Below are 57,671 nucleotides of genomic sequence, written 5' to 3'. Positions count from 1 at the left end.
ATTATCACCGCTCATTTGAAAAGTTAATTAGTCAAAAAACGCTCATAAATTTAAAAACCACCCATGTGCAAAAGTCAGATGAGCTTGTTACATTTTTCACACCCATTATTAACCATACAAGTCACGATTCTAAATGGGACCCGTCGGCTTTTCAGTCATCTCTGGGCACCGTTATTATACAGCTAAATAAAGACCAAGCTGTTATAGGGCAACAACGAGCTTTATTAATTAGCGGTATTGTAATTATTTTATCATTGGTGTTTGCAGCTATTTTAGCTTTAAAGTTAAGCCGCATGTTTATGACGCCGCTTAATAAGTTAGTACTTGCAACCGACAAGTTAGTTGAAGGTAAAAGAAGTACTGGCCTTAACGACAACATGATTGGTGAGTTTGAGTTACTTCGAGAAGGCTTAAACACCATTGCTCACACTATGGTGATGCAAAAAGATGAAATGCAAAAAAATATTGATCAAGCAACAAGCGACTACCGCGAAACACTAGAGCAATACGAAACGTCAAATATAGAGCTCTCGTTTGCAAAAAAAGAAGCGCAAGATGCTAACCGTGTAAAATCAGACTTTTTAGCTAAAATGAGTCACGAGCTTCGTACTCCGTTAAACGGTGTTATTGGATTTACACGCCAGCTTTATAAAACACCGCTGAATAAACATCAAAAAGATTACCTCGACACTATTATGCTCTCAGCAAATAGTTTAATGACTATTATTAGCGACATTTTAGACTTCTCCAAACTAGAAGCGGGGGCAATGGAGCTTGAGTCGATTCAGTTTCAACTTCGTGATGCTGTAAATGAAGTAATGACACTACTCGCTCCTAGCGCACACGATAAGCAATTAGAGCTATCCATTTACATTAACCAACAAGTACCGGATGACTTAACAGGCGATCCCACTCGCTTTAAACAAGTCTTAATAAACCTGTTAAGTAATGCGATTAAATTTACCGAAAAAGGCTCTATTAAGGTCGACATAAGCCATCGGTTACTCGACGACGAACGCACTTCTTTACTTGTGTCAGTAACAGATACTGGCGTGGGTATACCAATGGATAAGCAAGACTCTTTATTCACTCCATTTGGGCAAGCAGACTCAAGCATTACACGTAAGTTTGGTGGTACAGGCCTTGGTCTTATTATTACCAAGCATATTGTTGAAGCAATGAGTGGTCGTATAACGTTAAATTCTGCGCCTGGTAACGGTACCTGCTTTACATTCAATAGTGTGTTTAGTTTGCCAAATCACGTATTTACAAATGACTTACCGACTAAATCGCTCATTGGTAAGCGTATCTTATATTTAGAGCCACATGAGCATACGCACCATGCCGTACTTTCGTTATTAACCCAGTGGGAATCAAACGTTACGGCATGCTTTAACGAAACTAGCTTTTTAGACGCTATAAAAAATACTGAACATAAATATGACGTTTGCTTAATTGGCCATATGGCATCAGTTGATGATATGCAGCAACTAAAAAGCTATGTAAAAGCCGTGCGTGAATCTACTGATTACTTATATTTAATGCTTAATACTGTATCGCACAATATGCGAGAAGCCTTTATAGGCAGCGGAGCTGATGCATGTTTAAGTAAGCCACTTAATCACCGTAAGTTATGTGAAGTACTTGCAGCACCTTACAGACTTGACCACCCGACTCATAATATTGAACAAAACGATCAAGCTCTACTGCCGTTAAAAGTATTGGTTGTTGATGATAACGATGCTAATTTAAAACTTCTCCATACTTTGCTAAGTGAACAGATTGAAGTAATAGAAACGGCTCATAATGGTTCACAGGCATACAGTTTAAGTAAAAGTCATAAATACGACATAATTTTTATGGATATACAAATGCCAATTATGGACGGTATAACCGCATGTAAGCTTATACAAGAATCATCACTTAATGAAGATACACCCATTATCGCTGTAACGGCACACGCCCTTCAAAGCGAAAAAGAGCAACTACTAAAAGATGGCTTTAAAGGCTATTTAACTAAGCCTATTGATGAAGATATGCTTAAACAAATTATTAGCGACCATAGTCCACAGACTCCTGTTAATCGTGACAAAGCTAAGACAGATACACCACAAAGTCCTGCACCATTTCAAAGTAGTAGAATTGATTGGGCACAAGCCCTGCAGCGTGCTGGCGGAAAGAGCGAGTTAGCGCTAGAGATGCTTAACATGCTACTTTTAAGTGTCCCTGAGACCCTTACATTACTTGCTAAAGCAATAGAGAGTAACGATTGCCAGCAAGTGTTAAGTATTGTCCATAAGTTTCATGGTGCATGTTGTTACACTGGTGTACCTAAACTTAAATCACTCGCAGAAACAATCGAAACATCGCTTAAAAATAAATGCTTGTTAGAGAATATTGAACCTGAATTATTTGAGTTACAAGATGAGCTTGAAAACTTACTTGCAGATGCAAGTGTGACCGAACTGCAAAGATAAGCTTTGAATTTTAGATACAAAAAAACGCGGTATTTACCGCGTTTTTTTATTAAGCTTTTTAAATACTTATGTTTGCTTATCTTACATTCTTGCTTCAATCATTAATCGTTTCATGTCGCGTACGGCTTTATCGAGCCCATCTATAGCTGCACGAGCAATAATAGCGTGACCAATATTTAGCTCATAAATCTCAGGCATTGCAGCGATTGGTTTCACGTTATGATAATGAAGACCATGGCCAGCGTTAACAATCAAACCTAAGCTTGCTGCGTATTTAACACCTTCACGAATGTGCTCTAACTCTTTGTGTAAATCAGTATCATTTGTGGCATCAGCGTACGCGCCTGTGTGTATTTCTACATAAGGAGCACCACATTCTTTGGCTGCATCTAACTGTGCTTTATCTGCATCAATAAATAGCGATACTTTAATACCCGCTTCGGTAAGCGTTTTTGTTGCTGCTTTAATTTTATCTATATTACCGGCTACGTCTAAGCCACCTTCGGTTGTTAATTCTTCGCGCTTTTCAGGTACTAAACACACGTACTCAGGTTTTACTTCAAGCGCGATTTTTATCATTTCATCGGTAACAGCGGTTTCAAGATTCATACGAGTTTGAATGGTTTTAGCCATTACATAAACGTCGCGATCTTGAATATGGCGTCTGTCTTCACGTAAGTGAATCGTAATACCGTCTGCGCCTGCATGCTCTGCTACACTGGCTGCATGAGCGGGATCTGGATAGCTTGTTCCACGCGCTTGGCGAAGTGTTGCAATATGATCTACGTTTACACCCAAAAGAATATCTTTCATTTTCTTACCTGTAAAATTACGTTTATTGAGAGGCCATAAATAGCTCGCGGCTTTTTAATGGTTTACTACCTAATAAGGGTTTTAATAAATAGCGACTTAATTGCTTTGCCATATATAGCACATCATTTTGGCTAAAGTCATGATTTGCTATGGCGTTGAGTTGTTTGCCACTAAATCCAGAACGTGTATCTTCTTGTACTAAAAAACCAAGTTCGGGGAAATAACTATACGTCTGCTTTTCATCTATTGGTTCACCACTGGCGTCAAAACTAAAATCCACGCCATAACCGAGTAATTCCAATAGTTGAAACTCGTATGAGCGAAGCACTTCTTGTAAATTGGCCCCGCTGTTTAGGTTTGATAGATGAGTTTTATATAGCTCAAATACTTGTTCAATTGGCTCGTTAACAGGAACGATACGATTAGTAAGCTCATTTAAATAAAAACCACAATAAAGCTCATCACCCTTTAAAAAGTGCGAGTTCCCATGCAGTTCAAACTTATTGATATATTTTAAATCGTACTTGCCACTGTAATTAACAAGCAGTGCCTGAAACGGCTGAAGTTGTGCTTTATGTTTAGTGGCCTGGCGACCACTGATTCGGGCCAGCATTCTTAACTGACCAACGCCTTCTACAAGCATATCTAACATTACTTGGGAGTCACTATAAGGACGCCGATGTAATAAATACGCGGTGTAGAAGTCGCTATCCATTCACTAAGCTACTGCTTGGTTTAGTCTTCACTGTAACCTAAGCTTCTTAGTGCACGTTCATCGTCAGCCCAACCCGACTTAACTTTAACCCAAAGCTCTAAAAACACTTTGTTATCAAGCATTTCTTCTATGTCTTTACGGGCTTCACGGCCAATGGTTTTTAGCTTTTCGCCTTTATTACCAATAACCATGCGTTTTTGTGTTTCGCGCTCAACAAGAATTAACCCGTTGATATGCCAAATACCGTTGTCTTGCCATTTAAACTGCTCAATTTCAACAGTTACAGAATACGGCAATTCTTCGCCCATAAAACGCATTAGTTTTTCACGAATTACTTCAGCTGCCATAAAGCGCATTGAACGGTCAGTTACATAATCTTCCGGAAAGTAAAATTCGCAAGGAGGTAAGCGTTTAGTTACTTCTGCTTTGATTAAATCAACATTTTTACCTTGCGTTGCCGATACTGGCATAATTCCAACAAAATCAAACTTGTCACTTAACCACTTCATATGAGGCAACACAAGGTCACGGTCTTTAACTTGGTCTATTTTATTAATAACCAATAATACCGGCTTACCACTTTGCGATACTTTATTAAGTACCATGTCGTCATCGGCATTCCAATGAGTGCCCTCAACTACAAAAATAATAAGCTCAACATCGCCGATGGAACTAGACGCGGCACGGTTCATTAAACGGTTAATCGCACGTTTTTCTTCAACGTGTAGACCTGGTGTATCTATGTATACCGCTTGGTGTTTACCTTCGGTATGAATACCCATAATACGATGACGCGTGGTTTGTGGTTTACGTGAGGTAATACTCACTTTTTGCTCAATAATTTCATTAAGCAAAGTCGACTTACCTACGTTTGGGCGCCCTACAATAGCAACCATTCCACAAAACGTATCTACATCACCTTCATGAGGCTGTATTAGGGTATCAAGGTTCATTTTTAAGTATCTTCAATGCTTTTTCAGCAGCTTTTTGTTCGGCTTTACGGCGCGAGCTACCTACAGAAATTATGCTATCCATTCCATCAACAATACATTCAACCGTGAATGTTTGATTGTGTGCTTGGCCTTTGGTATCAACCACAGTGTAACCCGGTAAAGATAATTTACGGGCTTGCAAATACTCTTGCAGCAGGGTCTTCGGATCTTTTTGGTTAAGCCCTGGTGAAATAGCATCTAATCGTGATTCGTACCATGACAATATAAGATCGCCACAGCTATCAATACCTGAATCTAAAAATGCAGCGCCAATAATAGCTTCTACTGCATCAGCAAGCGTTGACTCGCGACGAAAACCGCCACTTTTAAGCTCGCCCGGCCCTAAGCGTAAATAATCGCCTAGGCCAAATTCAAGACCAAACTCGGCAAGTGTTTGACCACGCACAAGCGTTGAGCGCATGCGGCTTAAATCGCCTTCACGCGCTTTAGGAAATTTGGCATAAAGTGCATTGGCAATCACAAAGCTTAAAATAGAGTCGCCTAAAAATTCTAGTCGCTCATTATGCTGGCCTTTGTGGCTGCGGTGCGTCATTGCTTGCTCAAGTAAACCTTGATCGGCAAATTCATAGCCAATTTTTTTATATAATTCTGTTACATTTTTTTTCATCGTTACTGAATATTACCTAGGCGCTCAAAGCGAACACCAGTTGGAACCCATCCTGGTAAAATATCATCAGGGCCATTCTCAAATTCAAAACTCATCCATATAAAGACAGCTTTACCCACCAAGTTTTCTTTTGGTACAAAGCCCCAAAAGCGACCATCTTGGCTGTTGTCGCGGTTATCACCCATCATAAAATAATGATCAGCAGGAACAGTCCATTCATCAGAAGGCGTGCCCGGTTGCTGGTAGTAACGCCCTTTTCTCTCAGGCGCTTGTGGGTTGATTAATATATCATGCGTAACTGTTGTTAAATTTTCATTTACACGAGCTAGAGGCATTGGGCCTTGTTTAAATTCGTTATCATTAATTAGTTTAAAATCAATTTTATTGAATTCATTACATAAAAGCTCACCCTGCTGGGTTTCGCCTTCTTTACAATTTGGCTGAATATATAAACGTTTATCGCGATAAACAATTTTATCGCCAGGTAAACCAATTGTACGTTTAATATAGTCAACATTTTCATCTAAAGGGTATTTAAAAACAACAATATCACCACGCTCAGGCTGCCCAATATCAACTAATTGAGTACGCCAAACAGGGTCTTTTATTCCATATGAATACTTTTGTACTAAAATAAAATCACCTACTAATAATGTAGGCATCATTGAACCGGATGGAATTTGAAACGGTTCAAAGATAAATGATCTAAAAATAGTAATTGCTGCAATCATCGGGAAAATCGACTTTGCTGTTTCTGTTAGTACTGGTTCTGGTGCAATTAATGCCGCCGTTTCTTCATCTAACGGAGCTCCAGCAGACGTTTGCGCTATCGCTAAGCGCTCCTGTCTTTTAGGTGCATACATTAAGTGATCTATTAACCATATTAAGCCTGAGCCTAAAGTTAATAACACCAATAAAACTGAAAAATAACCAGCCATTTATAATCCTTTGTTTTTATTTGCCAACTTTTAAAATAGCTAAAAACGCTTCTTGAGGCACTTCAACATTACCTACTTGCTTCATACGTTTTTTACCATCTTTTTGCTTTTTAAGTAGCTTTTTCTTACGGCTCACATCACCACCGTAACACTTAGCAATTACGTTTTTACGTAATTGTTTTACCGTGGTACGGGCAATAACATGTTGTCCGATAGCAGCTTGAATCGCTATATCAAACATTTGACGTGGGATAAGCTCTTTTAACGCATCAGCTAACTGGCGACCACGAGACTGTGCACCATCTCTGTGAACAATTATCGCAAGTGCGTCAACGCGCTCACCATTGATTAAAATATCAACACGCACCATATCTGATGTTTGAAAGTGTTTAAAGTTATAATCAAGCGACGCAAAACCACGGCTAGTTGATTTTAATTTATCAAAGAAATCCATCACCACTTCAGCCATAGGTAGCTCGTACGTTACAGCTACTTGCTTTCCGTGATAAGTCATTTTTGTTTGGCTACCACGTTTTTCAATACACAAAGTAATAACGTTACCTAGGTATTCTTGTGGTACCAAAATATTAGCTTCAACAATCGGCTCTCGAATCTCTACAATATCGTTTACTGCAGGCAAATCAGATGGATTATCAATCTGAAATGTACCTTCTTTAGTAACTATCTCATAGATTACCGTAGGTGCTGTTGTAATTAAATCAATATCGTATTCACGCTCTAAACGCTCTTGAATGATTTCCATGTGTAGCATACCTAAAAAGCCACAGCGGAAACCAAAGCCAAGTGCAGTTGAATTCTCTGGTTCAAAGAATAACGACGCATCGTTTAAGCTTAATTTATTAAGTGCATCACGGAACGATTCATACTCATCTGATGCAATTGGGAACATACCCGCATAAACCTGAGGCTTAATTTTTTGAAAGCCAGGTAAGCGAAGTGGAGCTGCATTTTTTTGATGAGTAATAGTGTCACCTACTGGCGCACCATGTATCTCTTTAATACCAGCAATAACAAACCCTACTTCACCTGTTCTTAAAATACCGGTGTTGGTTTGCTTAGGAGTGAACACACCTACTTGGTCAGCAGTATGTATATGCTCGTTCGACATTATTTTAATTTTGTCGCCAGTGCGTAATTCACCGTGCTTAATACGCACTAGTGATACAACGCCTTGGTATGGGTCAAACCAAGAATCGATAATAAGTGCTTGTAAAGGTGCATCTTTGTCGCCTACTGGCGGCGGTACATCTTTAACGATCATTTCAAGAACTTCGGCAATACCTACACCTGTTTTAGCGCTACACTGCACTGCATCAAGGGCATCAATACCAATAATCTCTTCAATTTCTTCTGCAACACGTAAAGGATCCGCTTGCGGTAAATCGATTTTATTAAGTACTGGAATTACTTCTAATTCCATTTCAATAGCGGTGTAACAGTTAGCTAGTGTTTGTGCTTCAACGCCTTGGCCTGCATCAACAACAAGCAACGCGCCTTCACAAGCAGCTAAAGATCGTGAAACTTCATACGTAAAATCAACGTGTCCTGGAGTATCAATGAAATTAAGTTGGTAGGTTTCGCCGTCGTTCGCTTTGTAATTCAACGTTACACTTTGCGCTTTAATGGTAATACCACGTTCGCGCTCAATATCCATTGAATCCAAAACTTGTTTTTGCATTTCACGGTCGGTTAAACCGCCACAAACTTGGATCAAACGATCTGAAAGGGTCGATTTACCATGGTCAATATGGGCGATGATCGAAAAATTACGGATATGCTTCATAAACTGGATTCTATACTTCTATTTTAATGGACTAAATATGAATACCTAAGTGACTTGAAAATACTTGCTTTAGGATGCCATAAGCTAAATTTGTATATAACAAACTGTACTTACGCTTTTTAAGATGGGTTACAACCATTTTATGTATTGAATAACAATAAGTTATATTTACTTAACTTAAATAATTCAGCCAGATAAAATAATTTAAAAAACCACGATTCCCTGTATTTCCAAGTTACTTTGGTATAAAACGGCAATTTTACATTTAATTGGCGTCAATCACCATCTATTTGAGTTAAAGGGATACTAATTGGGTGAATTTTTATAACTTTTATATCGTGCTTTAGAGATTTCACGCGAGTTTTAGCTATAAAAAAGCCAGTAACGCCACCTAGAGCAGCAGCTAAAATCTGCCAGCCTTCGGAAGCTATAAACAATTGCGCCGCAACAAATGCAAAAACAAGACTCAAAAGGAGCGGTAGCATGTAAACCGCAAAAGCATGCTTAACGACATGACTATCATCTAGTGACAAAGTGACCTTTTGCCCTATTTCTACAGAGGATTCAAATTTATAAGGAAAGGTTTTTTTTGCAGTGCCAAATAATTTACTAAACACTTGTGAGCCGCAACGACCATTGCAGCCTTCGCAAGCTTGTTTTTGCTGTGCTTCTAAATGAGCAATGTGGCCATCGAGGGCCACAACAGTGAGGGTTTGTTCAATCATAACAATCCTTACGGAATCGTCTATAGTGCGCGGGTAACTGACTCTGCAATCGCTTTTGCGGTCATACTCGGTACATTACCAACAACCGAAACATCAAAATTACCGCCATTATGCACATATACTGTCGTTGCACCAGAAGTGAGTGCTCCACTTAAACGCTTACCTGGTAATGGGCGCTGAATAAATACAGAAACCTCAACAAAACCATCAGAGAACAAGTAATAATCAGTTAACTCGTTATTTAAATCGAGCTTATGTCTGTCTGATTTTAGCAACTCAAAGCCATCTGGTAACCAGCTAATTTTCCAATTAGTGGCAGTACTATCTTCATTTATAAGTGCATTGTTTGGCAAAGGCGTTGGAAAGTTTCGATTGAGCACTTCAACTAGCATACCGGCTGGCTGCTCTGTCACACTAATATGTGTAAGCTGTAACTGCTCTAAGGCTTCACCTTCATGGTTAACGTACGCGGCTTTTAGCAACAACGACGATTCCATATCCAGCCAAATCCAATAATTATATTTATACTCGTCTTTAGATTCAATGCGAACAAGTTGCGCTGCGCGCCCTGCAATACGCCCTTTGCCGCCTAGTACAAAATCATAGTGCGCACTTAAGCGATCTATATCTTTAAATAGTACTTCAGGGATTGGACCTGCTATTGAATCTGTTTTTAGAGAATATGGTTCAGACTGAGGTTCAAAATAAGTAACTTGATTATCGATACGGACCATTTCAAGCCCAGCACCGTTAAGTAAACTTAAATGCTCAAGTTCGGTGTCACCTTGTAAAGCATGCACCCATCGGTAGGGTTCCATTGTTTTACCTTTGACAACCACAAACGAGGCGTCAAAATTACGGGTGTGAACGGCATTAGCCATTTTGAGTAATAAATCTTTGGCAGGATTTGTGTCGTTGGCAAATGCATTAAAGCTTACTACCAACGACAGAACAAAAGTGATTACTTTCATTTAATTAGTTTTTTTCCTCAGACGCTTTGGTATTAGTTTGCGCTGTTTCTAAAGAATTCGCAACTCGTGCTTGGCGTTGATGCTCAAGAACTAACGCACCAATACGCTGTTGCTGTAGTTCACGTAAACCTTGCTCAGCATTTTCAAGCGCAGGCTCAGACGAATAACTTACTGGCGAGGCCATACCTGCTAGCGGTGTGGTTTGCAGTAATGGAATTTCACTTTGCTGCTCATTGTTACTTTGAGGAAGCGTATTAACGCCCACAATAGTAAACATCGCTACACTTGCTGCAATAGCTAATTGGGCAACTGGTTTGCGCCAATTAAAAGCGACTACTTTATTATCTTGTACTGTTTCAGTGATTGCTTGAGGCTGTGTTTTTGACTGACTAAAGTCAGCATAAACAGGCTCGCTTTCTAGTGCTAATGCAACGCGATCGCTAATATCAATATGTATGTCGTTATTATTTTTTTGAGCACGCATCGCATCACCAATTAACGCATAACGGCCAAACGTAGTTACATCTTGCTCTGCAATTTTTGCATCAGTTAGATGTTGCTCGCCATCAAGTAATGCCGATAACGCTTCGTTATCTAACTTGTTAAGGTGTGCTTTTGTCATACTAAGACTCGCCTATTAATGGGTTTAATTTGTTATCTATTGCTTCACGGGCACGAAATATACGCGAACGCACAGTCCCGACTGGGCAATCCATTACCACTGCTATTTCTTCATAGCTCATCCCTTCTATTTCTCTAAGGGTGATTGCGGTTTTAAGATCTTCAGGCAAACTATCAATCGTATTAAAAATAACAGCGCGTACTTCTTCGCTTAAAAGTAGGTTTTCAGGAGATGCATTCGATCGCATTGAATCTGCACAATCATAAAACTCGGCATCTTCAGCGTCTATATCATTTGCTGGCGGCTTACGCCCCTGGGCTACTAAGTAATTTTTAGCACAATTAACGGCAATACGGTATAACCACGTGTAAAAGGCGCTGTCACCTCTAAAGTTAGGAAGTGCACGGTAAGCTTTAATAAAAGCTTCTTGTGCTACATCAGCAATATCGCCTTGGTTAGATACATAACGTGAGATCAAACCTGCAATTTTGTTTTGATACTTCTTTACTAATAGGTTGAAGGCGTTTTTATCTCCTTGCTGGACCCTTTTTACTAGCACTAAATCTAATTCCTGCTCGCTCATTCGAGCCGGTACTCCTATGTCTGATTTTTGCTTGTTATTCATATTGTCGTCATTGTTCACAAATACTCTGACCTCTTTATGAATAAAAAGTTCTGCTTAATATTATTTTTTTATAAAATAGATGATAATAACGGCGCTAAGCCTTTAAAATCACTACGTAGTAGTATGACAAATATGATACAACTACAGATATTAAAAACAAATATTGCTCTATATGAGCATTGTAACCGCAAAGTACCTCTGACATGAACCAAAATAAACATCACATTGCAGATGTCGCTATTATAGGTAGCGGCGCAGCAGGCTTATCACTTGCATTATCTCTAGCTAATTATTGTAACGTTACCGTGATCAGTAAAGGAGCGCTTACCGAAGGTTCTACTTTGTATGCCCAAGGCGGTATAGCTGCTGTATTTGATAAACAAAACGACAGCATAGAATCTCATGTTGAAGATACACTCGATGCAGGCGGCGGTTTATGCGATAGAGACGCTGTTCATTATACCGCCAGCAATGCCCACGATTGCCTACAGTGGTTAATCGACCAAGGCGTACCCTTTGATATGGAGTTTGATAGCAAAGGAAAAGAGCGTTTTCACTTAACACGTGAAGGTGGTCACAGCCATCGTCGTATATTGCATGCAGCCGATGCAACAGGCAAAGCGGTGCAAACAACACTTATCAGCCAAGTTAAAATTCATAAAAATATAACGCTTTTAGAGCAATACAACGCCATTGATTTAATCACAGATAAAAGCGCCGGAAAAACAGGCTCACACATTGAAGGCATGTATGTGTGGAACAAAAAAGCTAAAAAGGTAGAAACCATCTCAGCTAAATTTGTTGCTCTTGCAACCGGTGGTGCAAGTAAAGTGTATTTATATACATCCAATCCAGACGTATCAAGTGGTGATGGTATTGCAATGGCTTGGCGTGCAGGTTGTAAAGTTGCCAACATGGAATTTAATCAATTTCATCCAACAAGTCTTTATCATCCAGAGCTACAAAACTTTTTAATTACCGAAGCCATGCGCGGTGAAGGGGCTTATTTAAAACGCCCAGATGGCACTCGTTTTATGAAAGACTTTGACAGCCGTGAAGAGCTTGCTCCACGCGATATAGTGGCACGCGCAATCGATTTTGAAATGAAGCGCTTAGGCGCCAATTGTGTTTATTTAGATATTAGCCACAAAGATAAAGACTTTATTATTGAGCACTTTCCTACTATTTACGCAAAATGCTTAAGTGTAGGCCTCGATATAACGAAAGAAGCAATCCCAGTTGTGCCTGCTGCGCATTACACCTGTGGTGGTGTAATGACTGACTTTAACGGCAAAACAGATCTCGATAACTTATATGCTGTAGGTGAAGTTGCTTACACAGGCTTACATGGTGCAAACCGTATGGCAAGTAATTCACTATTAGAGTGCATTGTATTTGCCCACGCTGCAGCTAAAGATATTTTAAGTAAAATTGAACATGCACCAGAGCCGATAGCGCTTCCTCATTGGGATGAGAGCCGTGTTAGTAACTCAGATGAAGAAATTGTTATTACCCATAACTGGCATGAACTACGTTTATTTATGTGGGATTATGTAGGTATTGTACGCTCTACTAAACGCTTAGAACGAGCACTGCATAGAGTTGAGTTGCTACAGCAAGAAATACACGATTACTATGCAAACTTTAGAGTAAGTAACAACTTACTTGAGCTTCGTAATTTAGTGCAAGTATCAGAGCTAATTATTAGAAGTGCTATGGAGCGAAAAGAAAGCAGAGGCTTGCATTACACTATTGATTACCCTGAACAAAGTGAAAACCCAACGCCGACTATTTTGACTCCAAAACGCAATTAATTGCGCCGACAGTGGCACGTTTTAGACGCGCATAACTTTGCTCATTAACGCCATTGGCTGAAATTATAAGCCAATGGTTGTTACTAAAACCTTTAATATGAAGCCATATATTATTACCATAAAATCGGCTTTTGTTACTTATTTCACCCTGAATTTTTAAGCTCTCGCCCTCAAATCTAAATAACTTTGGTTCTAATATTATAATTCCCTCATTTGGGTGAATTGCTAATACTTTGCGCCACATTATCAAGCCAGCTAGTGCATTTAGTATTAAACAAAAAAGCATGGCTAATAGTGAATCTAAAAATAAACATAATATAAAACTGAGCATACAAAAAAAGACCACAATTGGTTTGTGGTCAGCTTTATTATTTGTAACCGTAAACCTATACACGAACTCGGTCTAAGATCAGCGAAACCATACCGTTTAACTGCTCGTCTTTACATTCTTCATGACCCATAAACCATGCAAATAAGTCAGGGTCTTCTTCTGTTAGCAAACGCTGAAAGATAGCCTGTTGCTCTGCGCTCAAAGAGTCGTATGCTTCTTCTACAAACGGCATAAACAAAACATCTAGCTCTAACATGCCACGACGACAAGCCCAACGAATACGTGCTTTACTATGAATTTCAACCATTTTAAACCTCATACTTAATTGACTCGAGTTTAACAAACACAAGCCTATTTAGCAGCTATTAATCTCTCATTAAATAATAAACCCACACCAATAAGCGCTTGTCTGTACCATACGTAACAACTGCGTTATTATGTCACTTCATTTATATTGCAAAGAAGGTTTTTATGTCGAGCGTTTATGCATGTCCGTTATCTCATCAACTTATTAGCCTCTGCGGTGCTGATAAATTATCTTATTTGCACGGACAAATCACTCAAGATCTAAATAAATTAACCAGCAGTAATTATTTGTGGGCTGGCCATTGCAGCGCCAAAGGTAAACTTTGGGGTGTATTTAAATTATTTTCTTACCAAGATAGCTACTACCTTGCGGGTAGCCAAGCTGAAGTTGAAAAATCATTAGCTGAACTTAAAAAATACGCTGTATTTGCAAAAGTTGATATTACTGAATGCTCAAAGCGTTTAATTGGTTTAATTGGTGATGATTTATCTGATGTACTGGCACAACTTGATATTAGCTTTGAAGGCGATGCAAGCGCGTGTGATTTTACGAATGGTAAAGCGCTAAAATTAGCTGATAACCGTGTTTTAATAATGGTTGATAACCAATTTAGCATGCCTGATAACGTATCCACACTTGATAACGAAGCCCCTTGGCAACAAGCAGCGATGCTTGCCGGTGAGCCTCAGCTAAGTGCAGATGCAATTGGCGAGTACGTTCCTCAAATGGTAAACCTACATGCTATTGGCGGTATAAGTTTCAAAAAAGGGTGTTATACCGGTCAAGAAACCGTAGCCCGTATGAAGTACCTTGGTAAAAATAAACGTGCAATGTATATCGTTTCGGGGCAAAGCGAAGGGATTCTTTCAGAGCCTGATTTAGAAACCCAATTAGGCGAAAATTGGCGCCGTGCAGGTAAACTTATTGCACAAAGCTTTGATGAGCAAACAAATAAATTAACAGGCCTCGTTGTGTTGCCAAACGATACTGATGTAACTCAGGTACTTCGTGCAAAACACACACCTCAGGTGGAGCTAAGCATTCTGCCTCTACCCTACTCTCTTGAAGATGAATAAATAGGAATGACTATGATCGTTGCGGCAAACAAAGTGGTAAAAATGCATTATTCAGTAATGGATAATGATGGCAATAGCATTGATAACTCGTTCGGTGGTGAGCCACTACACTTTATCATTGGCACAGGCTATTTAATTTCAGGCCTAGAAAATGCTTTGCTGGGCAAGCAACCAGGCGACACGCTTAGCGTAAAGGTTGAACCTGAAGAAGGTTACGGCGAGCGCCACGAAAACCTAATGCAAGCAGTACCTAAATCAATGTTTGAAGGTATGGAAATTGAAGTTGGCATGCAATTTCGTGCATCAACAGATGATGGTGACCAATCAGTAATGATCATCGATATCCAAGATGAAGAAGTGATTGTAGATGGTAATAACCCACTTGCAGGTATAACACTTAACTTTGATGTAGAAATACTAGAAGTACGTGATGCGACAGAAGATGAATTAACTCACGGCCACGTACATGGCGAAGGTGGGTGTGGTCACGACCACTAATGTACTGCTAAACAAATAAAAAAGCGCCTTAGGCGCTTTTTTTATATCATATTGTTACGCTTAACCGTTTCAGCTTTTGGCTTACTAGGCAGCGCGATAGATACGTTTTTTTCTTTTAAAGCAGCTAGTAAACCTTTTTGATCGTTTGTACCAACTCTATACAAGGTGCCATCTTTGAGCGTTAACTGTATTGCACTAAAGCCAGATACTGTATATACCCAACCATCATGAGTAATTCGCATACCAATACCGTGCCTGTAAGAGTTTTGAACTGCTTTTGCTTCTGCTACTTCGCTAAGCTCAATACTTTGCCCAGCAACGCCTGGACCAAACGCCCAGCTAATATTTTTATCATCTACTTTTACTGTTAGGCCATGGAACAAAAAGCCCACCAGCACTAAAATCCCAGTAAATATTATTAAAGGTCCATCAGCGCCTAACAAGTTCCACGCAAGCGCCACAAAACCGCCAATCCACGCTAATACAAAAAAGATAAACACCGCATACTGTTTATGCTGATACATAATATTCTCTAATTTAAATAAATACTTAAAAGCTGTATACCAATGTAGCACTCAGCTCTGAGTCAAACTTGAGTTTATCATCTTCGGGTTTTGAATTATAACGATACATGTAGGTAAATTTGAGTGATACCGCGCCAATCACTTGGCTTATCAGTGCGGTTTCCGATTTTAAGCGAGAATTAAGACCTGAAAGCGACTGCTCTATACTCACATCTTGATTAAAACGAGTACGCTTAGAGACCAAACGTTCCCACTGCATTGCAACACGTACTAAATAACCGGTTTTATCAATTTCATCTTCGCTCACATCCGAATCTTCATCGGCGACTGAACGGTATAAACCAGGTCCTATATCAATATCTACTTTGTTTTTAGAGCCTTGATATACACGCGCACCATAGCCTGTCGCCACCGTGCTTTTAAAATCAAGTCCACTAAACTCGTCTTCTTCGTAATCACCGTAAATAAAAAATGAGGAGTTTTTAACACCTACTTTATAGTTACCTTGCGCTGATACAAAAATACGATTAGCTGTAACATCAGTGCCACCGCTTTCATCGTTTTCATCACGCTTATAAAGAGAGTCTATTTTAAATTGGTTACGCCACTTTTCAAAATCTTGGTATAAATTACCTTTGAGCTTAAAACTGGTCGAATTGGTGTTACCTTTACTTAGAATAAAACCAAATTCAGTATCACCGTAAAGCATATCACCTTTGTGTAACTCATGAATTTCTTCATCAGAGAGCTTGCCATATTCATGAAAATCTTCAAATGGATCAACAGCCCAACTTGGGCAGCTAATTATTAAAAAAATTAAAAATAAATACTTACGCACAACACTCTCTCTGCACACAATTATAAAAATAAGCGGTATTGCTTATTCATTCTCTTTCCATAAAATATGACAAAATGGAGCATCTTTATCACGACTAATCAAAATTTTAGCAAACAAAACATCATCATTTTCAAATTCTAAACCAACTAGCACCTGAATAAAGTGCTCTGGCTCAATCTCAAGGGCAACAAAATCTTGCCACTGATCGTCTGGCTCGTCTTCTTCGATAAAGCCTAGGTCTTCTCTAAACTCATTAAAGTCTTCAACATCTTTATCACTCAAGTTATTTGGCGCTAGCTCTAAAAAAATATCATAAGCTTGGTGAGTAGCTTCTTCTACCGTATATAAACGTGGACCCGACATATGTGCTTAACCTTAAGCTTTTAAATTGCGCTATATTATCAAATCTCATCATCATTTTGATAAAAAAAAGCGTAAAACACTGACTTTTTTGTAACTGAGTCATGCTTTATTCAGCATACAGCTCAAACAATAAATAACAATTTAACTAACCCATTGAATATCAAGATTACTTTTTTAATTTAAGCTTAAAATAACAACGTAAAAAATTTTATTATCTCAAGTTCTAATTGTTTAGCTTTTTCTCATCTAAATCTAACCCTTTAAGACTACAGCTTTAGCAATAAATTCCATTTATTTAAAAAATACCGTCACTTTACTTAATTCTTATAACAACATAAGCTCAACTAACAGGTCAGAGGAGTGTGTAATGATAAAACTAGAAAAACAAAATGGCATTGCAACCGTCACGCTTAGCAGAGCAAAAAAACAAAACGCATTAAGCTTTGAAATGTTTGTAGAGCTAAACAAAGCCATTAAAAACATAAAAAGAGATCGCAGTATTCGTGCTGTAGTAATAAAAGGCGATGGCGAGCATTTTTGTGCAGGGCTTGATATATCAGCCGTAATGGCGGCACCATTGAATATTATAAAATTATTGCTTAAATGGTTACCTGGCAATCAAAATTTAGCGCAAAAAGTAGTATTAGGCTGGCAGTCACTGAGCGTGCCTGTTATTGCACAAATTGATGGCAACTGTTTAGGGGGAGGATTACAAATAGCGCTGGGTGCTGATTACAGGATTGTTCATATTGATGCCAAGCTTGCCATTATGGAAGCGCGTTGGGGCTTGTGCCCCGATATGGGCGCAAATGTAATGATGAGCGGTTTAGTTAAGCGTGACCAAGCACTTTGGCTTGCAAGCCACGCAAACCCAATCACAGCACAACAAGCAAATGAGCTAGGTTTAGTTACTCAGCTTACCGATGATACTCAACAAGCCACGCAAAACATGCTCAATACATTACTTGAGCGCTCACCCGATACGCTTGCTGCTATTAAACGTGTTACACAACTTAGCTATAAACCAAACCAACGAAAAATACTCGCTAAAGAAACTTTCAGCCAAATTCGCTTACTGCTAAACCCAAACACTAAAAAAGCAATTGCTAAAGCAAAAGGAAAAGCGGATATAACCTACGCAAATACAAAGCATTGGTAGACTATTGCACAATGCATAAAAGAGTTTGATTTGTTAAAGTTAAGCTTTTATCTTTTCTGTGAGCCACTTTGATGAAATATCTGCTCAGTAGCGCTATTATTTTACTATGTTTAGCCTGCGCTAAACTCATTATGCACTTTATTGGTGGAAGCTTTCCTGCACCGCTACTCGCTATGGTTATTTTATTAGTTTTACTCTTATCGGGTATTGTAAAAGAGCAACATGTAAAACCATGCGCCTCCCCTATTTTAAATATTATGCCTATCTTTTTCATTCCAGCTGGCGTGGGATTTATTGAGCATCTCGGCCTTATAAAATCGCACTGGGCATTTTTAGCATCAGTTGTGGTGCTTGTCCCTATAACTACCTTATTGCTTGTTAGCAGTGTAATTGCGTACTTTAAGGGAAGAGAAAATAATGACTAATTTTACTTTTTCCGCTATTTCAGAGCTACAGCCTAATTTATGGTGGCTAAGTATTCCTTTCATTATTGTATTATTTTTAGCGCTAAGGGCCGTAAACCAAAGTATAAAAAGCAGCGTATTTAAATCGCTCACCAACCCCGTATTTTTAAGTATTAGTATTATTGCTTTATTACTCGTTAATCTAAATTTGCCTTATACGCAATTTGCCACGCACAGCAAATTACTAAGCTGGTTATTAGAGCCCGCAATTGTGGCTCTAGCGCTTCCTTTATATCAGCAGTTTACACACGTACGAAAAAATCTATTACTCATAGTCGCAACATGTAGCTTAGGCATTGTTAACGCAACCGTTGTGGCATTTTTGCTAAGCATATTATTTAACGCACCTGCACAGCTAAGTGCATCTGTTGCCGCACTCAGTGTGACGACCCCAATATCTTTAATTGTTACCGACTCGTTAGGAGGGATTAGCTCACTTGCTGCGGCTTTAGTTATTTTTATTGGTTTACTAGGCGCTTTATTTGGTTTTATGCTTTTTAAACTCATTAATATTTTTAATCACGAATCTCAAGGCGTTGCCATGGGCACAGCTTGCCATGCAATTGGGACCGCTGCTGCTATTGCTGAGCATCCAAAAGTAGGCGCTTACTCATCAGTTGCAATGGCACTAAGTGCTTTATTAACAGCGATTATAGTGCCGCTGTTATATCCATTTTTAGTCAACATTTTGCTATAGTTGGAAAAATACAACATAGCCCTAACATAGAGCGCTTTATGATCAGTTCTGAAATCGAACAGTTTGAAAAATATTACACCATGCTTACTGAGTATATGGTTACCTACAGTATGCAAATTGTTGGCGCTATTTTTATCGTCCTCATTGGTTTGTGGATAGCACAAAAGCTTGCCAAATTTGTAGCCGCGTTAATGACCCGCCATAACGTTGATATTACGCTCACTAACTTTGTCAGTAGCGTGGTAAAAGTACTGCTCATTGTAATGGTTATAATTATTGCACTTGGCAAAATAGGTATCAGCGTTACGCCATTTGTAGCAGCCATTGGTGCTGCATCTTTAGGTGCTGGTTTAGCGCTGCAAGGAATGCTTTCTAATTATGGTGCAGGCCTTGCCATTATAGCCACGCGACCTTTTGTTGTTGGTGATACTATTGAAGTTAAAAATGTAAGCGGCCAAGTTAAAACAATTGAGCTTGGCTACACTATTTTAATCAATGAAGAAAAAGTAGAAATCACCATTCCAAATAAGCACATAGTGGGTGAAATACTTCATAACTCATTTAGTTACTCATTGGTCAAAGGTGAAATAGATATAGCTTATAGTGCATGCTCTGATAACGCGATTAGCCTCATTGAAGACGTACTTAAAGCACATGAATTAGTCGCACAAAATCCGTTATCACAAGTGGGTATTGAACGCTTCGCCGATAGCGGTGTTACAATAAGCTACCGATATTGGGTGCCTACTACTAAAATTATCGAAACCAAACTGGCTATTAACGGTGGTGTTTATAAAGCAATTAATAACGCTGATATTGAAATTCCATTCCCTCAACGCGTCATTACAATTAACAAAGCCGACCTAGAAAGCTAATTTATTTTTATTTTGAGCTTGCATATCTGCAAGCTCATCCTTTACTACCCCCCTCTGCTCAGAATAAGCTCAAATAGTTGTGTTATAGATTTATTTGCCATATAAATAGTGTTAATAAATATCAATACGCACTTAATTTTAATAATAAAAAAACAATAATGAGTAATGATGATGCGCAACCCCTTCTACCTAGGCGATTGGCAAGTAACACCTTCAACTAACTCAATTCAACTCACTGGTAAAGCCAAACAGTTAGAGCCCAAAGCGATGGAGGTTTTATTGCATTTGTGTCAACAAAATGGCGACATTGTAAGCAGCGATGAATTGCTCAATAAATGCTGGAAAAATACTGATATTGGCGATAATCCATTACATAAAACTATCACTCAGCTAAGAAAAGCGCTCGGTGATAAAGCCAATGAACCACATTATATTGAAACTATCCGTAAACGTGGCTACCGCATTATTGCAAAATTATCTTTTCCGTTAGCAGATCCTATCCCAAGCACTAAAAGTACATGGCAGGGAGGATCCCCTTTCTTAGGTCTGCGTGCATATAACCCAAATGATACCCACGTTTTTTTTGGCCGTACCCAATCTATAGCTACTCTGCTGGAAAGGATATCTAGCCAGGTAAATTACGGTCGTGCTTTTTGCTTAATACTTGGCCCTAGTGGTACAGGTAAATCCTCGCTTGTTAATGCTGGAATTTTACCAAAACTGCTAGATGAGCGAGGCTATAATGGCATCGGTGTTATTTCCTACACCCAGATCGACTTTGCAGATGTGCATAAAAATAGACTTTTTCTAGACTTAGCTTCTGCATTACTTGATTGGGATATAAACGACCAGCCTGTGTTTGAAGGATTAAGCGCGCAAACACTTGCAGAGCAACTAGAATTGGCAATAGATGGCGTAATTAACGCCATACAAGCTGCACTTAGTAAAGCCTCTACAAAACTTAAAACACCCCAGTTATTTTTATTTATTGACCGCTTAGAAGTACTGCTTTCTTCTCCTATATTTAGTAGCGAAACACGCAGCCATTTTTTATCGGTTATTGAACGCTTAGCAATCTCTAAAGCTGTGATTGTATTTAGTGCGTGTCGTAACGACTTTTATCCTTTAGTGGTTGAACAACCAAGTTTAATGGCAGGCAAAGCTCATGGCGCGCACTACGATTTAACACCGCCAAACCGCCAAGAACTCCAACAAATTATTCGCCTGCCAGCGTTAACCGCTAATTTAACGTTCTCCAATGACCCACAAACCCAAACACCACTGGATGAAATATTGTGCGCCGATACCGCCAATAACCCCGATGCATTGCCCATGCTGCAATACACATTGCAAGAGCTGTACTTACAGCGCAGTGATAATAACGAGCTACTGCACAGTGTTTACACAAAACTCGGGGGTATTGAGGGCGCCATAGGCAAAAAAGCAGAAGATATATTTATTGATCTTAGTAATGAGCAACAGCAGCAACTAAAAAGCGTATTATCACAACTGATCACTTTAAACCCAGATGGTAAAACCATTACGAGCCGCGCTGCCCGCTGGCAAACATTAACCAACACAAGTCAAAAAGAGCTTGTGCAAGCCATGGTCGATAGCCGTTTATTTGTATCGCATTTACAAAACCAAGAAGCCTGTTTTAGTCTTGCTCACGAGGCATTATTGCGTCAATGGCCGCGCGCAAAACAATGGATTAATGACCATAAAGATGCCTTAGCAATAAAAAGTCGTTTACAACATCAAACACGAAATTGGGTAGATGAAGGCAAAAGTAGTGCTTACCTCCTAGCGCCAGGTAAACCACTACAAGAAGCGCAGCTATTACTTAACGACAAACTGTTTAAATTAGATGATAACGAGCATGCTCTTATCAAAAGCTCTGTAAAAAAAACAAAAACAAAAATAAGAGCAAAACGAGTGACCGTTACTTTATTGTGCTTACTTACATTTACCGCGTTATTAATGAGCTTCACTAGTTTTAAAGCCCAACAACATGCGCAAAAAAAACAGCTTGAGGCCGAAAGCTTACTGGGGTTTATGGTCGGCGACTTTGCCGATAAATTACGTAGCGTTGAACGTATGGACTTACTTGATGGTATTAGTAATAAAGCACTTGAGTATTTTACTGATCAAACTGACGATTCAAGTTCACTTTTTAGCTTTAGCGATAATAAAGCACAATTTAACAACCGTTTTCAGTACGCACAAACCCTCGAAGCAATGGGTGAAGTAGCTTATTCCCGAGGTAAAACTGATGAAGCCTTTACCGCCTTTGAAAACGCCCGCACCCGCCTTGAGGCATTATTAAAAATACAGCCTAATAACTTAGAGCTACTAACGCTTGCAGGTGCCAATGCCTTTTGGCTTGGTCAATTAGCTTATGATCAAAATGATCATCAAGCTACTGAGCAAATGTTTAAAAAATACCACGCTTACAGTAAAAAAATGTATGCGCTGGCAGCCAATGATTTTAACTCCATTATGGAATTATCGTATTCATCTAATTCTTTAGGTTCTTTATACATAGAAAAATCCAACTACAGCGCTGCAAAAAAGAACTTTGCAGAGTCACTTTTACTTAAAAATAAAGCGCTTAAACTGAAACCTAATAACAAAGATTTACTTCGAGATAAATCCGATACGATTAGTTGGCTTGCAAAAACAGAAGAGAAGCTAAGTAACTTTAATGAAGCAGTTAATATATTGGAAGGTGCAGTTGACGTAATCACAAAATTGATTGCTGACTACCCTCGTGATGCAAGCCTTTTTTACACGTCAGCAAACCTATATATGCAACAAAGTTATTTACTGAGCTATTTGAGTGATAAACGGATGGCCCATAAAAAAGCCAGCTTGGCTAATCAAGTTATCAATGAAGCTTTAGTACAAGATCCAAAAAACAATAAATTTCAGCTTATGTATTATCGCTCTTTAGCACATTCACTAATGCTATCTACTGATGAAGCTACTGACTCAACAATTGAAAAAATAATTAATTTTTTAAAATCTCAAAATTTTAAAAATACCAGCACTATTAATACACAAATTACACTGATTCAATATTTTATAAATAGACAATCACCACTCAAAGCGCAGGAGTTATTAACTGAGCTTGAGAATAATGAAAACTACAAACATCAATTAGCCAGCCTAACTAAAACTGGTGATTACTTAGTATATACAAGAATAAACTTAATCAAAGCAAACTTAGCTACAACTAATAAACAGCGAGAGCAATTTTGCTTAAGTGCTATCAAAGCAATTTCTGAAGCTGCAAAAATAAGTCAGAGCGTAAAAATAACATACCCACTAGTACAAGCTTATACCTGTTTAAACAGAGAAGACGAGATATCAGAAATAAAAACAAGCCTAGTTAAATTAGGCATTACGAACTTCCAACTATAATTACTCATAAAGGAAATGATATGAATAACACCCTAGAAAATGTCGACTTTCAAGTAAATATTGAACTTAACAACGGTGAAGCTATTTTTAGCTATACAAAAAATGGCGAACCCGCTACTGGCGGTGGTGTTGTAAGAACTGAAACCGCTGGCAACTACAATTTAGACGATGCCACAATTCAAAATGGTTTCGTATTTACTGGCGCTACTATCACCAATATCGACACACAAAAACCATGCGCCCAAGACTTCAGCTATAAAGTAAGTGACAACGGCCACACAATTATCATTACCGACACAGATGAAAATAATGGCTCTGTATGCTTAATCTTTATCGTTGAGTGTAATGGCAATAAATATGAAAGCGCTGATCCTCAAGTTAAGAATGAAAAAGAACTCTAATTAGTAATGCTTATTTTTAAATTGCACAGGCATATTAATTGCGGTGTAATTTATTTAAAAACGCCCCTTAAATAAACTTAAATAACAACAACTTAAATCAGAAGGTTACCGAAAGGTTTAAAAACGATAAATTGAATAAACTGCTAGACATAAAGTTTCATTAACAATAAAAATGAGCAACACCATGTCTAACAATAATGAAAATAGCAAAGCAAACAACACCGACAGCGCTGTATCTGCATTAATCAGCAGCATTTCTAATACCGTTAACAATGAAAAAATAAGCGCAATTATTAATGTCACTAATGTCATGGCCGATGCTATTTTTATTGTTAATGCAGATGGGGTGTTTGAATCAGTCAATCCCGTAGCAGCACGTTTTTTCAATGTAACGTCTGATTCATTAATAGGTAAAAAATGGCAAGATTGTTTACAAGAACAGTATCGCGATGACTATAAATACATGTTTGAAAGTTGGAAAAACAACTATCAAACACCACTCAATCATGGTCCGAAAGAAGTTAAAATAAGAAAAAACAATGGTAACTGTTTAGATGTTGAGTTATCTATATCATGTTTACCCGAATCGGTAGTCGCAAGTACCCCACTTTTTATTTGTATAATGCATGATATTTCAAAGCACGTTAAAAAATACAAAGTACTGGAAAACGTAGCCAGACTTGATCATCTCACTGGTATTGCTAATCGCTGTACTTTAGAAAAAACCATCATTAAAAATTGGCAAGAGTGCATAGTTAACAAGCAGCCTCTTAGCTTTATACTTATTGATATTGATTACTTTAAATTATTTAACGATAACTTTGGCCATGTAAAAGGTGATAAGTGCCTTCAAAAAGTCGCTCGTACAATTGAAGAGTGCTTACCATCTAAAGACAGTTTAGTAGCACGCTATGGTGGTGAGGAGTTTGCTGTTGTGCTGCCTCGTTCGCACATTTCAAATGCACAAATGATTGCTAAGCGTATTCAAGAAAAAATACTCAACATTAATTTTAGAGATCTCGGTTTACCAGCGAATGTAAAAATAAGTGTAAGTCAGGGTTTAGCGTGTGAATACAATAATCAATACAGAACATCTGAGGCATTAATATGCGCGGCGGATACTGCCTTATACAGAGCGAAGTCGGAAGGTCGTAATAAATTATGTATAAGGTGATGTACTAACTATTTGGTATAGCATTTATCTACTAAAATAAAAAAACCGCAATTGCGGTTTTTTTATGACTTGAGAAAAGCTTAAATATCGATTAACAATCCTTCATCCTTTTTAATCTTTTCGATCACCATATAAGTATGATGAGTACCCACGCCGGGAATATCTACTAAGTCGCCAAGAACTTGTCTATATTCTTCCATATTAGAAACGCGAATTTTTAATAAGTAATCATAACCACCAGCAACCATGTCACATTCGACTACTTGTTCTATCCTTAATATGTGCTCTCTAAATACTTTAAATACAGCTGTATTTGAAGCAACAAGCGATACTTGAACATGCGCTACTAAGCTCTGATTAAGTTTAGCTTCGCTAAGCTTGGCATAATAGCCTTCAATATACCCTTCTTGCTCTAATCGTTTAACCCGATCTAGGCACGGGCTGGCACTCAAATTAACCTGTTTTGCGAGGTTAACATTAGAAATTCTGCCGTTCTTTTGAAGAACGTCTAGTATGGCTAAATCAATGCGATCTAGCATGCGTAATCTATTTGGAATTGTCATAACAGAATTTTATGCGGATAAGTTAAATTTATACCCTGTAAATTATCGTAAATCGCGAAATTTAACCAGCATATTCTGCTGAATTTTAATTAGAATGCACTCACAATATCACTGGTAATTTATTGGTAATTAATTTTACTTTAATTCTTAACATCCTGAGGGTTGCTTATGTTATTCAACGGCGATTTAACTACTACTTGTCCTATCAGACAAAGAATCCGTGACTTCTACCGCATAGATGAAAATGCAGTTATTGATCATATTTTACCGCTTGCAGAAGTAGGCGTAAAAGCACGAAGTCGTGCCTGGGAAAGAGCCCGCCAGATTGTTTTGAACATTCGTAAAGAGCAAGATGGGCAAGGCGGTGTTGATGCGCTTTTAAATGAATTTTCACTCTCTAGTGAAGAAGGCGTTGTATTAATGTGTTTGGCCGAAGCACTGCTTCGCGTACCAGATAAAGCAACTCAAGATGTACTTATTCGTGACAAGTTAGCCAAAGGTGATTGGAGCTCTCATCTAGGAAGCAGCGATTCTTTATTTGTAAACGCATCTTCTTGGGGATTATTAGTTACCGGTAAAATGGTTAACTACACAGACAAAACTAAAGAACAACAGTTCGGCATGCTTAAAAAGACCATTGGTCGTTTAGGTGAGCCAGTTATTCGTAAGTCTGTAAACTTTGCTATGAAAATTATGGGCAAGCAATTCGTAATGGGTCGTACCATTGACGAAGCAATTGAACGTGCAGCCGAAACAGAGCAAAAAGGTTATGTGTATTCTTACGATATGCTAGGCGAAGGCGCGCGCACAATGAAAGATGCGAAGCGTTACTTTGACAGCTACATGAATGCTATACACTCAATTGGTAAAGCGGCCAATGGTCGTGGTCCAATTAAGAGCCCTGGCATTTCAGTTAAGCTTTCTGCTATTCATCCGCGCTATGAGTTCACTCATAAAGACCGTGTGATGGAAGAAATAGTCCCTAAGTTAAAAGAACTTGCTCTTGCCGCTAAAAAATACGATATCGGCTTTACCGTTGATGCAGAAGAAGCAGACCGTTTAGATATTTCATTAGATGTAATTGAAGCGGTATTCAGTGATGAAGATCTTGGTGATTGGCAAGGGTTTGGCTTAGCGGTTCAAGCCTATCAAAAACGCGCTATTTTTGTAATTGAATGGCTAACTGACCTTGCAACCCGCGTTGGTCGCAAGATGATGGTACGTCTAGTTAAAGGCGCATACTGGGATACTGAAATCAAAACCACACAGCAAGATGGTTTAGATCACTACCCAGTATTTACCCGCAAAGCAACAACAGACGTTTCTTACAAAGCGTGTGCTATTAAAATGCTTGAAGCGCGCGATGTGCTTTATCCGCAATTTGCTACACATAACGCTTACACTGCCGCGACTATTTTAGAAGTAGCCAAAGGCGACAACACAGGTTTCGAATTTCAACGTTTGCACGGTATGGGTGAGTCATTATTCGACCAAATCGTTAACGAAGAAAAAATTCAATGCCGCGTATATGCCCCAGTTGGTCAACACGAAGACCTCCTTGCGTATCTTGTTCGTCGTTTGTTAGAAAATGGTGCTAACTCATCATTTGTAAACGCCATTGTAGATACAACAAAACCTGTTGAATCATTACTACCAGACCCTGTAGAAACATTGCAAGGCTTGCGTAACAAGTACAATACGCAAATCAAAATGCCAATTGATTTATACGGTGAAGAACGTGCTAACTCTAAAGGCATGGATTTAACCGACATTAACGTTATTACCCCTTTCAAAGAGAATCTTGAAACATGGTTTAACGAGCACTTAATTGAGCAAAGCCAAGTACCTGAAGGCTCATTAGCTGTTAAAAACCCAGCAAATCACAAAGAAATCATCGGCCACGTTAAATTGCAAACTGGCGAAGAGATGAAAGTATTACTGGCTAACGCTGAAGCTGCACTTGAATCATGGTCACAAACACCAGTAAGAGAGCGAGCTAACTTACTGCGTCGCGTTGCTGACATATTAGAGCGTCATCACGACGAACTTGTTGCCATCTGTATTAAAGAAGCAGGTAAAGTAGCGCAAGATGGTATTGATGAAGTACGTGAAGCGGTTGATTTTTGCCGTTACTACGCGGCGCGCGCTGAGGAGCTATCGCAAGATGAGCGTTTTGAAGCCCGTGGCGTTATTTTATGTATTAGCCCGTGGAACTTCCCGCTTGCAATATTCTTAGGCCAAGTTGCCGCTGCGATAGTTACAGGTAACACTGTAATTGCAAAGCCTGCTGAGCAAACAAGTTTAATCGCCCTTCGTGCTATTGAACTAATGCTGTCTGTTGGTTTACCTGAGCATGTTGTTCAACCGGTTATTGCTCGTGGTTCTGAAGTAGGCAAAACAATTGTTCCTGATGAACGCATTCAAGCGGTTATGTTTACAGGTTCTACTGAAACAGGCACATTAATTTCTCAAACACTTGCTGCACGTAACGATATTCAAGTACCGTTAATTGCAGAAACAGGTGGCCAAAACTGTATGATTGTTGACTCAACGGCGCTTCCTGAGCAAGTAGTTGACGATGTGATCAGTTCTGGTTTTCAAAGTGCTGGGCAACGTTGTTCTGCTCTTCGTGTTTTATTCATTCAAGATGACGTAGCAGATGGCATTATCGAAATGCTTAAAGGTGCCCTAGCTGAGCTACACATTGGCGACCCATCGTTACTATCAACTGATGTTGGTCCGGTAATTGATGAAAAAGCACTTAAAAACTTAAACGAGCACGTTGAGTACTTAAAAGGTAACTCTATACTTCATTACGAGTGTAAAATCCCGGATAACACTCAAAATGGCGCATACTTTTTTGCACCTCGTTTATACGAAATCAAAGATTTATCAGTACTTAAGCGTGAAGTATTTGGCCCATGCGTTCATATTGTTCGCTTTAAATCGAGCGAACTTGATGATGTAATGGATCAAATTAACAACACAGGTTATGGCTTAACAATGGGTGTACATTCACGTATTGAAGAGCGCTGTGAGTACCTTGCTAAAATGTCACGTGCGGGTAATGTTTACATTAACCGAAACATGATTGGTGCTATTGTTGGTGTGCAACCATTTGGTGGTCGTGGTTTATCAGGTACTGGCCCTAAAGCCGGTGGCCCTAACTACCTTCAACGTTTAGTAAAAGAAAAGGCATCACCAGATAACGTGCAAATGACAAACCTGACGCCAGATGAGCTTGATTTACACCACTACAGCGGTGCAAATGAGCAAGTTAAAAAGCTAATGGCTAACTCAATGCGCGATGAAAAAATCTGGCGTGCAACACCACTAAACGACCGAGTTTCGGCTGTACGTCAGTTGCTTGCTAAAATCGCGACGGTAGAAATTATCGACGATTTAGCAGACGATTTAGCATTAACATTATCAGAAGCTCGTGCACAGCTTAACCGCCTTGAAAAGCACATGCGTAAATATACTACCCTGCCAGGGCCAACGGGTGAGTCTAATACACTTCATCTAGAAGCGCGTGGTTGTGTAGTGTGTTATGCAGATAAGAGCACATCATTTAACTTCTGGGCATTGTCTATCATTACCGCTATTGCCGCAGGTAATACGGTAATTACTGTAGCGTCTGAGCTGTTTTACGATGAAGCTGTTGCCTTTAAAGATAAATTTATCTCTACAGGTGTTGCTGAAGGTGTTTTCCAAGTAGCTAAACCTAATCAGTTACAAGCTATCTTAGCTCACCCTCATTTAGCTGGTGCGGTAGTTGCCGCTCGCTCGTCTCGTTTAGGCTACTTCAGCCAACAGCTTGCACAGCGTAAAGGCGCAATTTTACCGGTAATTAGCTCTGAGTATTACGATACATTAATCAAGCGCTTAATTACTGAAAAAACAATTAGTATTGATACAACAGCATCAGGCGGTAATACCTCGCTAATGACGCTTGTTGAAGATGATGAATAATTAAGCTAATAGTTTTTCACTAAAAAATAAAAAAAGGCACTGTAAAGTGCCTTTTTTATTTGGTCGTTACGTATAAGTTTGTTAGTTTAAAAGTAGATTAACAACTGAAGCCGTGAAATTGAAAACCATTCCTATTACTAAGTTAGTCCCAGGTATGTTTGTGCAAAGCGTTACCAAACAAACTGGCAGCATTAAAATTAAAAACCAAGGCTGGGTTAAAACTCAAGCTGGTATTAATAACCTGATAAAAGCAGGTATTTTAGAAGTAGAAATCGACCCAGATAAAACCCTCATTGATTCAGTCCCTGAAAAAGATCCTATCGCTACACCTACAACAAAAATAAAGCGTAATCCTTGGCAAAAAATAAACAGCGCTGAGCAAGAAATGGGAAAAGCAAAAAAGCTTTATGACGAAGCAAAAACACTGCAAATAAAAGCATTTAAAGATATAAAAGCTGGCCGTGATATAGATATAGGGCCGTTTAGAGAACTGGCAAGTGGCTTTATGGATTCTGTTTTTAGAAATCAAGATGCCCTAGCCTGCCTTACCCAAATGCGCCAAAAAGATGCCTACCTACTTGAGCACTCAATTAATGTATCAATATTAATGGGTATTTTTGCAAAACACTTAAATATAGAGAAAGACACTATTGTTGAGCTGACTACCGGCGCACTATTACACGACATTGGTAAAATAAAAATCCCTGATGAAGTGCTAAACAAACCTGGCCGCTTTACAGACGACGAATTTAAAATAATGAAAATGCATTCGCTTTTCAGTAAAGAGATATTAGAAGACTCTGGCTTAACAGGGATCGCGGTAGATATTGCAGGTATGCACCACGAAAGACTCGATGGTAAAGGCTACCCGTTTGGTAAAAAAGGTGACGAGATAAGTCAGTATGTACGTATGGCGTCAATTGTAGATGTTTATGATGCACTTACCGCAGAACGTGTTTATAAAGCAGGCATGGAGCCAATAAAGGCGTTTAAAATATTAAAAGACGGGTGCCCTGATAGCTTTGATCCTGTGCTGCTTAATAAATTTATTCAATGTATTGGCATCCATCCGGTAGGAACGCTTGTAAGGTTATCGAGTCAAAGAGTGGGTTTGGTCACCGAGAGTAATCCGGGGGCACCACTAAAACCTGTCGTTAAAACATTTTACAGCGCTAAGCATAGCCGCTACACCGAAGTAAAAGATATTGATTTATCTAATAAAAAAACTGTAGACACTCTTGAGTCAGCGATTAAACCTAAAGAATATAACATTGATTTAGAACGCTTTTATAAAAATTCAATATTATCCTAAGCACTATTGAGAGCTCAATATTCTACCGAGCTCTCAACATGATAACTAAGCGCTTACTGCGGCCAGTCTTGCAAAGCTTTTAAGCTAAACTCATAACCATCAAAATCTAGCACACTTTGCTCAGGTGTAATTTCTGTGACTGTTAGAGCTCCTATGCTTTCTCCTTCGTGTAATTCTCGGCCATTTAGCTTGATCCAACGTTTATCAGCACTCGATGAATATATATGCGCTTGATATTTAATACTAGGTAACATTGATTGCAAACCATCAGGTAATAACTCAACAGGCTCAACACGTGATGACGTTTTTGACGCTTGAGTAACTTCATAATCTTGGTTTTTTTCGACATCTTGTATAGCTTGCGCAAATGCATTTTTAAGAGTTGTAGGCACAGCATCAAGCTCAGGGTCACTCGTCTGTTGAGATTGGGTGCTGCCATTAATTGGCTTACCCAATACTTTATATTTACTCATATCAAGTTGAGCCGATGCGGTATTTTGATTTTGCCCAAATACCGCAGTGTTTTGTGCATTATTTGGATTGTAATTACTTTGTGGGTTAAACGCTGGCTGATTATAATTTTGAACAGGCATTACTTGTTGCATGTTTTGCTGATTATAACCTGCTGCGCTCGTGACCTGGCTCGACGGCATAGGAATATACTGACCATTTGGGGTTAATAACATTTGCTGTACACCATTGGGGGTTTGCACATGCACAAGTTGCCCTTCAATCGTTGCAGTATTTGTTGGAGCTACTTTAGCAGGCTCCAACTTAGCTACTTTAGCAGACTCCAACTTAGCTACTTGCTGTTTTTCAGCTTCAGCATCTTCCTCTTTAACGTCTTTGTTAGGCGATGATTTTTCGCTTTCCACCACCTTAATTACAGCGGGTTCCGCTGCGTTTAATAAAGTCGTACTTTGAAACCACTTTCCGGCGGTAAAGCCACCCGCTACCGCAATAAAAGCAGCTAAGCTTGTACCAAATACTAATGCTAATCGTCTATAACGCTTAAGTGCTTGCTGTTGCTTTAACTGCTCAGATTGTAAGTCGTACTGTTCAGCACTCATATCTGATTGCTGCGACTGCTTTAGCGCATCTAATAAATAAGACATAACTTACCTAACTATAAAATAAATGAAAGCCCAATGCCTACGGCAAATAAAGCAGCGAATGCAAGGCTATAGGGTACAAATGACGTTGCTTTGTTAGCTTCGTTAACCGGTGCGACAAAATCCATGGGTAATGACTCATGGGCTGATTTTTTTATTATATCGCTATCAACTATCAACTGCTGCTTTGCAAAAGTCCCAACTAAAGCACGCTCACAGACCAAGTTCATTAATCGTGGCACACCGCCAGTTAATTGATGAACAGCTTGCATGGCATCCATCGAAAAGATTCCTTTATCACACCCTGCAATATGTAACCGATGCTTTATGTAAGCGACTGTTTGGCCTTGCGTAAGTGGTAATAAATGGTAACGAGCCGTTATCCTCTGGGCAAGTTGCCTTAATTCGTTGCGCTTCAAAAGTTCTTGCAGCTCTGGTTGACCAACCAATACTATTTGTAATAATTTTTTATGATCGGTTTCTATATTTGTCAGCAAACGTAATTGCTCAAGCACGTTAGGGGCAAGTAATTGTGCTTCGTCAATAATAAGTATAGTGTGCCCGCCCGATTTATTATTAGTCTCTAAATGCTTTTTTATAATATCGGTAAGACTTTTAAGCGTCGCATTATGAACATCGTAACTAATGTTGAGCTCATCACAAATACTGGCTAATAACTCCAGCTCTGAAAGCGCTGGATTATGGATCATCGCTACTTGAGTGTTTTCAGGAAGCTGCTCTAACATACTGCGGGTAATTGTAGTTTTACCTGTACCTACTTCACCTGTTAATAATACAAAACCACCGTCTTCACCTAATCCATAGGTAAGGTGTGCTAAGGCTTCTTTATGTCGTTCACTTAAAAATAAGTAATGAGGGTTGGGCGAGATCGAAAAAGGTTTTTCGTTCAGGCCAAAATAGCTTAAATACACCGTGATGTTCCTTCGTAATTAAATCACGGCCTATAATGGCAAAAAAATGCGCTGAGTGACAACGTTGTAAGCGCTTTATTATTGAAATAACGTAAATTTATGTAAAACAAAAAAAGTGCAGCTGTTTTAAGGCTGCACTTTTGTCTGTCTAATCTTAGTATGCATTTTACTCTTCGTAGCGCACTAATCGTAAATACACATTACTGGTTTTAGCATGTAAGCTATTCAACCCACTATCAAATTGATAAACCCACGCTGAGCTCATTGTGCTTACACCCGATGTATTTGACCAATAGTTTTGAAGCTTAGTGCCCAAAAATACGTCTTCATTAATACTCGGCTCTGTGCAACTGTGCTCTAAAATACTCGCCAATTCTTTAATGTTAGGCATTTGCCAATCATCGTAATCTGCGGTTGTATCATTTTTAGCACCACGAAGTGCTTCTTGCCAAGTAAGAGAAGGTGTTGAGCCCTCACAAAGTTGTGTCTCTGTATTGTAAGTTTGCCCATAACTACAGCGTTGCCACATAAGGCCTGTTTCGCTATCAGACACTGTGCCATCTGTATTTATAGTAAATCTATCTGTCGGTGTTGTGGTATCTGCACCGTCGTAGCACGTTTGCGCCGCTGCAATATTAAAGCTCAAGCTTATAGTTGCTAGTGCATAGAGTAATTTTAATTTCATTATTTTCTCCTAACGACTTCTAACTAAACGTACATAAGCAGTATTTTCTTTTGGATAAGCAAGGTCGTTACCATCACTCATATCAATGATATACGCTTGAGATAAACTGGTACCATCAGCTGCTGTTTGTGAGGTCCAGTAACGTAAATGGCTTAATGCACTTTCACTTGGCATATTAGGAAAAAATGCCTCATCAATTAATATACTTTGCCCTTGTTTACCGTAATCAATTAAGCCCAAAAGCTCTGTATAAGTAGGTAATCGCCAGTTTGTACCACCACAAAAATCTAAATCATTAACTTCGTTTATATAACTTTGTACTCCACAACTTGTATTGTCCGGACACGTTGAATTGGCTGTACTGGTATCGGTAAAAGTCGTATTCCCTACATCCCAAAAGTAATGATTTTGACCATCACGTAACGAAGTATTTGGTACCGTGCCAGATGCCACACTTTTCACCTCCCATACAAGCCCAGTAACATTATCGCGTATACAGGTAAAGTCACTACTATCATCACCAACTTCATCAGCAAACTCATTAAGTTTAGTGTAATCAAACGCTAAATTACCTTTGCCAACTTTATCTAAGCGGTTTGCATAGCTATCGCGTCCAAGCTCTGCATCTTGCGCTGGAAAGTCATCACTCTCACAATTAATACGTTGAGCATTGTTATAACACTCACCAACACCACTATCGTTGATGAGTCCAAGTGCTTTGGGTGATACATCAACAAATAAAGAGTCTGTATCGGTGCGTCCTTTTGAGTCGGTTACCGTGACTTCAAAGCTCAATGTAGACTCAGTATCAACATCTGAGGCAAAAAATGTCGTTATACATTGGTCGCTATTGCTTAATGTTTCGCTATTACCGGTAAGTTGTTGCCATTCACACTTATAGGTATCGGTAACGGTTTCGCTATTTGTAGCATCAAGCGTTACTTGCTCAAACTCTTCGACATTTTGATCTGCGCCTGCATTTGCATCTACTAACTCATTTGTTTTGTTGAGTGTCATTGAATATTGAGTGCTCGCCTCGCCACCTTCATCATCAGTGACAGTTAGCTGCCAAGATAAATTCACGTTGCTTTCAAGTAATGGATGAGAAAAGCTAAGAGTTGATTCATTAAAACTCTCAATATCTAAATCAGGACCCGATAGCAATTGCCACAAATAACTATCAATTTGACCATTATCATCAGGATCGCTCGACTCTAGGGCACTCAAAGTCACTGTATCTTTGTATACAGAGGGAAGTGTTTCAGGAGATGTTTGTGTAACAACAGCAAGAGGTAGTTGGTTATTAGAGCTCACTGAAATAGAAATGTCGTCACTAACAGCGCTACTACCTGTACTTTGATAGCTCACTCTTAATATTATTTCACTATCAGTTTTTACGTCAGGTGCAGTAAGTGTTTGCTCAGCGCCTTCAAGGGGGAAACCTTCTATGCTTGGGCCACTAACTTGTTGCCATGAAAAAGTACCATCAGCGGGGGAACCTTGTGCTGTGATGGTAAATTCAGATTTTTCGATAATTTGTAAATCGGCTCCAGCATTAACAGACGTTTCAACAACTGTATTATCGATATCACCGCCACCGCCTCCACACGCACTCAGTAAACCACACGAAATGAGGGGGATTAAAGCAAACGCTTTCATACGCAGCACCTTATTATGTCAAATAATTACTATAGTGTAATCACTAGCAATAAAGATGCCATTAAAGTACTACATATATGTGTCTTGATGAATACGTACAAACAACTTCGTACCGATTTTACTGTAATCTATTTTGTATTCACGCCCGTCTAGAGCTTGAATAAACAGCAACTGCTTTTCTTCGCCAAATATATCAGCGCTACTTACATAAACCATTTCTAAATAACGCTCTTTTGCATCACGGCGGTTTTTAGGTAATTCTTCTTTAAATGGCTCCAGACCATGTTGCGTTACTTTAATTCGAGGATGAATTTCAGAGTTTACAATCACTAAATCATGCTTTTTATCTTTATGTATTATGGTGTTTCGACCACTTTTTAAAAAGGCTCTCTCTTGACTCATTTTTCTTTCCTACAGTCGTAACTTAATTACTAAGCTGCGACGCTATAAACTGACTCGGCTCGCGCTTCCACTTATTTAAGTTAGCACTAAATGCCCAAATATCTCTATCTAACACGCTGGCAGGCAATAATAAATCGTAACCTGTTAGCTGCTGAAGGTGCTTAGTTCTATTAGCAAACATGGCTATAAGCCCAGTATAGCTTATCCCTTTATGGGATGTGTAATGTGTATCTTCTATTAACCATTCTGATGGGCAATTGCCATTTTTGCAATGTTTTTGAACAACTTGCATAAATAAATTACGCTGCTCTATTAATAATTTCCCTGCAATTCTAGGCGCTATGCTTGATAAAAAGTCGTCTATATCATTTACCTTAACGCCAACCGCATTTAATTCTAAATAGTCAAAGCCATCTTCTACTTTGGGTATTCCACTGTGATGAAAGTTACTATGAGGCATACACCAAGCTCCGTACTTGTGGCAATAAACGAGCTCAGATTCGCTTAATATAAGGCTATGGTATGGTTCTTGAGATTTTAAAAATCCAATAAAAATAGCCACAAGGCACAAGCTCACTAAAAATATTTCAAGTATGCTAATCTCACCCGGCCTCAGTAAATTAAATAACATAATAAAGACTAAGCCTATAGCACCTACAACAATCGCCTCAATTGCGTTTCGCGCGCCCTGTGCCCGAAACTTAATGACATTGTCAGATTTATCCATATCGGTAAAACACCATATAAAAAACAAACATAATAATGCCCCAAATTATGACCTTTCTTGTTGTTATACATAAGTTACAGCTAGTTTTAAATTTCATACATTACCGCTTTTTCCTCAACAAAATAGGAACAATGAATAAATCTTATTTACTTTTACGCTTAACGCACAAATTTATGAGACACATAACCGCCTTTTCTCGGTCTTATTTCGTACAATACTTACAATTCATTTTCAGGTATGAAATCAATGTACTCAAGACAATCAGGTAAAGCACTTTTTCCATTTATTATTACGTTACTTCTAATATTTAGCGTTTATTTATATTTACCCGCTAGCCACGGCGAACAAGCCGATTCATCACAAATGTCTACCCAAGTAACGGCTCATACTGTTACTTCTGAGGAAAACGCAGTGATGATAGAGGCCATCGGTAGTGCACGTGCAAACCAAGCTATTTATATAAAAAGTGCGCAAAACGATTATGTCACAGATATATATTTTAAAGATGGCGACTTAGTCAGTAAAGGACAAAAATTAGTACAGTTACAAAGCCAACAAGAGCAACTTGCAGTTAAAGAACTCGGTATTAACTTACGTGAGGAAAAACGCCAGTTAGATCGCCTTACCGAACTTTCACGCTCGCAATCAACGGCAAAGTCATTACTTGAAGAACAATTATCTCGTGTTGATGCCACTGAAGCTCAACTAGAAAGCGCTAAAACAAAGTTAAATGAAATGACTATTACCGCGCCATTTTCAGGCCTGTTAGGTAAGCGTGAAATATCAGTTGGCGCCTACGTAAGCAACACAACAATAATAACCACACTTGATGATATTAGTATTATTAAAGTTGACTTCAAAGTACCTGAAAAATATTTAGCACAATTAAACATAGGTATGAAAGTACTTACCCAAAACGATGCCTACCCAGGGCAGACATTTAACGGCAAGGTAACGCATATTAGCTCGCGTATTGATTCGGTAACACGTAGTGTTGAAGTAACTGCAAGTTTTGCTAATAAATCAGGATTACTTCGCCCTGGTATGCTACTTAACACGGCTCTTGAGCTAAGTAGTAATCAAGCATTAATGGTACCTGAAAAAGCCGTAATCCCTTTACAAGACAAACACTTTGTTTTTCAAATTCAAGACGGAATAGCTAATCGAGTTGAAGTACATGTAGCCGGCAGAAATAATGGCTGGGTTGCTATCGATGAAGGTTTAAATGATGGCGAGCAAATTGTTACTGAAGGGCTAATAAAAATTCGCTCTGGTAGTAAAGTAAACGTAAAGGGGTAATACGTGAAAATTACTGATACTAGCGTTAAACGCCCCGTTTTTGCCATAGTAATTAATTTACTACTTCTTACTTTTGGTCTGGTTGCATTTACTATGCTGCCACTTCGTGAGTACCCTGATATTGAAACGCCAATAGTAAATATCAGCACTGAATACACAGGTGCTTCTGCCGAAATTATAGAAACCAAAATAACGCAAATAATAGAAAATCGAATTTCCGGTATTGAAGGTATTAAAAGTATTAACTCTTCGAGCCGTAATGGGCGCTCAAACATTACCATTGAGTTTGATATTAACCGCGATATAGACGCTGCATCTAACGATGTACGCGAACGGGTAGCACGTGCACTTGATAGTTTGCCTGATCAGGTACGCCCGCCAGAAGTGTCTAAATCAAATAGTGATGAAAGCCCAATCGCATGGTTTGTATTAAACAGCGAAACAATGGACTCGTTACAGTTATCTGATTACGCGCAGCGTTTTATTGTTGACCGTTTAGCCGTGGTAGACGGCGTATCTAACGTACGTATTGGTGGTGAGCGTCAATACGCAATGAAAATTTGGCTAAACCGCCAAGCAATGGCTGCTCGTGGTATTACCTCAAGCGATATTGAAAATACACTTCGTACAGAAAACGTTGAACTACCTGCCGGTGAAATAGAATCAATAGATCGCGACTTTACCGTGCGTACTGCACGTAGTTATAAAGATCAGCGCGATTTTAAAAACCTTGTTATTAAACGTGGTGAAGAAGGTTATTTAGTGCGTTTAGGTGAAGTTGCCGACGTAAAATTAGAAGCTGCCGATGACGAAAGCTTATTTCGTGGTAACGGGCGCAACATGATTGGCCTAGGAATTGTAAAACAAGCTAAAGCAAACACGCTTACCGTAGTAGATAACGCACGCAGTGAACTTGAAAAAATCAAACGTAACCTACCTGAAGGCACCACAATTCAAGACAGCTACGATTCGTCTGTATTTATTAAAGAATCAATTAGTGAAGTTTACAGCACACTTGCCATCTCTATGGGTTTAGTCGTACTCGTTATATTTTTGTTTTTAGGCAATATACGAGCAACGCTTATCCCTGCGGTCACCGTACCGGTCGCACTTGTTGGTAGCTTTATGTTTTTGTTGGCAATGGGCTACTCAATTAACTTACTCACTTTACTTGCCTTAGTACTGGCCATTGGTTTAGTAGTAGATGATGCCATTGTAATGCTTGAAAACATTCACCGTCGTATTGAACTGGGTGAGCCGCCATTACTAGCTGCATATAGAGGTGCGCGTGAAGTTGGTTTTGCCATTGTCGCAACCACGCTTGTACTAATATCGGTGTTTGTGCCATTGGTGTTTATGGATGGCCGTATAGGGGCATTATTTACTGAGTTTGCAATGGCGGTAAGTGCTGCCGTATTTTTCTCAAGTGTTACAGCGCTGACTCTCGCTCCAGCCTTGTGTTCTAAAGTACTTAAAGTATCAGACAAACCAAATAAATTTAGTCAATGGATGGACCGCCAGTTTACTAAAATTGAAGTAAGTTACCGTAATTCACTCTCCACCAACATAACCCGTAAATGGGGTTTAATGGTGAGCCTATTATTAGCTGGCTTTGTTAGTTACTCGTTGTTTTTACAAGTTCCTTCTGAGCTAACGCCAAAAGAAGATCGTGGCACATTCTTTATCATGATGAGCGGCCCAGAAGGCGCAAGTTACGAAAATAACGCCGCTAATATGGCTAAAATTGAAGAGCGTTTAATGCCTTACTCGCAAGCGGGTGAGCTAAGTCGCGTACTTGTTCGAGTGCCTGGCTGGGGTGGCAGCGGCGGTGTTGCGATTGTTGGTATGGCCGATTGGGATAAGCGCAAACGCTCAACGTGGGAAGTAATGGATGAAATAAGCGGTAAAATGCAAGAAGTTACCGATGTTCGTGCATTTGCCATTATGCGCCGTGGTATTGGCGGTGGTGGTTCATCTCGCCCTATTGAGTTTGTATTGCAAGGTAATGATTACGCTCAGCTTGCCGATTGGCGTGACCGTATAATTAAGCGTGCCGAGCAAAACCCAGGTTTAGTAAGAATCGATCATGATTATAAAGAAACCTTCCCGCAGTTTTTAGTCAGCATAGATAAAAACAAGGCCGCTGATTTAGGCGTTTCTGTATCTGATGTAGGCCGTACACTTGAAACAATGCTTGGCCAGCGCCGTGTTACAACCTTTATTGACCGTGGTGAAGAATACGATGTAATTTTAAAAGGGACTAAAGAAGACTTTACTAACCCTACTGACATTTCAAATATATATCTTAAATCACGAAGCGGTGAACTAGTCCCACTTGATAGCCTCATCAGCTTAAAAGAAGAAGCAACAGCCTCACGCTTAAACCGTTACAACCGTATGCGCGCAATTACATTAAGCGCCAACTTAGCCGATGGTTATACACTTGAGCAAGCGCTTAACTTTTTAAACGAGGTAGCCGCTGAGGAAAACGATATAGATGGCGCAGTAGATTACAAAGGTGAATCGCAGCTTTATTACGAAGGCGCATCAGCGATGACCTACGTATTTATACTTGCACTCACCGTTACCTTTTTAGTACTTGCTGCGCAGTTTGAAAGCTTTATGCACCCGTTTGTAATTATGCTTACCGTACCGCTTGGTTTAATGGGCGCTATGTTTGGGCTTTGGGCTACAGGACTTACCTTAAATATTTACAGCCAAATAGGTATTGTCATGCTCATAGGCTTAAGTGCTAAAAATGGTATTTTGATTGTAGAATTTACTAACCAATTACGCGATAAAGGCGTTGAGTTTAGTGAAGCAATACTACAAGCAGCTACCCAGCGCCTTCGCCCAATAATAATGACCTCACTAACAACCGTTATGAGTTCAGTACCATTGGTACTCGCCTCTGGGCCTGGTGCAGAAAGTCGTATGGTAATTGGTGTAGTTGTGTTTACAGGGGTTATTGTATCTACCCTGCTGACTCTTTTTGTTGTACCTGCTGCGTATTATGCTCTGTCGAGAAATACTCAGTCACCTGAGTTTTTACAACAAAAGCTGAATAAACAAGCTGCTGAAAAACCTTTCGAAGAGATCTAATCTCTTTATTGCGCCGTAACCTTGTTGTTGCGGCGCATACAATTTATGCTCGCCTTTAAACTCCATATACATTTTAGGAATACTTATGAGCTCAACAACGCAAGTAGCAACATTTGGTGGCGGCTGTTTTTGGTGTATAGATGCTGCATTTAGACGTGTAAATGGCGTATTAGATGTGAGTTCTGGCTATACAGGCGGCGAAACCGACGACCCAACCTATAATTCTGTATGCTCTGGCACAACAGGGCACGCTGAGGTTGTTAAGATTGAATTTGACGCAACTGTCGTTAGCTTTGAAACACTGCTGGCAATGTTTTTCACTTTGCATGATGCAACACAGCTGAATCGACAAGGTAACGACATAGGCACACAGTATAGAAGCGTTGTTTACTATCACGATGAAGCTCAGCTAAAGCAAACCAATGAAATGATAGCTCAACTGCAAAGCCATGTGAGTGAGCCAATTGTGACAGAAGTCAGCCCTGCTACTACATACTATCCAGCAGAGCATTACCATCAAGATTACTATAACGAAAACCCACAGCAGGGTTACTGCAGTATTTTAATCGCACCTAAATTACATAAGTTTGAAACCGTATTTAAAGAGTTTTTAACTGAGTAACTAAGTTTAGTCGCATAGTAAAAAGCCCGATTTAAATCGGGCTTTTGTCTTTTTTACTCTTTAACTATTGAAAGCGATTAAAACTGGTAACTTGCGCCTGCAAAAAAGCGGCGCTCTGGTGTGTTGTAGTAATACACTTGACCCGTTGTAAAATCAGCGTTTGAGTCAACCGCGTTATACTCTTTATCAAATAAGTTTTCTACACGAAGCGAAACCTCAATGTGTTCATTTACTTGGTAATTACCCGCTAAATTCCACAGCGTGTAAGAACCTAAGCGCGTTACTGCACCTTCTCGGTCACTACGGTATTGCATGTCTAACCTTGCATCAAAAGCACCAAACTGTTTTGCAAGTTCCCAGTTAAATGTGCGTTTAGCAACATTACGTAACTCTGCGCCCGTTTCTTCGTCTTCTGCACTTAAATAAGCAAAGTTAAGGTTGCTATCAAAACCAAAAAACTGCTGAGATAAGCTAAATTCAACCCCTTCGTAGCGTGCTTCATTTAAGTTGATAGGAAAAAAGTTAGAATCTAAAGATATCTTATCTTCAATATCATTTCTAAAAATAGCAACGTCAATACTTGCTATATCAAAACCTACATTTAACCCAATCTCTTGATTTAATGATTTCTCAGGCTCTAAATCAGGATTAGATGAAGGTGGAAAACCAGGAAAAGCCGGAAAGTATAAATCGTTAAATGTAGGTGCTTTAAAACCAGTGCTTTGGCTTATACGGAACGTGGCGTCTTCAGATAAATGATAACCCGCAGCGGCTGTATATGTTGTTTCATCACCAAACTGTTCATCATCGTCTTGGCGAATTGTTAAATTAACTAACACTTTTTCAGCATTGTAATAGGCCCCAACAAATACTGCTAATACATCACGCTCTTGCATATCATACTGCGTTGAACTGTGAGATACATCATCGTTGTACCAATTAATACCACCACTAATGTTAAGTTCATTAGATAACAGGTACTGCCCGTTATAATCAATTTGTGTGCGTTTAGTTATAAAGGTACTTGTTGTTGGCCCAACTGAAAAATCGACATATGTATTGTCTGAATCATCTGTTGAAAGCGCTAAATCAATACTATGCGTTTGGTTAGTGTAGTTTTTGCTCCAACCTGTAGAAAGTTGATAGTTTTTAAAGTCATCTCGTTCAATCGTACTATCTGCTGGGCTAAAGCTACTGTCGTAATCTGCATAACCTTCACTGTATTGGCCTAATAACTTAAAGTCGCCGTAATGTGCATCGGTGTAGTTTACTTTAAACCCAAGGTTTTTATTTTCATAGCCATCTTCATCAGGTGCTACGCCTTGCAATACATCAAAGTTATCTGTTTTTTCAAAGCCTGCGTTAAATGCTGTTGTTATATCATCTGATTTTACAGAGCCTGCAACTTGATAATTTTGATAAGAGTCAGAACCAAATGTAGCGCTTAGGGATAAGTTATCTGACTCACGCGTAATAATATTAATAACACCAGCGAGTGCATCAGAGCCATAAACAGCCGCGCGAGAGCCTTTAATAATTTCTATGCGTTCAATACTATTTAAAGGGACATTATTTAGTGCTTTTTGACCAAGTGTTGCTGAGCCTGTACGTACACCGTCAATTAAAATCAACGTATCGCCAGAGCCTGTACCACGAAGTGACACACCTGTATTTTGACCAAAACCACCGTTTGGATTAACTTGAAAACCCACTCGCGTGCTTAAAAGTGTAGGTAAATCGCGTACGTTACTAGCTTCTATTTCAGCACGTTCAATAACATTTACACTCACTAAAACGTCGTTAATTGATTGCTCAAACTTATTAGCTGTAACGGTTATTTTTTCAATTGATTGCTCTGCACCAGACACAGAAAATGAAAGCGCAGCAGAAATTGCAACGCCTAGAGTTGTTTTGTTTAACATGAGATCCCCTACCTTTGCCCACCGCAAAGATTTAAGTAAGTAAGATTGCATCAAGGCCGGTCTCCGGACTCAGTAAGCACATAAAAACATGCAATACTCTACCGTTGCGGGGGCAGTGTTGGGCTTGTAGTCATCATGAAAACGCACCAACTTCCCGATTATCCTGCTAAAAAAATCATTACATGAAGTGGCTAGCAAGCACCTTGAAAATATGCCGTCATTGTGAGCATTTTGTTTACAAATGTCAATGGACGTCTATATAGCTAAAAGCTATTTCAGTTCAGTGCTGTATTATTATAGCTTGAAGGAATACCGTACTTATCAAGTAGCTTCTGAAGTTGCATTTGTGTAGTAGGTAAATTTAATATTTCATCCATTTTGCGACTAGATATTTTATTTGATTGTGAGTTAATCAAAAAATGTGTTTCATACACTGCATCTGGTACGTCACTCTTAAATAGTAAATCCATATTTAAGATATTCTGCTTTTTAAAATACTGATAAGCAATACTGTTTAAAACCCCGACTTCAGCGCGCCTTAATAGCAGCATTTTAACTACATTGAATTCATCGATTGTAAGGCTTACCTGGTGCTCTTCTCTCAAGTATTCGGCATTTGTATTAAATCCTGCAAATTGATACGAATACCCTAAAACCCCAACTTTGGTTAATTTGTCCAGATTGTCAAAATAAGTTTGTTCTGATGCATTCTCTTTGAGTGTATAAAGCTCGTTTTTGGTGATGGTATAAAATTCAGTTTTTTCAATGTTTTTCTGCGTTGTTTTTGGCAGCCATTGCATTGCCATTAAAAATAAAACGTCGAAGTTATTTTTTTCAACAGACAAAGTAAGCCTTTTTACAGGTAAAGAAATAAGTATAAAGTTAAATTCCTCCTGTGCGTCGTTTAAAATATTAATAAACTCAGGAGCAAAGCCCTGCTTTTTTTGCGCGTTAATAATAATCGGAAAGTAGCCATCTTCGACCAATACATCAATATCAACTGGCTTTGATAAGCTTGGCTTGGTAAATATAAGCAAAACAAATAACAGAAATAATTGATGGGGTCTCATTTTAATACCTTCTAGAGTGAAATTTTTATTATATTCAATTAAATATAATAGCTTAAATATCAAAAGGTGGATTAATACATGCAGAACTACGAGAGGATAAGGTGGGAAAGTTGTAAAAAATTAAGTAGCTTTAATCTGTCTGCAAATATAGACAAATTAAAGCATTTTTATTAAAAACAGTTTATAAATTAGTCACGAAAGTTTTTAAACTGAAAAGGCTGACCTAAATCGGCACTGCGTACTACCTGCATTGCCTCTTGAAGATCGTCACGCTTTTTACCTGTCACACGCACTTCTTCGCCTTGAATAGCGGCTTGTACTTTAACTTTTGAATCTTTAATGGCTTTAACCACTTTTTTGGCCATGTCTTTTTCGATACCTTGCTTTAACCCAACGTTACGAAATACATTTTTTCCTGCACGGCTAATATCTTGAAGTTCTAAACTAGCTACATCCATACCGCGCTTTGAAATTTTTCCCGCTAAAATATCGAACAACTGCATAACTTGAGAGTCAGCTTCTGCTTTAAGCTTAATTGTTTTATCGTTTAGCTCAATAGATGCATCAACGCCTCTAAAATCAAAGCGAGTCTCTAATTCACGGTTTGCGTTATCAACCGCATTTTTAGCTTCGTTCATTTCTACTTCAGATACAATATCAAATGAAGGCATTAGTATACTCCTAACTATTTAATCTTAATTTTATGTGGCAATTATAACGCTAAAATTATAAATCTTTACATTTTTCTGCATCTTGTTCAGGTGCGATACTAAATTAGTTTGATATACTTGCGCCTCTTTTTTAAGCGATTTTAGGATTTGTCGTGACAAGGCGTGTTTATCAAGCAGTTTTTTTAATCAGCATAGTGGCTTTCACCTTTTTATTTGCTAAAGAAATAAAAGGTGGCGTTGTAAATTTATTCCCTCATGTTGATAAAGTCGCCCATTTTGGGATTTTTTTTATATTAGCCATAATAATGGATAAGGCTTTTAAGCTTCCTTTATATGCTCAAATACTCTTATTAGCAGGCTATGGCGCCTCGATAGAAATAATGCAAGACGCACTACCTTATAGGCAAGCATCACTTGGTGATTTTTTTGCTGATTTTGCAGGTGCTGCAAGCTACTTTTTACTTAGAGTAATTTTTACACCTCGAAAAAAGAACCCACATGGCTAATATTTTAATCGTTGGCGATGGCGCTATTGGCTTATTGCTGAGCCACTTTTTGAGCGCATCGCATAATGTCAGTGTTTTAACTCGTAAAAACCCAACAAACACCCGCTTTTACAGCAGAGGTAAGGGTGCATCAAAAAAAATTGACGCTAAATTTATTTCATTAAATCAGCTAGATAAAGCAACTGAATTTGATGTAATTTTATTTACCGTTAAAGCTTTTCAAGTGCTTGATGCGTTTTCTCAAATAAAGCCATTTTTACCAACACATTGCTCTGTTGTACTTTCGCACAATGGAATGGGCAACGTTGATGAGATAAATAACCAGCTAAACACCCATCAAGCACTCTACTTTTTAACGACAAGCATAGCGGGCTTTAAATCAAACCAATATATTGTGCAACACACAGGTGAAGGACAAAGCGTTATTGGTGGCTGTAATGAGCTTGCACTTCAAAATAGTGCGCCAATAGCTGATATTTTTAAAGTAATACCCAACCTAAAGTTTACTAATAACATTCAGCAGCTTCGTTTTGAAAAGCTACTCGTCAATATTGCCATTAATCCATTAAGCGCTTTAAGTAATGTAAAAAATGGCGAATTACGTGCACCTAAGTACAATACAATAATTTTTAATGCACTCACTGAAGCATGCAATATTGCAAAGGCTCAAGGGCTTAATATCCCATTAATTAAAGCTCTCAATACCGCTTATAAAATAATGGAGTTAACCGCAAATAATTACTCATCAATGCAGCAAGATATAGCTCACAATAGAGAAACTGAAATATCAGCTATATGTGGCTATATTAGCCAACAAGGTAAACTTTACAGTATTCCAACGCCTTACAACGATGAGTTGTTAGTCAAAATTCAGGCAAAAAAAAGCGTGGTATAAACCACGCTTATATAAGCTTTTAACTTTACGGGCGATAAACTTTTACAGTTTCGAAGCCCTGTTCGTGCAGCATAAGTGCCTGTAGTTGGCTCATTACGCCTCTGTCACAATATAAATAGTAGTCAGTGTCTTTTGGTAAATCACCAAACTTAGTAGCCAAACGGAAGAACGGCAAATGCACCACTTCAACACCATCGATTGCAAGCGGTGCAGCTTCTTCTTCTTCTGGTGAGCGAATATCAATTACTACAGAGCCTGCAGGTAAATCAGCAACCGACTCAGCCTCTTTTAGCTCTTGCTTTGCTTCTACGTCAATATCGCGTACATCCATTATGCGCGCGTTATTTACTACGGTATCTAGCACATCAAAATCGAACTTTTCTTCTTCGGCTTCTATTACTTCAATTTTGGCTTTAACTGTCGGTTTTTTAGAAATAACACCACAATATTCAGGCATCGTTTCAGCCATTTCAGCTGTACCAATTTGGCGAGCAAGATTAATAATTTCTTGTTTATCATTTTGAATTAGCGGGCGTAAAATAAGCGTTTCAGTAACGCGGTCAATCACGCTTAAGTTCGCTAATGTTTGACTAGATACTTGGCCAATACTTTCACCAGTGACAAGCGCCTGAATGTTTAACTTTTCAGCCACTACACTTCCTGCTCGCATCATCATACGTTTAAGTACAACACCCATTTGGCTGTTTTCAACGTTTTCTAGAATTTCAGCAACAACAGGTTCAAAATCAACTGTTATAAATTTAACTTTATGTGTTGAGCTGTATTTTTTCCATAAAAAATAGCTCGCTTGCTTAACACCAATCTCGTGCGCTGCGCCACCTAGATTAAAGAATAAAAAGTGCGTACGTGCGCCTTTACGAATCATTTGGTAACTTGCTACGCCAGAGTCAAAACCACCCGACATAAGCGAAAGCACGTCTTCTTGCGTTGGTAGTGGAAAGCCCGCCATACCAAAATGCGTTTGCGAAACAATATAAGCTTTATCGTCTTTTACTTCTAAGCGTATTGTTACTTCTGGACGGCTAAGTTTAACGCTTGCGCCTTCAATATGTTGATTTAGCCCACCACCAACATAACGCTCTAAATCAGTCGAGGTAAAGTCGTGTTGGCCTATACGCTTAGCACGCACACAAAAAGTTTTACCCACAATTGTGTGACCCACTAACGCTATTGTTTTTTGATAGATATCATCGAGAGTTTCAAATTGCGTCTCAGTTACTTCAATAAACTGAACGATACCAGGTATGCGTTTAAGGCTGTCGATAAAATCAAGGCGAACTTGTGCATCTTCAAGCTTTGTAACAACTGAAATATTATCCCAGTTATTTCTTACTTGTACTTTTTCGTCAAGACGTCGCAATACAATCTTAATGTTATTTTCTAACACTTTAGTAAAGCGTTTACGGACCGAACGGCTTTTGATGGCTATTTCAGGATGTAGTTTGACGATAAATTTAAGCATAGTTCACTCTTAGACTGCGGGAATTCGCGCTCCCAGGCATTTGGCGCGCGATTATAGCAAAAAATTCAGCGTCTAGGAAACAACCAATAATTATCGACTAAGCAACCGCGAGGGCCTGTTTATCTTTCGAGGTTAAATTTGCAGCAGTGTGTTTGGTATTTTAGCAAGGCAGAGCCTATGTAGCGTGGTTATTCCCTATAAATAGGCGATAACGTAGCATAAATGCTAAACATACGCTGCTCGAAGGATTCTGCCTTAGGGCAATTAACTCTTTGTTGCCTACATAGATTTAGTCAGTAAGGTAACGCAGGAGCAGTTACCCTACTGGCTTACAAATCTCGCATCGCGATTTAATCGCTCCTAGATTGAAAAATTTTAATCTTGAAGGGTCACAGCCCCTAAGGCTTGTTGTGCTAACTCGGTGTATTTTTCGCGTAGCAGGTTCATTTTATCGATACTTTTATCGGTACTGTACGCTCTAAATAATGTAAGTACTTTTAAAATACCGTGATATATATCTTGCTCAGCAAGGGTACCGCTTGGCCTACGAGCCTTAATATAAGGCGTCCAAAAACTAACAGTTAACTTTAGTGTATGGGCTAAATCAATGACATCTTGCTCATCAATAGCAATCATTTCACTATCGCGAAGACCTAGAATAATTTTACGAACTTGCTCTAATAACTCTAACTGAAAATCAATGTAAGCTTGTTTTAGCTCAGTGTCTCTGGCGAGTATATCGCCAAGATTGTCGTAAAAAAAATGGTAACGCCACATTAATTCAAATAACGAATCTAAATAAGCCGTTAAATGATTAAATGCATCATCATCTTTATTAATAGGTTTAAAGTGAGTATTTAAATGATCGCGATACAGCGCAAAAATATGACGGATAATGTCTTCTTTATTTTTAAAATGATAATAAAGATTACCCGGGCTCATCCCTAAGTTTGATGCAATATGATTTGTCGTTATTGCACGCTCACCATTTTCGTTAAACAACAAAATACTGGTGTGTATTATTTTATCCTTGGTATTCATATGCTAATACTCAAATTATCTATAGGCTACATTACACTCAAAAGAGGTAAACAGTATAAACAAATATGAATCATTAAAACACTCAAACCTTGGACTGACCTGTTCAAAGAAAGTAAGTGTTTATATGCTTTATTAGCTAGGCTGCTTTGTGGCATAAACACTGTTAAACTAGCGCTAAAATCATAAATAGTGAACATTATGAAAGTTATTGCAATTTACCCGGGCACCTTTGATCCACTAACCAATGGTCATACAGATCTTATTCAACGTGCAGCTAAAATGTTTGATACCGTATTAGTTGCGGTTGCGAACAACCCAAGTAAGAAACCCTGTTTTAACCTTGAAGAACGTGTTGAACTTGCAAACTCTATTTTAAGTCACTTAGATAATGTTAAAGTCATTGGTTTTTCTGGCTTATTGGCTGACCTTGCGCGCGATCACAATGCTAATGTGCTTATTCGTGGTATTAGAGCGGTATCTGATTTTGACTATGAATTTCAATTAGCTAACATGAACCGCCGCCTGAATCCTGATTTAGAAAGTGTATTTTTAACACCCGCAGAGCGAAATTCATTTATTTCATCAACGCTCGTTAAAGAAGTAGCACGTCACAATGGTGATGTAAGCGAGTTTGTAGATCCTGTAATTGTCAAAGCGCTAAAAACTAAATTGGGCTGTGGTGCTCAATAACACTTCCCGAATTAGCGCATAACTTGTATGCGCTAATTCGGCTTTTGTATAGATGATGATTTTAATTTTTTAATTAACCAAACAAGTTTTAGCAAATCTTTATTGATAATTAGTATTAGCGCCATAGTGATATCAATAATAGGCATAAGAAAACCATACAGCATCCACAGCCACCAAAAGTCCCAATTGCCATAAAGAGTATTATCAATATACATGCTCATAAACAGTGAGGCATTGATACCAAGCCCTACAATAAGATAATAAAATCCGTACGGTATTTTACATCCTAAAAAAATACGCCACATAAAAATAACGGCAATTGTTAGTACATCAAATATAAACATCTTTAAATGCGGAGCTGCAGTAGTTATGTCCATAAATAAACTAGATGTATACGAAGCCATCATAATAAAGCTAAGGTGAACTCGGCTTTTATCTTGCTTATTAATGGCAATTGATAGAGTGAACAAAAAAGCAAAAACAAACAGCCATGTAATAAGTATTCCAAAATATTCGTTAACTGAATTTAATTGCCAAAATAGATCCTCCATTCTATTCAACTTTTTGATGAGTGTTTTTTATACGATTAAGTAAATGCCGTTTTAAAGCAACCAAACCTAAAAAATCTTTGTTAAAGATAAGTGCTAATGGCATTATCAAATCTGTAAAGTACATACCAAATACATAAACGTTCCAAAACCACCAATAATATAGAGTACCTAAAATCTCTATATCGTAATGCATAGCTAAAAATAAAGATGCGTTAATACTCAAACCAAAAACAAGATAATAAAATGCGTTAGGAATTGGGCCACAACTGCAGTACCGAAACGTAAAAATAATAATTAGAGTTACAATATCGAAGTAAAAATAGTTTAAGTGAGACACTATAACCATATCGAACAGTGTACTTAAGGTATACGAAATCATCATAATACCAGAAAGGTACATTGTATTTTTATAGGGACTGTTTATGCTTGCTGACAAATTATAAAGAAATGCAATTACAAAGAGCCATGTAATAAATATACCTACATAATCTCTAATCGCTACCAGATCCCACAGTATGTCAGCCATCATGCCCCTTTATGAATTTATTATTTCGCAACCACCCTTTTAGTTTATACAAACCTAAAATATCCTTATTGATGATTAATACCAATGCCATTGTAAAGTCGACAAAATACATTCCAAAAATATAAACTGTCCAAAACCACCAATAGTAAAGAGTACCTGCAATTTCAATATCGTAATGCATACCTAAAAATAAACATGCATTAATAAAAAGCCCTACAATTAAATAGTCAAAAGCAATTGGTACTAATTTTTTATATATAAATCGCCAAAGTATCAGGGCGCTAATAGTAGCAAGATCATAATAGAAGTAATTTAGGTGAGGATTTTCAATCAGTGGATCCATAAAAAGACTAGATATATATGAAACCATCATTATAAATGAAAGATGTGCTCTACTTTTATCATTTTTATTAATACTCGCTGATAGATTATATAAAAATGCGATTAGGAAGAACCATGTAAATAGTATTGCTACGTTATACCCTAAATCTACCAGAGCCCAAAGTATGTCAACCACTACTATTATTCCTTTTCATAATACTATTTTGGAACCATGTTTTAATTGCAGCTAAAGCTAAAAAATCTTTGTTTATAAAAAAAATAGCTACCATCATAAAGTCGGCTAAATTGACAACAATTGAATAAAATGACCAAAACCACCAAGGTTCGTAATTATCAAAAATATATACATCTAGATGCATACCAAGAAATAATGATGAGTTTATAATCAACCCTAACAACAAGTAAATCGATATAAGATTTTCAATAATGAACAACCTTAAAATAATAATGGCGAAAATAGTTGTTATATCAAACAAAAAGAGCTGAAGATACGATATGTGTTGTATATCTATAAACAGGCTTGGGGAGTAAGAAATTGACATAACAAATGATAACCATACAGCTTCTTTTCTAGGTTTGTTAATACTTATAACTAATGAGTACAAAAAAGCCATTAAAAAGCCCCACTGTACAAATGCACCTATGTAAAAAGAAATGGCTGGATTAACTAGAATATTATCCATTATTTTTGAGATTTTTGTTGAATACTAGTGACAGAATCATTAAAACATCGAACATATTTACACCAACAGAATAAACACTCCAATACCACCAAGGCTCATAGTTATACAAGACGTATAGATCGTAATGTAATATTAAGGTAAGCACAGCATTTATTATTAACGCAAAGATGATGAAGTGAAAAGCCATAGAGCGGTGAAGTACTTTAAAGTGCTCTAAAATTAATAAAGCTAAAATAGTAACAAAATCGTAGAGCATCGAGTTTAAATATAAACCTTCTAATAAGTCTATATAACCACTAGAAACATATGAGCAGAGCATAAGCGCAGATAAATAAACAGGAGACTTATTTTCTTTATTTATCGTAGAGGTCAAACAATACAGAAAGGCCATTAAAAAGCCCCACTGAGTGAAGGCTTGTACATAAACCATAAGGGGTTCAGTAACGTACATTTTCGTTACGTTGTTGGTTGTGTTTTACTCGTTTTAAACAATCGAGTTAATTTTCTTTTTATACCGTGTAGACCTAAAAAGTCTCTATCTACAATGAGAGCTACGACCATTAAAAAATCAATAATATTTACAGAAAACTGATAAACACTCCAAAACCACCAAGATTCAAGATTTTTATTAATATACACATCTAAATACATCAATAAGAAAAATATAGAATTAACAGAAAGACCTATAAGTAGGTATAAAAATGAAGGTGTAGTTTTTTTGATAAATAAAAATGCGATAGCTAAGCATAAAATTGTAGATATGTCGTAAATTGCCCAATCAAAATAAGTCGTATCGTAATATGAAAGCCAAGTAAATATATAATCTGTTGCAGTATAGGAAATCATCATAATGAATGAGCTGAGCAATAGTGTGGTATCCCTTTTAACATCTAAGCTATATACAAAGATATTAAAAAAGAATGCCATCAAAAAAGCCCACATTGAGAAGGCTGACAGCGAAAACAAACCAAAAAACTCAGCTAAAAACATTCAATACCTTGTATTACTTAGGGCGAGTGCCTGAACCACCTGAAAGGATTGCAGCGCCACCACGCTGTAATTCATTACTCGCAGCAGTCATCGCTTCTTGTGAAAAGCTCACTGTATCAGATTGCAGGGTTTTAGGGCTAGCAGTTTGTTCCATTGCAGGCTTTAATTGTTGCGTTTTGTTGTATGCTTGCATTTGTAATTGGCTATTAGCTGAAACTTGCATGTGATTGATCCTTGTAAAAGTTTTAATTATATTTGGTGCAACTTTTAACCACATTATTATGTAGATAAATGCATTACCTGTTTTAAGCAGTGATAGCTATTTTGCTATCTACCTTATAATTAGCAATCAATGTGCCAACTTTTTTTGACGCATTAAAATTCACTCAAAAATATAATCAAACCAAACAACTCCGACCAGTTTGCTGCAAATATAAAAAAACGCACAGGGATAACCGTACGTTTTTTGTATCCAGGGAGTTTAAGCTACGTATTTACACGGGATCTCCGCACGTGTACTTAGCTTCAAAATATATTCCATTGCTACTTCGTCACAATTTTCTTTACGAAGGCAAAGTTCACAATCTTTCATTACTTTTTCAGGCAAAGAGTCTTTGCTACAAAAAGTAAAACGTTGTTGTTCAAAGAAATCGGGGACACGGGTCAATACAATAACTCGGTTAAGTGCCAATTTTTTGGCTTTAGCAAGTAGGTGCTCTACAAGCTGTCTACCCTGCCCCGTCACTTTACTTTTTGGGTCTATACCCAATGAGCGTATTTCAGCAAGGCCGGTATCGTAAATGTATAACGATGCACAACCTGACACTTTTCCATTTATTTCAGTAACGGCAAACTCGTTAATGGAGTGCACCATATCGCTTTTTGCACGAGGCAGGTTTTCGCCTACCGTTGCCCAGTGCTGTATAAGTGTGGCAATTGCCTCTACATCATCTAAATTTGCATCACGTACCGTTATTTGCTGTTTTTTTTTGGCTTCTTTAACAGCGTTAGTTACTTGCTCAATAGACGTTCCGCCAAGCGCTTGACGCGCTTTTATACAAGCATCAATTTCAAGTACTGGGTAAACATCGTCTTCAAATACAGTGTTTACTGATTTGTACTGTTCAAGTGATAGCTCCTCAAGCGTTTTACCTTCGCTAATCGCAAGCTGTACAAGTACACCCACAATGTGATGCCCTTCTCTAAATGGCACACCTTTAGCAACTAAGTAATCAGCAAGTTCAGTGGCATTAGCGTGGCCGCCTTTTGCCGCTGCTAACGTTTTATCACCATTTACTTTTACGCCTTTAATACACGCTTGCGCCATATGAATACATGCAAGCCATGTTGGCATAGCGTCAAACAGGCCTTCTTTGTCTTCTTGCATATCTTTATTGTATGCAAGTGGCAACGCTTTTAATGTCATCATCATAGCGCTAAATGCACCAAATACACGTCCGGTTTTACCGCGAATAAGCTCGAGTGCATCAGGATTTTTTTTCTGAGGCATGAGCGATGAGCCTGACGTGACGTTATCAGCAAGCTCTATAAATCCGGCTTCACCCGAATTATAAAAAATCAGATCTTCAGACATACGAGATAAGTGAATCATCGAAATAGACGCACAACTTAAAAGATCTAACACGAAGTCACGATCAGATACGCCATCAAGGCTATTTTTTGTAGCCGCTGTAAAACCTAATCCGTGGGCTAATGCTTGGCGATCAATCGGATAAGCTGTACCTGCTAATGCACCACTGCCTAATGGGCAAAAATTCATGCGCGCTTTAGCATCTTGCAGGCGGCTTTCATCGCGCTCTAGCATTTCTACATACGCCATACACCAGTGGCTAAACAATACTGGTTGTGCGCGCTGTAAATGCGTGTAACCTGGCAATATTGTGCCAAGCTCTCGCTCTGCAAGCGCTACAAATTCGCCTTTTAGCTGTGCAATGGCATCTAGTAAATGATCGGCTGTATCACGGCACCATAGTCTAAAATCGGTGGCAACTTGGTCATTACGGCTTCGGCCTGTATGTAATTTTTTAGCTAAATCACCTACTTTTTCAATTAGAGCAGCTTCAACATGTGAATGAATGTCTTCTGCACCTGAAGTAGCAACTGATTGTGGATCAGCTTTAACTTCTTCAAGTAGCTCATTTAATGCAGCAACTAATTTTGTATGCTCATCACTTGAAAGTACATTTACCTGTTCAAGTGCACCAGCCCATGCCACAGAGCCAATAATATCTTGCTCTGCTAACTGGTAGTCAAAGGGAAGAGAGTCGTTAAATTGCTTAAACGCCTCATCTGGACCCGTAGAAAAACGTCCGCCCCATAATGCCATGAAATCTCTCCAAACCCTGTAGTGCCCCTTTTATAAGGGGCTATAAATAATTTACTTTTTAGCCAATGCTGAAATTCTGCTTGAAAGCGAGAATAAACGAATAAAGCCTTCAGCGTGTGACTGGTCATATACATCATCTTCGCCAAATGTAGCAAATGCTTCGCTGTATAAGCTATTTGGTGATTGCTTTTGAACCGCAGTTACTTGACCTTTATATAGCTTAAGTACCACTTCACCTGTTGCCACTTTAGAAAGTGCTTCTGCACCGGCTAAAATAGAATCTTTAAGTGGTGTAAACCAACGTCCGTCGTACACTAAATGTGAAAATTCACCACCTAGTACTTCTTTCCATTTACGGCTTGCTTTATCAAGCACTAGCTCGTCAATGGCTTGAAGCGCAGCCATAATTACTGTGCCACCTGGTGTTTCATAACAACCGCGTGACTTCATACCTACTAAACGGTTTTCTACAATATCAACACGCCCAACGCCATGAGGTGATGCAATATCGTTTAATTTAACTAAACAGTCATATGGTTTAAGTTCTTCGCCATTTACAGCAACCACTTCGCCTTCAACAACTTTTAAAGTTACTAGTTCTGATTTATCTGGTGCTTGCTCTGGAGAGTTAGTCCAAGTCCATACTTGCTCAGTTGGTTGACACCATGGATCTTCAAGCTCACCACCTTCGTGCGAAATATGCCAAGCGTTAGCATCACGGCTATAAATTTTTGTAGCAGATGCTGAACACGGAATGTCACGCTCTGCTAAGTAATCAAGTAATGATTCACGACTCGATAAGTCCCACTCACGCCATGGCGCAATTACTTTTAAATCTGGAGCAAGGGCTGCAAAACATGATTCAAAACGAACTTGGTCATTACCTTTACCAGTACAACCATGAGAAAGTGCATCAGCACCTACTTTACGTGCAATTTCAACTTGTGCTTTAGCAATAATAGGACGCGCCATAGACGTACCTAGTAAATAAGTACCTTCGTAAATCGAGCCCGTTTTAAGTGTTGGATAAATGTAATCACTTACCATTTCATCTTTTAAATCAACTACGTAACATTCTGAAGCACCTGAAGCGATTGCTTTAGCTTCTACGCCTTCAAGTTCTTCTGCGCCTTGACCTACATCCGCTACAAACGCAACAACTTCACAACCGTAGTTTTCTTTTAACCATGGCACGATAGCCGATGTATCAAGACCACCTGAATAGGCTAAAACGACTTTTTTAATTGAACTCATAGGTGTTCCTTAACAAAATTTGGATTTAGTAATGTAACTAGCAAAGCATTTTGCGCGTGCATGCGATTCTCTGCTTGTTGAATAATTTTCGATGCTGGACCATCCATTACCTCAGAGGTAATTTCAAATTCACGGTGTGCCGGTTGGCAATGTAATACCGTAGTTGCACCTGTTTGATCTAGCAATGCCTGATTTAATTGATAAGGCATATATTTTTCTTTAACTTGCTCAAGCGGTGTTGTATCACCCATTGATACCCATGTATCTGCATATACAACGTTTGCACCAACAGCCGCTTCAACACGGTCACTTACCATCACTGATGCGCCATTCATTGCCGCTATTTGCTCTGCCTTTTTAAGGATTTGCGAATCAGGCGAGCTGCCTTTTGGCGTTACAGCAACAAAATCAGTGCCAAGCGTTGCAGCTAAAAGCATTAATGAATGAGTTACATTGTTGCCCTCACCTAAGTAAGCCACTTTAAGCTCGCTCACATCGCCGTGAACTTCTTGAAGCGTTAAAAAATCAGCAAGAGCTTGGCATGGGTGGTATAAATCACACAAACTATTTACTACCGGTACTGATGCGTATTCACCTAATGTAGTTAATGTGCTGTGCTGATTTACGCGTGCAACAATACCATCGGCCCAAGTAGAAATATTAAGTGCGAAATCTTTAATTGATTCACGTGCACCCATAGCGCCATTTTGCTGATCTAAATAAACTGCATGGCCACCAAGGCGGTTAATACCTATATCAAACGATAAGCGAGTACGTAAACTTTGTTTTTCAAACAATGTTACGATTGATTTTCCCGCTAATACGTTGCTGTATTTTTCTGGTTTTGCTTTTATATCTTGCGCTAACTTTAATAAATTAAGTGCGCCTTCTTGGTCTAACTCTAAACCCGTTAAAAAATTCTCAAACATAATAAACCTATGGTGTAATCTTAGTTCCGACATGCTCGCCTTGTAGTAGAGCAGTTAAATTTTCTGGCTTTTGCCAGCTGGAAATATACACACCGCGTCGTAAATGTTGGGCAGCGTGAAGGCTGGTCTT

General features: G+C 38.6%; 55 protein-coding genes and 1 riboswitch (2 of these 56 cut by a window edge). Of the genes, 19 read left to right on the top strand and 36 right to left on the bottom strand.

The features are described 5' to 3' along the window. Positions 1-2,477 carry the 3' portion of a two-component sensor histidine kinase BarA gene (gene barA / locus H5161_RS10015; RefSeq protein WP_024594975.1) on the top strand. 298 nt of this gene lie to the left of the window's left edge, so the window shows 2,477 of its 2,775 coding nt (coding positions 299-2,775); its start codon lies off the left edge, out of view; the stop codon is at positions 2,475-2,477. Positions 2,478-2,558: 81 nt separating this feature from the next. Here barA and pdxJ read toward each other — a convergent pair whose 3' ends face one another. The 10 genes from pdxJ to rpoE form a co-directional block, all read right to left on the bottom strand. After that, the gene (gene pdxJ / locus H5161_RS10010) at positions 2,559-3,290 is read right to left on the bottom strand and encodes a pyridoxine 5'-phosphate synthase (protein ID WP_002958712.1); all 732 of its coding nucleotides are present in this window, start codon (positions 3,288-3,290) and stop codon (positions 2,559-2,561) included. Between the two features lie 22 nt (positions 3,291-3,312). Beyond that, complete coding sequence (recO, locus tag H5161_RS10005; protein ID WP_002958713.1) at positions 3,313-4,005, bottom strand: DNA repair protein RecO; 693 nt, start codon at positions 4,003-4,005, stop codon at positions 3,313-3,315. A gap of 20 nt (positions 4,006-4,025) precedes the next feature. Then, complete coding sequence (gene era / locus H5161_RS10000; protein WP_002958714.1) at positions 4,026-4,958, bottom strand: GTPase Era; 933 nt, start codon at positions 4,956-4,958, stop codon at positions 4,026-4,028. Further along, positions 4,948-5,625: a ribonuclease III gene (gene rnc, locus H5161_RS09995; protein WP_002958715.1), complete on the bottom strand. Its 678-nt coding sequence runs from the start codon at positions 5,623-5,625 to the stop codon at positions 4,948-4,950. Before rnc ends, era begins: the two co-directional genes overlap by 11 nt. A 2-nt stretch (positions 5,626-5,627) precedes the next feature. Continuing rightward, complete coding sequence (gene lepB / locus H5161_RS09990) at positions 5,628-6,563, bottom strand: signal peptidase I (RefSeq protein ID WP_002958716.1); 936 nt, start codon at positions 6,561-6,563, stop codon at positions 5,628-5,630. 16 nt (positions 6,564-6,579) lie between these two features. Continuing rightward, the gene (gene lepA / locus H5161_RS09985) at positions 6,580-8,367 is read right to left on the bottom strand and encodes a translation elongation factor 4 (RefSeq protein WP_002958717.1); all 1,788 of its coding nucleotides are present in this window, start codon (positions 8,365-8,367) and stop codon (positions 6,580-6,582) included. Positions 8,368-8,642: 275 nt separating this feature from the next. Next, positions 8,643-9,092: a SoxR reducing system RseC family protein gene (locus tag H5161_RS09980; RefSeq protein WP_024594973.1), complete on the bottom strand. Its 450-nt coding sequence runs from the start codon at positions 9,090-9,092 to the stop codon at positions 8,643-8,645. Positions 9,093-9,112: 20 nt separating this feature from the next. Further along, a complete protein-coding gene (locus H5161_RS09975) occupies positions 9,113-10,063 on the bottom strand; it encodes a MucB/RseB C-terminal domain-containing protein (RefSeq protein WP_024594972.1) in 951 nt (316 codons plus the stop codon). A 4-nt stretch (positions 10,064-10,067) separates the two neighbouring features. Then, entirely contained in the window at positions 10,068-10,685 is a 618-nt protein-coding gene (locus tag H5161_RS09970; protein WP_182769188.1) for a sigma-E factor negative regulatory protein, read from the bottom strand. Position 10,686: 1 nt separating this feature from the next. After that, positions 10,687-11,268, bottom strand: coding sequence for an RNA polymerase sigma factor RpoE (gene rpoE / locus H5161_RS09965; protein WP_002958721.1), 582 nt, complete (start codon positions 11,266-11,268; stop codon positions 10,687-10,689). A gap of 245 nt (positions 11,269-11,513) precedes the next feature. Between rpoE and nadB the strand changes: the two genes are divergently transcribed. Next, the gene (gene nadB, locus H5161_RS09960; protein ID WP_154903488.1) at positions 11,514-13,124 is read left to right on the top strand and encodes an L-aspartate oxidase; all 1,611 of its coding nucleotides are present in this window, start codon (positions 11,514-11,516) and stop codon (positions 13,122-13,124) included. Here nadB and H5161_RS20120 read toward each other — a convergent pair. Both H5161_RS20120 and H5161_RS09955 read right to left on the bottom strand, forming a co-directional pair. After that, entirely contained in the window at positions 13,099-13,455 is a 357-nt protein-coding gene (locus H5161_RS20120) for a hypothetical protein (RefSeq protein WP_024597157.1), read from the bottom strand. The genes nadB and H5161_RS20120 overlap by 26 nt on opposite strands. Before the next feature lie 55 nt (positions 13,456-13,510). After that, positions 13,511-13,762: a succinate dehydrogenase assembly factor 2 gene (locus tag H5161_RS09955; protein WP_002958724.1), complete on the bottom strand. Its 252-nt coding sequence runs from the start codon at positions 13,760-13,762 to the stop codon at positions 13,511-13,513. Positions 13,763-13,926: 164 nt separating this feature from the next. On the opposite strand from H5161_RS09955, the gene H5161_RS09950 reads away from it, so the two are divergent. Both H5161_RS09950 and H5161_RS09945 read left to right on the top strand, forming a co-directional pair. After that, complete coding sequence (locus H5161_RS09950; protein ID WP_002958725.1) at positions 13,927-14,838, top strand: folate-binding protein YgfZ; 912 nt, start codon at positions 13,927-13,929, stop codon at positions 14,836-14,838. 12 nt (positions 14,839-14,850) lie between these two features. Next, positions 14,851-15,336, top strand: coding sequence for a peptidylprolyl isomerase (locus H5161_RS09945; protein WP_002958726.1), 486 nt, complete (start codon positions 14,851-14,853; stop codon positions 15,334-15,336). Between the two features lie 41 nt (positions 15,337-15,377). Here the strand turns inward: H5161_RS09945 and H5161_RS09940 are convergent, their stop codons facing one another. Genes H5161_RS09940 through H5161_RS09930 form a run of 3 tightly spaced genes read right to left on the bottom strand, consistent with a single transcriptional unit; the run spans position 15,378 to position 17,061 of the window. Continuing rightward, positions 15,378-15,860, bottom strand: coding sequence for a hypothetical protein (locus H5161_RS09940; protein WP_002958727.1), 483 nt, complete (start codon positions 15,858-15,860; stop codon positions 15,378-15,380). A gap of 25 nt (positions 15,861-15,885) precedes the next feature. Continuing rightward, positions 15,886-16,698, bottom strand: a complete 813-nt coding sequence (locus H5161_RS09935; protein ID WP_024597159.1) for a DUF481 domain-containing protein — start codon at positions 16,696-16,698, stop codon at positions 15,886-15,888. A gap of 42 nt (positions 16,699-16,740) precedes the next feature. Then, entirely contained in the window at positions 16,741-17,061 is a 321-nt protein-coding gene (locus tag H5161_RS09930) for an HI1450 family dsDNA-mimic protein (protein ID WP_182769187.1), read from the bottom strand. Positions 17,062-17,428: 367 nt separating this feature from the next. Between H5161_RS09930 and H5161_RS09925 the strand changes: the two genes are divergently transcribed. The 7 genes from H5161_RS09925 to H5161_RS09895 all read left to right on the top strand — a co-directional run bounded on the left by H5161_RS09925 (position 17,429) and on the right by H5161_RS09895 (position 25,254). Further along, the gene (locus H5161_RS09925; RefSeq protein ID WP_024603617.1) at positions 17,429-18,220 is read left to right on the top strand and encodes a crotonase/enoyl-CoA hydratase family protein; all 792 of its coding nucleotides are present in this window, start codon (positions 17,429-17,431) and stop codon (positions 18,218-18,220) included. Between the two features lie 71 nt (positions 18,221-18,291). Further along, a complete protein-coding gene (locus tag H5161_RS09920) occupies positions 18,292-18,645 on the top strand; it encodes a CidA/LrgA family protein (RefSeq protein WP_010553207.1) in 354 nt (117 codons plus the stop codon). Continuing rightward, entirely contained in the window at positions 18,638-19,381 is a 744-nt protein-coding gene (locus tag H5161_RS09915) for an LrgB family protein (RefSeq protein WP_182720282.1), read from the top strand. Before H5161_RS09920 ends, H5161_RS09915 begins: the two co-directional genes overlap by 8 nt. 38 nt (positions 19,382-19,419) lie before the next feature. Further along, complete coding sequence (locus tag H5161_RS09910; RefSeq protein ID WP_002958733.1) at positions 19,420-20,256, top strand: mechanosensitive ion channel family protein; 837 nt, start codon at positions 19,420-19,422, stop codon at positions 20,254-20,256. Positions 20,257-20,424: 168 nt separating this feature from the next. After that, positions 20,425-23,679, top strand: coding sequence for a winged helix-turn-helix domain-containing protein (locus H5161_RS09905; RefSeq protein WP_182769186.1), 3,255 nt, complete (start codon positions 20,425-20,427; stop codon positions 23,677-23,679). Positions 23,680-23,699: 20 nt separating this feature from the next. Further along, entirely contained in the window at positions 23,700-24,080 is a 381-nt protein-coding gene (locus tag H5161_RS09900) for a DP-EP family protein (protein WP_182769185.1), read from the top strand. A 184-nt stretch (positions 24,081-24,264) separates the two neighbouring features. Beyond that, the gene (locus H5161_RS09895; RefSeq protein WP_182696568.1) at positions 24,265-25,254 is read left to right on the top strand and encodes a sensor domain-containing diguanylate cyclase; all 990 of its coding nucleotides are present in this window, start codon (positions 24,265-24,267) and stop codon (positions 25,252-25,254) included. An 80-nt stretch (positions 25,255-25,334) separates the two neighbouring features. Here the strand turns inward: H5161_RS09895 and H5161_RS09890 are convergent, their stop codons facing one another. Next, entirely contained in the window at positions 25,335-25,817 is a 483-nt protein-coding gene (locus H5161_RS09890; protein WP_024596882.1) for a winged helix-turn-helix transcriptional regulator, read from the bottom strand. A 168-nt stretch (positions 25,818-25,985) separates the two neighbouring features. Between H5161_RS09890 and putA the strand changes: the two genes are divergently transcribed. Continuing rightward, positions 25,986-29,789: a bifunctional proline dehydrogenase/L-glutamate gamma-semialdehyde dehydrogenase PutA gene (putA, locus tag H5161_RS09885; RefSeq protein WP_182769184.1), complete on the top strand. Its 3,804-nt coding sequence runs from the start codon at positions 25,986-25,988 to the stop codon at positions 29,787-29,789. Positions 29,790-29,907: 118 nt separating this feature from the next. Further along, entirely contained in the window at positions 29,908-31,101 is a 1,194-nt protein-coding gene (locus H5161_RS09880) for an HD-GYP domain-containing protein (protein WP_024604443.1), read from the top strand. 53 nt (positions 31,102-31,154) lie between these two features. Here the strand turns inward: H5161_RS09880 and H5161_RS09875 are convergent, their stop codons facing one another. From H5161_RS09875 to H5161_RS09850, 6 genes are all read right to left on the bottom strand, one after another. Further along, positions 31,155-32,216: a general secretion pathway protein GspB gene (locus H5161_RS09875; RefSeq protein ID WP_182769183.1), complete on the bottom strand. Its 1,062-nt coding sequence runs from the start codon at positions 32,214-32,216 to the stop codon at positions 31,155-31,157. Between the two features lie 11 nt (positions 32,217-32,227). Beyond that, a complete protein-coding gene (locus H5161_RS09870; protein ID WP_024596878.1) occupies positions 32,228-33,145 on the bottom strand; it encodes an ExeA family protein in 918 nt (305 codons plus the stop codon). Positions 33,146-33,311: 166 nt separating this feature from the next. Continuing rightward, positions 33,312-33,830, bottom strand: coding sequence for a DUF1566 domain-containing protein (locus H5161_RS09865; RefSeq protein ID WP_024604441.1), 519 nt, complete (start codon positions 33,828-33,830; stop codon positions 33,312-33,314). 9 nt (positions 33,831-33,839) lie between these two features. Continuing rightward, positions 33,840-35,489, bottom strand: coding sequence for a DUF1566 domain-containing protein (locus H5161_RS09860; RefSeq protein ID WP_182769182.1), 1,650 nt, complete (start codon positions 35,487-35,489; stop codon positions 33,840-33,842). 69 nt (positions 35,490-35,558) lie between these two features. After that, positions 35,559-35,891: a hypothetical protein gene (locus H5161_RS09855; RefSeq protein WP_182196456.1), complete on the bottom strand. Its 333-nt coding sequence runs from the start codon at positions 35,889-35,891 to the stop codon at positions 35,559-35,561. 22 nt (positions 35,892-35,913) lie between these two features. Continuing rightward, entirely contained in the window at positions 35,914-36,618 is a 705-nt protein-coding gene (locus H5161_RS09850; RefSeq protein WP_024596874.1) for a DUF2982 domain-containing protein, read from the bottom strand. Positions 36,619-36,864: 246 nt separating this feature from the next. Here H5161_RS09850 and H5161_RS09845 point away from each other — a divergent pair, with 246 nt between their 5' ends. The 3 genes from H5161_RS09845 (at position 36,865) to msrA (ending at position 41,641) form a co-directional block, all read left to right on the top strand. Beyond that, positions 36,865-37,917: an efflux RND transporter periplasmic adaptor subunit gene (locus H5161_RS09845; protein WP_182769181.1), complete on the top strand. Its 1,053-nt coding sequence runs from the start codon at positions 36,865-36,867 to the stop codon at positions 37,915-37,917. Positions 37,918-37,920: 3 nt separating this feature from the next. Further along, a complete protein-coding gene (locus tag H5161_RS09840) occupies positions 37,921-41,019 on the top strand; it encodes an efflux RND transporter permease subunit (protein ID WP_182769180.1) in 3,099 nt (1,032 codons plus the stop codon). 85 nt (positions 41,020-41,104) lie between these two features. Next, entirely contained in the window at positions 41,105-41,641 is a 537-nt protein-coding gene (gene msrA, locus H5161_RS09835) for a peptide-methionine (S)-S-oxide reductase MsrA (protein ID WP_024598602.1), read from the top strand. Positions 41,642-41,718: 77 nt separating this feature from the next. Here the strand turns inward: msrA and H5161_RS09830 are convergent, their stop codons facing one another. The 3 genes from H5161_RS09830 to H5161_RS09820 form a co-directional block, all read right to left on the bottom strand. Then, on the bottom strand, positions 41,719-43,563 hold the full coding sequence (locus tag H5161_RS09830; RefSeq protein ID WP_182769179.1) for a TonB-dependent receptor domain-containing protein: 1,845 nt from the start codon (positions 43,561-43,563) through the stop codon (positions 41,719-41,721). Between the two features lie 36 nt (positions 43,564-43,599). Then, positions 43,600-43,784, bottom strand: a riboswitch (cobalamin riboswitch). Between the two features lie 54 nt (positions 43,785-43,838). Next, positions 43,839-44,633 (bottom strand): hypothetical protein, encoded by a 795-nt coding sequence (locus H5161_RS09825; RefSeq protein WP_024595949.1) that lies wholly within the window; start codon positions 44,631-44,633, stop codon positions 43,839-43,841. Positions 44,634-44,821: 188 nt separating this feature from the next. Then, positions 44,822-45,304 carry a YajQ family cyclic di-GMP-binding protein gene (locus H5161_RS09820; RefSeq protein ID WP_002958753.1) on the bottom strand — a complete coding sequence of 161 codons (483 nt, stop codon included), beginning with the start codon at positions 45,302-45,304 and terminating at the stop codon, positions 44,822-44,824. 152 nt (positions 45,305-45,456) lie between these two features. Between H5161_RS09820 and H5161_RS09815 the strand changes: the two genes are divergently transcribed. Together H5161_RS09815 and H5161_RS09810 are read left to right on the top strand one after the other, a co-directional pair. Further along, a complete protein-coding gene (locus H5161_RS09815; protein ID WP_002958754.1) occupies positions 45,457-45,810 on the top strand; it encodes a VanZ family protein in 354 nt (117 codons plus the stop codon). Then, positions 45,803-46,705 (top strand): ketopantoate reductase family protein, encoded by a 903-nt coding sequence (locus H5161_RS09810; RefSeq protein WP_182769178.1) that lies wholly within the window; start codon positions 45,803-45,805, stop codon positions 46,703-46,705. Before H5161_RS09815 ends, H5161_RS09810 begins: the two co-directional genes overlap by 8 nt. 25 nt (positions 46,706-46,730) lie before the next feature. On the opposite strand, the gene thiI is transcribed toward H5161_RS09810, so the two are convergent. Together thiI and H5161_RS09800 are read right to left on the bottom strand one after the other, a co-directional pair. Next, positions 46,731-48,188 carry a tRNA uracil 4-sulfurtransferase ThiI gene (gene thiI, locus H5161_RS09805; RefSeq protein ID WP_149602230.1) on the bottom strand — a complete coding sequence of 486 codons (1,458 nt, stop codon included), beginning with the start codon at positions 48,186-48,188 and terminating at the stop codon, positions 46,731-46,733. Positions 48,189-48,563: 375 nt separating this feature from the next. Then, positions 48,564-49,229 (bottom strand): TetR/AcrR family transcriptional regulator, encoded by a 666-nt coding sequence (locus H5161_RS09800; RefSeq protein WP_165744837.1) that lies wholly within the window; start codon positions 49,227-49,229, stop codon positions 48,564-48,566. A gap of 198 nt (positions 49,230-49,427) precedes the next feature. Here H5161_RS09800 and coaD point away from each other — a divergent pair, with 198 nt between their 5' ends. Next, positions 49,428-49,919 (top strand): pantetheine-phosphate adenylyltransferase, encoded by a 492-nt coding sequence (gene coaD, locus H5161_RS09795; RefSeq protein WP_039484868.1) that lies wholly within the window; start codon positions 49,428-49,430, stop codon positions 49,917-49,919. Between the two features lie 32 nt (positions 49,920-49,951). Here coaD and H5161_RS09790 read toward each other — a convergent pair whose 3' ends face one another. The 9 genes from H5161_RS09790 to argB form a co-directional block, all read right to left on the bottom strand. Then, complete coding sequence (locus tag H5161_RS09790; protein ID WP_182769177.1) at positions 49,952-50,470, bottom strand: hypothetical protein; 519 nt, start codon at positions 50,468-50,470, stop codon at positions 49,952-49,954. 518 nt (positions 50,471-50,988) lie between these two features. Beyond that, positions 50,989-51,513: a hypothetical protein gene (locus H5161_RS09780; RefSeq protein ID WP_182769175.1), complete on the bottom strand. Its 525-nt coding sequence runs from the start codon at positions 51,511-51,513 to the stop codon at positions 50,989-50,991. Further along, the gene (locus H5161_RS09775) at positions 51,506-52,021 is read right to left on the bottom strand and encodes a hypothetical protein (RefSeq protein WP_182769174.1); all 516 of its coding nucleotides are present in this window, start codon (positions 52,019-52,021) and stop codon (positions 51,506-51,508) included. Before H5161_RS09775 ends, H5161_RS09780 begins: the two co-directional genes overlap by 8 nt. 456 nt (positions 52,022-52,477) lie before the next feature. Further along, positions 52,478-53,011 carry a hypothetical protein gene (locus H5161_RS09770; RefSeq protein ID WP_149602224.1) on the bottom strand — a complete coding sequence of 178 codons (534 nt, stop codon included), beginning with the start codon at positions 53,009-53,011 and terminating at the stop codon, positions 52,478-52,480. Positions 53,012-53,024: 13 nt separating this feature from the next. Then, the gene (locus tag H5161_RS09765; RefSeq protein WP_149602223.1) at positions 53,025-53,234 is read right to left on the bottom strand and encodes a hypothetical protein; all 210 of its coding nucleotides are present in this window, start codon (positions 53,232-53,234) and stop codon (positions 53,025-53,027) included. A gap of 258 nt (positions 53,235-53,492) precedes the next feature. Next, positions 53,493-55,358 (bottom strand): argininosuccinate lyase, encoded by a 1,866-nt coding sequence (gene argH, locus H5161_RS09760; RefSeq protein ID WP_149602222.1) that lies wholly within the window; start codon positions 55,356-55,358, stop codon positions 53,493-53,495. A 51-nt stretch (positions 55,359-55,409) separates the two neighbouring features. Further along, positions 55,410-56,612 carry an argininosuccinate synthase gene (locus H5161_RS09755; RefSeq protein ID WP_007377844.1) on the bottom strand — a complete coding sequence of 401 codons (1,203 nt, stop codon included), beginning with the start codon at positions 56,610-56,612 and terminating at the stop codon, positions 55,410-55,412. After that, complete coding sequence (locus H5161_RS09750) at positions 56,609-57,541, bottom strand: ornithine carbamoyltransferase (protein WP_002958764.1); 933 nt, start codon at positions 57,539-57,541, stop codon at positions 56,609-56,611. The genes H5161_RS09755 and H5161_RS09750 overlap by 4 nt, the downstream gene beginning before the upstream one ends. Positions 57,542-57,548: 7 nt before the next feature. Next, on the bottom strand, positions 57,549-57,671 hold the 3' portion of the coding sequence (gene argB, locus H5161_RS09745; RefSeq protein WP_182769173.1) for an acetylglutamate kinase. 645 nt of this gene lie beyond the right edge of the window; the window shows 123 of its 768 coding nt (coding positions 646-768); its start codon lies beyond the right edge, outside the window; the stop codon is at positions 57,549-57,551.

Source organism: Pseudoalteromonas sp. SG43-5, from assembly GCF_014164345.1.
In the GTDB taxonomy this organism is placed as follows: Bacteria; Pseudomonadota; Gammaproteobacteria; order Enterobacterales; family Alteromonadaceae; genus Pseudoalteromonas; species Pseudoalteromonas distincta.
The sequence above is the reverse complement of the archived record's forward strand: the minus strand, read 5'-3'. Positions and strand labels throughout refer to the sequence as shown.

Excerpts from the sequence above, each read along its gene's own strand:
- rpoE (WP_002958721.1), bottom strand. The coding sequence starts at position 11,268 with ATGAGCGAGCAGGAATTAGATTTAGTGCTAGTAAAAAGGGTCCAGCAA.
- H5161_RS09895 (WP_182696568.1), top strand. The coding sequence starts at position 24,265 with ATGTCTAACAATAATGAAAATAGCAAAGCAAACAACACCGACAGCGCT.
- H5161_RS09920 (WP_010553207.1), top strand. The coding sequence starts at position 18,292 with ATGAAATATCTGCTCAGTAGCGCTATTATTTTACTATGTTTAGCCTGC.
- H5161_RS09980 (WP_024594973.1), bottom strand. The coding sequence starts at position 9,092 with ATGATTGAACAAACCCTCACTGTTGTGGCCCTCGATGGCCACATTGCT.
- recO (WP_002958713.1), bottom strand. The coding sequence starts at position 4,005 with ATGGATAGCGACTTCTACACCGCGTATTTATTACATCGGCGTCCTTAT.
- H5161_RS09875 (WP_182769183.1), bottom strand. The coding sequence starts at position 32,216 with ATGTCTTATTTATTAGATGCGCTAAAGCAGTCGCAGCAATCAGATATG.
- H5161_RS09845 (WP_182769181.1), top strand. The coding sequence starts at position 36,865 with ATGTACTCAAGACAATCAGGTAAAGCACTTTTTCCATTTATTATTACG.
- H5161_RS09915 (WP_182720282.1), top strand. The coding sequence starts at position 18,638 with ATGACTAATTTTACTTTTTCCGCTATTTCAGAGCTACAGCCTAATTTA.
- lepB (WP_002958716.1), bottom strand. The coding sequence starts at position 6,563 with ATGGCTGGTTATTTTTCAGTTTTATTGGTGTTATTAACTTTAGGCTCA.
- nadB (WP_154903488.1), top strand. The coding sequence starts at position 11,514 with ATGAACCAAAATAAACATCACATTGCAGATGTCGCTATTATAGGTAGC.
- H5161_RS09930 (WP_182769187.1), bottom strand. The coding sequence starts at position 17,061 with ATGTCGGGTCCACGTTTATATACGGTAGAAGAAGCTACTCACCAAGCT.
- H5161_RS09860 (WP_182769182.1), bottom strand. The coding sequence starts at position 35,489 with ATGAAAGCGTTTGCTTTAATCCCCCTCATTTCGTGTGGTTTACTGAGT.
- H5161_RS09820 (WP_002958753.1), bottom strand. The coding sequence starts at position 45,304 with ATGCCTTCATTTGATATTGTATCTGAAGTAGAAATGAACGAAGCTAAA.
- msrA (WP_024598602.1), top strand. The coding sequence starts at position 41,105 with ATGAGCTCAACAACGCAAGTAGCAACATTTGGTGGCGGCTGTTTTTGG.
- H5161_RS09975 (WP_024594972.1), bottom strand. The coding sequence starts at position 10,063 with ATGAAAGTAATCACTTTTGTTCTGTCGTTGGTAGTAAGCTTTAATGCA.
- era (WP_002958714.1), bottom strand. The coding sequence starts at position 4,958 with ATGAACCTTGATACCCTAATACAGCCTCATGAAGGTGATGTAGATACG.
- rnc (WP_002958715.1), bottom strand. The coding sequence starts at position 5,625 with ATGAAAAAAAATGTAACAGAATTATATAAAAAAATTGGCTATGAATTT.
- H5161_RS09825 (WP_024595949.1), bottom strand. The coding sequence starts at position 44,633 with ATGAGACCCCATCAATTATTTCTGTTATTTGTTTTGCTTATATTTACC.
- H5161_RS09955 (WP_002958724.1), bottom strand. The coding sequence starts at position 13,762 with ATGGTTGAAATTCATAGTAAAGCACGTATTCGTTGGGCTTGTCGTCGT.
- putA (WP_182769184.1), top strand. The coding sequence starts at position 25,986 with ATGTTATTCAACGGCGATTTAACTACTACTTGTCCTATCAGACAAAGA.
- coaD (WP_039484868.1), top strand. The coding sequence starts at position 49,428 with ATGAAAGTTATTGCAATTTACCCGGGCACCTTTGATCCACTAACCAAT.
- H5161_RS09810 (WP_182769178.1), top strand. The coding sequence starts at position 45,803 with ATGGCTAATATTTTAATCGTTGGCGATGGCGCTATTGGCTTATTGCTG.
- H5161_RS09750 (WP_002958764.1), bottom strand. The coding sequence starts at position 57,541 with ATGTTTGAGAATTTTTTAACGGGTTTAGAGTTAGACCAAGAAGGCGCA.
- H5161_RS09910 (WP_002958733.1), top strand. The coding sequence starts at position 19,420 with ATGATCAGTTCTGAAATCGAACAGTTTGAAAAATATTACACCATGCTT.
- H5161_RS09925 (WP_024603617.1), top strand. The coding sequence starts at position 17,429 with ATGATAAAACTAGAAAAACAAAATGGCATTGCAACCGTCACGCTTAGC.
- H5161_RS09790 (WP_182769177.1), bottom strand. The coding sequence starts at position 50,470 with ATGGAGGATCTATTTTGGCAATTAAATTCAGTTAACGAATATTTTGGA.
- H5161_RS09905 (WP_182769186.1), top strand. The coding sequence starts at position 20,425 with ATGATGCGCAACCCCTTCTACCTAGGCGATTGGCAAGTAACACCTTCA.
- H5161_RS09775 (WP_182769174.1), bottom strand. The coding sequence starts at position 52,021 with ATGGATAATATTCTAGTTAATCCAGCCATTTCTTTTTACATAGGTGCA.
- H5161_RS09945 (WP_002958726.1), top strand. The coding sequence starts at position 14,851 with ATGATCGTTGCGGCAAACAAAGTGGTAAAAATGCATTATTCAGTAATG.
- H5161_RS09940 (WP_002958727.1), bottom strand. The coding sequence starts at position 15,860 with ATGTATCAGCATAAACAGTATGCGGTGTTTATCTTTTTTGTATTAGCG.
- H5161_RS09770 (WP_149602224.1), bottom strand. The coding sequence starts at position 53,011 with ATGTTTTTAGCTGAGTTTTTTGGTTTGTTTTCGCTGTCAGCCTTCTCA.
- H5161_RS09755 (WP_007377844.1), bottom strand. The coding sequence starts at position 56,612 with ATGAGTTCAATTAAAAAAGTCGTTTTAGCCTATTCAGGTGGTCTTGAT.
- H5161_RS09970 (WP_182769188.1), bottom strand. The coding sequence starts at position 10,685 with ATGACAAAAGCACACCTTAACAAGTTAGATAACGAAGCGTTATCGGCA.
- argH (WP_149602222.1), bottom strand. The coding sequence starts at position 55,358 with ATGGCATTATGGGGCGGACGTTTTTCTACGGGTCCAGATGAGGCGTTT.
- H5161_RS09900 (WP_182769185.1), top strand. The coding sequence starts at position 23,700 with ATGAATAACACCCTAGAAAATGTCGACTTTCAAGTAAATATTGAACTT.
- H5161_RS09865 (WP_024604441.1), bottom strand. The coding sequence starts at position 33,830 with ATGAAATTAAAATTACTCTATGCACTAGCAACTATAAGCTTGAGCTTT.
- H5161_RS20120 (WP_024597157.1), bottom strand. The coding sequence starts at position 13,455 with ATGCTCAGTTTTATATTATGTTTATTTTTAGATTCACTATTAGCCATG.
- H5161_RS09800 (WP_165744837.1), bottom strand. The coding sequence starts at position 49,229 with ATGAATACCAAGGATAAAATAATACACACCAGTATTTTGTTGTTTAAC.
- lepA (WP_002958717.1), bottom strand. The coding sequence starts at position 8,367 with ATGAAGCATATCCGTAATTTTTCGATCATCGCCCATATTGACCATGGT.
- thiI (WP_149602230.1), bottom strand. The coding sequence starts at position 48,188 with ATGCTTAAATTTATCGTCAAACTACATCCTGAAATAGCCATCAAAAGC.
- H5161_RS09765 (WP_149602223.1), bottom strand. The coding sequence starts at position 53,234 with ATGCAAGTTTCAGCTAATAGCCAATTACAAATGCAAGCATACAACAAA.
- H5161_RS09855 (WP_182196456.1), bottom strand. The coding sequence starts at position 35,891 with ATGAGTCAAGAGAGAGCCTTTTTAAAAAGTGGTCGAAACACCATAATA.
- H5161_RS09850 (WP_024596874.1), bottom strand. The coding sequence starts at position 36,618 with ATGGATAAATCTGACAATGTCATTAAGTTTCGGGCACAGGGCGCGCGA.
- H5161_RS09890 (WP_024596882.1), bottom strand. The coding sequence starts at position 25,817 with ATGACAATTCCAAATAGATTACGCATGCTAGATCGCATTGATTTAGCC.
- H5161_RS09950 (WP_002958725.1), top strand. The coding sequence starts at position 13,927 with ATGTCGAGCGTTTATGCATGTCCGTTATCTCATCAACTTATTAGCCTC.
- H5161_RS09830 (WP_182769179.1), bottom strand. The coding sequence starts at position 43,563 with ATGTTAAACAAAACAACTCTAGGCGTTGCAATTTCTGCTGCGCTTTCA.
- pdxJ (WP_002958712.1), bottom strand. The coding sequence starts at position 3,290 with ATGAAAGATATTCTTTTGGGTGTAAACGTAGATCATATTGCAACACTT.